The sequence below is a fragment of the Roseomonas genomospecies 6 genome, from assembly GCF_008365375.1.
Taxonomy (GTDB): Bacteria; Pseudomonadota; Alphaproteobacteria; order Azospirillales; family Azospirillaceae; genus Azospirillum.
The window spans coordinates 1-55,638 of sequence record NZ_QOKW01000014.1; the positions used below are offsets into that span (position 1 = coordinate 1).

Here is a 55,638-nt window from a genome sequence, read left to right on the forward strand (position 1 = left end):
CCGCCCCCTGCTCCTGAAGAAGCTCCTCCAGACCCGTCCAGTCCTGGCGGTCGTAACGGATCTTGCCCATGCCGAGCTGACGGCCAAGCGCGTCGGCGATCAAGGGATTCGGTTCAACCAGGACAGCGCGCATGGGATTCTCCACAACAAGGGTTTCAACTAGAGGGCGGGAGGACAAGGCACTTAAAATTTTCCTTAATTCCGAGTGCTTTATTTTCTCACACCCTCAGGTAATAGCCTTCCTGTACCGCGAGTCAACCATCCGGCTTACCCAAAGGGATAATGTTACACCCCGCTTTTATATGACTTTTAATATCCGTTAAGGCGTAGATTCTTGGCTGTTCTTTGCCTCGAAATTCGAAATGTTTTCCGCCCGAGTTGCATGAAACCCTTTGCTTCCAGAGGCCCCTCTCCTCCGGCTTGAACCGGGCTTTAACCCGCCTGTATTTCACTGGGCGCGCATGGCTGCGAACAGGGGCCGCGAACAGGGGGGAGAGGAACCGATGCCGACGCGAACCAGACGGGCGATTGCCGGAACCGCGCTCGCGGGCGCCGTCCTGCTGGCGGGCGGTTGCGCGACGAGCGTCCCCGCCCCCGACACCGTCTACCGGCAGGCACTGGAGGAGGCGGTGGTGGCCGGGCGGTGCGAGGGGCCGACGGTGGAAGCGCTGTGGGCCGCCTATGACCGGTGGTTCGCCGTGGCGGCCAGCCTCGCCTCCTACCACCGCGCGACGGAGGCCGGCGCCCTGCTGCGGCAAGGGGAGGCGTTCCGCATCCTGGGCTGCCCCGCCGCGGCGCGCGAGACCTACGAGACGCTTCTGCAACGCTTTCCCGACCCCGATTACGAGCTGGAGCGCAACGCCGCCCGCCGCGGCCTGATGGACCTGCCGATCAATCCCCCGGCGCCCCTGCTGCGCCCGGCGCCCGCCGTCACCTCCGCCCTGCGCGGCCCCACCAGCGCGGACCACGGCGACGGCTGAGCAGGGCAACGAGGTCAGGTTGATTTCTGTCCCAAAGGCATCGAATAGCCCTCTCCCCCCTGGGGAGAGGGCGGCCCGAAGGGCCGGTGAGGGGGAAACGTTGCTCCCTGCAGGGCTTTTCCGGCCTTCGGCCGCCCCCTCATCCCGACTTTCTCCCCAGGGGGGAGAAGGAGTGGGCGCCGCTCTGACTGAACCTGTTAACCTGACCTCGGTGCCCTGGACGGCTGAGGCAGGCGGGAGCTTTTCAGGGCCGCCCGCAGGGCTGCCATGACGCTCCGCACCGTTGTTCCAAGGCTGATATATCAGTAAGCTGATGGTTAACCGGGCGGAAACCCCGGGTCATCTTCCTGCCTGGAAACGCCCCCGGCCATGCCCGACTGTTCCCGCTCCCCGGAAAGGGTGTCCGCTGCCCAAGCCGCTGCCCAAGCCGCGGCGTCGCTTGCCAGCGAGCGCCGCGACGATCCCGTGCGCGGCATCCTGATGGTCGTCGCCGCGGTCTTCTTCTTCTCCTGCTCGGACGCGACGGCGAAGTATCTGGCCCAGACCCTGCCCTCCATCGAGATCGGCTGGATGCGCTATGTCGGCTTCACCACGCTCCTGCTGCCGCTGATGATCCGCGGCGGGCCGCCCGTGATGAGGACCGCCAGCCCCGGCCTTCAGATCCTGCGCGGGCTGGGGATGCTGGGGTCGGCGCTGTTCTTCATCATGGGCATGCATTACCTGCCCCTGGCCGAAGCGGCGGCGACCAGCTACGTCTCGCCGGTCTTCGTCACGATTCTGTCGATCCTGGTGCTGGGCGAGAAGATCGGGCCGCGCCGCTGGGCGGCGGTGCTGGTCGGGCTGCTCGGCGTGCTGATCGTCATCCGCCCCGGCGGCGCGGCCTTCCAGCCGGCGGCCATCTTCCCCATCCTGTCCGCCATGAGCTGGGCGACCGGCGTGGTCATCACCCGCAAGATGACCGGGCAGGAGCATCCCACCACCACCCTGATCTGGACCGCCCTGACCGGGCTTGCGGTGCTGACGGTCCTGCTGCCCTTCAATTTCGCCATGCCGACCGGAACCGAGGTCGCGCTGGGCGCCCTGATCGGGCTGGTGTCCACCATGGGGCAATGGCTGATGGTCCAGGCCTACCGCTTCGGCGAGGCGTCGGTGCTGGCGCCCTGCTCCTACGTCCAGATCGTCTGGTCCACGCTTCTGGGCTTCCTGATCTTCGGGGCGCTGCCCGACCACTGGACCTTTCTGGGCGCCGGCATCATCATCGCCAGCGGCCTCTACACCGCCCACCGCGAGCGGCTGCGCAAGAAGGAACGGGACGCCGCCGCGCGATGAAAGGCCGCAGGCCGGACGGTGCGCAAAACTCTTGCTCCAAGCATTAATATATTAGTATACTTGACCCTGGGAAACGCGGGACTAAAAGACCGTGCCGTTTGAACTATCTAGCAGAGACCGGCGGACCTGACCGCCGGACGGGGGATGGCGATGGGTGAGTCCGCGCGCCGGGTTGCGGCCCTTGGCGAATGCATGATCGAACTGGTGCGCCGTCCCGACGGAACCTTCACCATGGGCTTCGGCGGCGATACCCTGAACACCGCCGTCTACATGGCGCGCCTCGGCATGGCGCCGGACTACGTGACGGCGCTGGGCGACGACGGCAACAGCGACGCCATGGTCGCCACCTGGGAGGCCGAAGGGGTCGGCACCGGCCATGTGCTGCGCGTTGCGAACCGCGTTCCCGGCCTCTACATGATCGAGACGGACGACAGCGGCGAGCGCCGTTTCCTCTACTGGCGCGATTCCGCCCCGGCCCGCGACCTGTTCGTCCTGCCCGACAGCCCGGCGCTGGTCGCCGATCTCGAAGGCTACGACCTGCTCTATCTCTCCGGCATCAGCCTCGCCATCTGGGGCGGGCGCGGGCGGGAGGTGCTGTTCCCCATGCTCGACCGCCTGCGCGGGCGCGGCGGGCGCGTCGCCTTCGACACCAACTGGCGCCCCCGCCTGTGGCCCGACCGCGAGACGGCGCAGCGCGCCTACGACGCGATGCTCCGGCGCACCGACATCGCCCTGCCGGGCGTGGAGGACCTGCGCGGCCTCTACGGCGATGCCGACGCCGACGCGGCGATGGCCCGCGTGCGCGGCGCCGGTGTGCCGGAAATCGTGCTGAAGCTGGAAAAGCCGGGCTGCATCGTCTCCGCCCCCGGCATCGAGGAGACCGTGCCGTCGGAAAAGGTCGCCAAGGTCGTGGACACCACGGCGGCGGGCGACAGCTTCAGCGCCGGCTATCTCAGCGCCCGCCTGAAGGGCCGCGGCCCGGTGGAGGCGGCGCGCTCCGCCCACCGCATCGCCGCCGTGGTCATCCAGCACCGCGGCGCCATCATCCCGCGCGACGCGATGACCGACGTTCTGGATGGCTGACACAAGGTTGCCGCCATGCCCACAGGGCAAACCACCTTCACACCGGCCGCCCTCAAGCCGCCCCGCGCGTCGCAGCGCGGGACCACGGCGGCGGCGGCCATCTACCGCGACCTGCGGGCCGAGATCGTGTCGCTGGCCCGCAAGCCGGGCGACCCGATCGCGGAGAAGCTGGTGGCCGAAGCCTTCGGCGTCAGCCGCACCCCGGTGCGCGAGGCCGTCCTGCGGCTGGCCGACGAGGGGCTGGTGGAGGTCTTCCCGCAATCCGGCACCTTCGTGGCCCGCATCCCCATCGCCGCCCTGCCGGAAGCCAACCTGATCCGCAAGACGCTGGAGCAGGCGACCGTCCGCTTCGCGGCGGAACGCGCGACCCGCAGCCAGATCGCCGCGCTCCACGCCAATCTGGAGCGCCAGCGCGAGGTGGACGCCTCGGGTGCCGCCGACGGCTTCCATCAGGCGGACGAGGCGTTCCACGCGCTGATCGCCGACATCGCCGGCTATCCCGGCTTCTGGCCGATCACCCAGCAGGTGAAGGTGCAGATCGACCGCTGCCGCCACCTGACCCTTCCTTTCCCCGGCCGCATGGCCGCCGTCATCGCCGAGCACGAGGCCATCGTCTCCGCCATCGCGGACCATGATTCCGACCGCGCGGCGAAGGCGCTCGGCGACCACATCGACGGCCTGCTGCTGACCATCGACGACATGCGGCTCGCCGCCCCGCTTTATTTCTCTCCTGCCGAGGCCCCGACATGACCCATCCGCGTCTTGAACCTTCCCTGTCCGGTCCGCGCATCGTCCCGGTCCTCGTCCTCGACGAGCCGGACAGCGCGGTCGCCCTGGCCGAGGCGCTGGTCGCCGGCGGCCTGACCACGCTGGAGGTGACCCTGCGCACCCCCGCGGCGCTGGCCTGCGCGGAAGCCATCGCCGCCCGCGTTCCAGGCGCCCTGGTCGGCCTCGGCACGCTGATCCGGCCCGAGCAGTTCGCCCAGGCCCGCGACGCGGGCGCCCGCTTCGTCGTGAGCCCCGGCCTGACCGACCGTCTGGCGGAGGCCGCCAAGGCCGCCGGCCTGCCCTATCTGCCGGGCATCGCCACCGTGACCGAGGCGCTGATCGCCATGGAACACGGCTTCCGCGAGCTGAAGTTCTTCCCGGCCATGCTGAACGGCGGCGCCCCGGCGCTGCGCGGCATGGCGCCGCTGATGCCGGAGATCCGCTTCTGCCCGACCGGCGGCATCAAGGCGGAGAACGTGAAGGAGATCCTGTCCCTTCCCAACGTCTTCGCGCTCGGCGGCACTTGGCTGACCCCGGCGGACGCGGTGAAGGAGCGCCGCTGGTCCGAGATCGAGCGGCTGGCCCGCGAGGCCGCCGCCCTGACCCAGGGCTGAGCCGGATGCGGCGCCGCGTCGGCGTGATCGGGCTGGGCATGGCGGCGACGCCCCACGCCCAGAGCCTGCTGGATCTGGCCGACCGGGTGGAGGTGGCGGGCTGTTTCAGCCCCTCCGCCGACCGCCGGGCCGCCTTCGCGGCGCGCTTCGGCCTGCCGGCGGTGAACAGCGCGGAGGCGCTGCTGGACGATCCAAGCGTCTCCGCCATCCTGCTGCTGACCCCGCCGGACACCCACGCCGACCTCGTCGCCCGCTGCGCCGCCGCCGGAAAGCATGTCCTGCTGGAAAAGCCGCTGGACGCCACGCCCGCCGGTTGCCGCGCCGTGGTGGAGAGCATGGAGCGCGCCGGGCTGACGCTGGGCGTCATGCTCCAGCACCGCTTCCGCGCCGCCGCCGAACGGCTGGCGGAACTGCTGCGCAACGGCACGCTGGGCCGCCCGCTGTCGGCCTCCGTCGTGGTGCGCTGGTGGCGCGACGACGCCTACTACGCCCAGCCGGGGCGCGGCATGAAGGCGCGGGACGGCGGGGGCGTGCTGCTGACCCAGGCCATCCACACGCTGGACCTCTATGTCAGCCTGCTCGGCCTGCCGCGCGCGGTGGCGGCCTTCGCCGGCACCAGCGGCCTGCGCCCCATCGACACCGAGGACGTGGTGTGCGCCACCCTGCGCCACGACGGCGGGCTGCTCGCCACGGTGGACGCCACCACCGCCGCCTATCCCGGCTATCCGGAGCGCATCGAGATCGCCGGCACCGCCGGTTCCGCCCTGCTGACCGGCGACCGGCTGGAAGTGCAGTTGCGCTCCGGCGGAACGGTGCAGGCGGGGGAGACGGCGGGCACGCTGGGCGGTGGGGCCGACCCCATGGCCTTCTCCAACATCCATCACCGCGCCGTCCTGGCCGACTTCCTCGACGCGCTCGACCGCGGCGGCCAGCCGCGCGTGTCGGGGCGGGAGGCGCTGAAGGTCCACCGCCTGATCGAGGCGATCCTCCAGGCGTCGGAGAGCGGCGCCGTCACGGCGGTTCCGGAGGACTGACCTCACTCCACGCTCACGAACTCGTGTCCCGCGCTTGATTTGCCGAAACGCCGGACCAAGGCTAGATGAGGGACGGGAGGCGCTGTCGCCTCCCGGCGGCTTTCCTGTGGAGAGTGTTCATGCTCATCAAAGTCCGGAGCGCGTCGCAAGCCAGCGAGAACGAGGTGACGCCCCGCGGCCTGTTCCTGTCCCGGCGCTCGATCATGGCCGGCGGTATCGCGGGTGGGGCGGCCCTGGCGCTCGGCGGCACGGGGCTCCTGCCGGGTCCGGCGCTGGCCGCGCCCTTCCAGGTCCCGACGACGGTCAGCCCGAAGGACCCCAAGATGGACGCCCAGACTCCGATGAAGTCGGCGACCAGCTACAACAATTTCTACGAGTTCGGGACGGACAAGACCGATCCGTCCGAAAACGCCGGCTCGCTGCGCACCCGCCCCTGGGAGATCGCGGTGGACGGCGAGGCCGGAAAGCCCGCCACCTTCGGCATCGAGGACCTGCTGTCCTTCCCGCTTGAGGAGCGCGTCTACCGCCTGCGCTGCGTCGAGGGCTGGTCGATGGTCATCCCCTGGGTCGGCTTCCCGCTGGCCGAGCTGCTGAAGCGCGTGGACCCGACCGGCAACGCCAAGTACGTCGCCTTCCAGACGCTGGCCGACCGGTCGCAGATGCCCGGCCTGAAATATCCCGTGCTGCAATGGCCCTATGTCGAGGGGCTGCGCATGGACGAGGCCATGCACCCGCTGACCATCCTGGCGGTCGGCATGTACGGGGAGACGCTGCCCAACCAGAACGGCGCGCCGGTGCGGCTGGTCGTGCCGTGGAAGTACGGCTTCAAGTCGATCAAGTCCATCGTCCGCATCACCCTGACCCAGGACCAGCCGCCGACCTCCTGGAACCGCTCGCAGCCGCGCGAGTACGGCTTCTATTCGAACGTGAACCCCGAGGTCGACCACCCCCGCTGGAGCCAGGCGACGGAGCGCCGCATCGGCGAGTTCTCCCGCCGCAAGACGCTGCCCTTCAACGGTTATGGCGAGGAGGTGGCGTCGCTCTACGCCGGCATGGACCTGCGGAAGAATTACTGAGATGGCCGCAGCCTCGAAAGGACCGGTTGCCTTGGCGCTGTCCTCGCGCTGGGCGAAGCCGGTGGTGTTCGCCCTGGGACTCGCCCCGCTGGGCTGGATGGTCTGGCTGGGCGTGAGCGGCGGGCTGGGGGTGGAGCCGGTGGCCGAGGCGGTGCGGCAGAGCGGGCTGTGGGCGTTGCGGCTGCTGCTGGTGGCGCTCGCCGTCACGCCGCTGCGCATCCTGACCGGCCAGCCGGGGCTGGCGCGCTTTCGCCGGATGATCGGGCTGTTCGCCTTCTTCTACGCGCTGCTGCACGTCTCTGTCTATGTGGGGGTGGACCAGTTCTTCGACTGGGCGGCGGTGTGGAAGGACATTGTGAAGCGGCCCTACATCACCGTGGGCATGGGCGCCTTCGTGATCCTGACGGCGCTGGCCGCGACCTCCACCAACGGCATGGTGCGGCGGCTCGGCGGGCGGCGCTGGAAGGCGCTGCACAAGGCGGTGTTCGTGGCCGGGGCGGCGGGCTGCATCCACTACGTCATGCTGGTCAAGGGCTGGCAGTACCCGCCCTTCGTCTACGCGACGATCTTCCTGGGGCTGGTCGCCCTGCGCTATGCGAGGAGTCCGGCGGTGGCGGGCCTGAAGGGAGGTTCTATCTTGGCTCGGATTTCACCACGAAGACACGAAGGACACTAAGAACGTCACAAAGAGCGTTCATTCGAAGGGGTGCTTTCCCACGAAGCCGGCGCCCCTTTGTGATCCCTTCGTGCCCTTCGTGTCTTCGTGGTGAAAAACCCGACCCGCACCCGACGCCGGGCCAGCCTGCGACAACGCATGCAGTCCACCATGTACGGACAGCCCGCGTTGGGGTAAAGCTCCGCGGGCAGTTGCGTCACGGGAGTCCGCGCATGTTCACGGCCAAAATCCTTCTTCTCGGCTCGGGCGAACTCGGGAAGGAGTTCGTCATCGCCGCCAAGCGCCTCGGCTGCGAGGTCGTCGCCTGCGACAGCTACGCCAACGCCCCGGCGATGCAGGTGGCCGACGCGGCGGAGGTCTTCTCCATGCTCGACGCGGACGCCCTGCGCGCGGCCATCGCGAAGCACAAGCCGGACTTCATCGTGCCGGAGGTCGAGGCCATCCGCACCGAGGTGCTGCACGAGTTCGAGGACGCCGGCCTGACCGTCGTCCCCTCCGCCCGCGCCGCCACCATGACGATGAACCGCGACCGCATCCGCGAGGTCGCCGCGGTGGAGCTGGGCCTGCGCACCTCCAAGTACCGCTACGCCGAAAGCCTGGAGGAGGTGATCGCCGGGGCGGAGCACACCGGCCTGCCCTGCGTCATCAAGCCGGTCATGTCCTCCTCCGGCAAGGGGCAGAGCACCGTCCGGACCGCCGACGAGCTTGAGGCCGCCTGGACCTACGCCGTCGCCAACATGCGCGGCGACCGCCGGAAGGTCATCGTCGAGGAGTTCGTGCCCTTCGAGTACGAAATCACCCTGCTGACCGTCCGCACCCGCGAGGGCATCCTGTTCTGCGAACCCATCGGTCATCGGCAGGAGCGCGGCGACTATCAGGAATCCTGGCAGCCGGTGCCGATGCCCGCCGCCCTGCTGGACGACGCCAAGGCGATGGCGGCGAAGGTCGTGGACAATCTCGGCGGCTACGGCATCTTCGGGGTGGAGTTCTTCGTCACGAAGGACGAGATGGTCTTCTCCGAATTGTCGCCGCGCCCGCACGACACCGGCATGGTGACCCTGCTGTCGCAGAACCTGTCGGAGTTCGACCTGCACGCCCGCGCCATCCTGGGACTGCCGATCCCGGCCATCCGCGTGCATGGTCCGTCCGCCTCCGCCGTCATCCTGGCAGACCGTGAGGCGGAGCGCTTCGCCATCGAAGGCTTGGCCGACGCCATGCGCGTCGGCAGCGCGGAGCATGACGTGGACGTGCGCCTGTTCGGCAAGCCGACGACCCGCAAGAACCGCCGCATGGGCGTGGCGCTCGCCGCCGGCACCGACACCGACGACGCCCGCGAACGGGCACTGAAGGCGGCTTCGGCGGTGTCCATCCGCTACGAGTAGGCGGGCGGCTCCAGCGCGGCCACCGCGTCGGCGTGGCAGGAGGGCGGGTGCCAGGCGATGCCCCGCCCGACGATCCCGTCCTCCCCCGCCGCGTGCAGGGCCGCCAGACAGACCGGCGGGACGGGACCGCCACGCAGCACGGCGCGCGAGTCCAGCCCGACGCGGCGCCGGTAGACGGGATGCTCGGCGCAGAGCAGCCGGTCCGCCGCCGCGATGGCCGTTTCGGCGGCAGCACCCAATTCCGCCCGCAGCAGCGGCGCGGCGTCGAGCGCCAGCGCGCCGAACCCCACGGCGTCGATGACGGCGCTGTCTCCAATGGCGGGCAGGCGCGGGCGGGGCACGCCGATATCGGGTCCCTGCGGGGCGGCCACGGGCGCGCTCGCCCAGACTTTTCCACCCGACAGGCGCAGGCCGAAACGCACCCCGTTGCCGCCCGCCGCCGTCACCAGCGCCGCCCCCGGCACCCCGTCGGCGGCCAGCATCATCGCCTTGCAGGCGGCCATCCACGGGTTGAGGAAGAACTGTCCGGCCTCTTTCAGGAAGGCGCAGACCTCGCCGGTCCCGCCCAGCCGCGACACCAGCGTGTCGGTCAGCAGCGCCGAGGCCACCCCGACGCGCCCGTGCAACTCGTCCCCCTGCTCCATCGCCTCGCGGGCGATGCGCGACAGTTCCACCGGTCCGACCCCGGCCAGCGCCGGCCCGACAGCACCGTGCAGCCGACGCAGCCGCTCCACCACAGCCCCGCTGACGATGCCGAAGCGCAGGGCGGGGCCGCCGCCCTCGTTGAGCGGGCTGTAGGCGCGAACGCCGGAGCCGCCCGCATCCTCCACCACATGCAGCCACATCGACCGCGACACGACAGCGGCCAACGGCGTGACCACGCCCATGTCCTGCGCCGGGCGCAAGGTCACGGCGCCGCTCAGCACCAGCGCGCGGGCCTCTTCCACGCCGCCGGCCATGCCTTCGAACAGCAGCGCCGCCGCGGCGGCGTTGAGGATCGGCGGGCAAATCTCCGCCGGATCGGCGAAGGGCGGCCCGGCGTGCAGCAGCGTGCGGCGGTCCAGCCCGATGCGGTCTCCGGCGGTTCCGGTCTCCGTCCACACCGGCACGGCGGCCAGCATCCGCTCCACGGCCTGCGCGGTGGCGTCGTTCATCGCGTGTGTCCTTGCGTTCAATCCCTCTCCCGCCCCGGGAGAGGGTGCCCGCGCAGCGGGCGGGTGAGGGTCGTGCGAGGATCGAGGTGCTGATCGTTGGCGGCACCCTCACCCTCCCACCGCTTCGCGGCGGGTCCCTCCCTCTCCCGGGGCGGGAGAGGGGAGTTTTGCATCACGGCAAATGCAGCGGGGCGCGCCCGTAGCCGTTGCTGGCGTCCACCAGATGCAGCAGGTGGCGCAGGAAGACCGCCCGGTCCTCCTTCGGCAGGGGCGCGATGGTGCGGTCGTGGGCGCGCTGCGCCTTCTTGTCCATGCGGCGCAGCAGCTTCCGGCCCTCCGCGGTGATGGCGGCCAGCTTCATGCGCTTGTCCACCGGGCTGGCCCGGCGCTGGATCAGCCCGCGTTCGGCCAGCCGCGCCAGTACACCGGCGGTGGTCGTGCGGTCGATGCCGATCTGGGCGCCCAGCGTCACCTGATCCAGGTCGGGGCGTTCCGCCAGGGCGGTCAGCACGCTGTACTGGACGGGGGTGATGTTGAACTCCGCGCACTCCTCCATGAACATGGCGACATGGATCTGGTGCAGGCGGCGGATCAGGAATCCGGGACGCTCCGCCAGGACGCGGTACGCCTCTTCGATCAGGGGGTCGTCTAATGTCATCGCGGGCGGTCCGTCGGAGCGGGTTTGGGAAATCGGCTGTCAGAGAGGATGGCGGCGGGCCGGAGGATCGGCAACCGGGGCGGAAGGACGCGGCCCTCAGCCCATCAGCGACACATGCGCCGCGACGATCCGCCAGCCCTCCGGCATGCGGACCCAGGTGTGGCTCTGCCGCCCGACGCGCTCCGTGGAGGGGCGCGTGAACTCGGTGTTGGCGGTCGCCATGCCGCGGCCATAGGTGGTGATGACGGTGTTCCGCAACACCCGATCCAGCCCCGCCGCCGGGCGGCCCTGGCGGAAGGCGGCGATGGCGTCGTAGCCGTACAGATTCTCCCCCACGCCGTAGCGCAGGGTCGCGGGGTGGTTCCAGAACAGCTCGTCCAGAACCGCCACGTCGTTGCCGGTCAGCGCGCGCTCGTAACGCTCGAAAGCGGCGGTGACCTCGGCCACCACCTCGGGGATGTTGATCTCAGGCGTCATGGGAAGAGGTCCTCGGCAATGGCCAGCAGCGCGGAATCGCTGCCGCGCGGGCCGATCAGCGACAGGCCGAGCGGGCAGCCGTCCAGCCGCGCCGCCGGAATGGAGATTTGCGGCAGACCGGCCAGACCGGCGGGGCACAGGATCGCCAGCGCCTGTCCGCGCTCCGCGTCCACCGCCGCCCCCGACGAGCCGCGCAGCGGTGCGATGCCCGGCGCGCTGGGCAGGACGATCAGCCCGTCCGCCCCCAGAAGACCGTCCATCCGCTGACGGATGCCCTCCCGCGTCTCCGCCGCCGCGCGGGCCAGAGCGGGGTCGAGCGTGGCCGCCGCGGCGAAGCGGTCGCGCACGCCCGGCCCGAAGGCGGGCTTCACCGCTTCGATCCAGGCGCCGTGCGCCGCCCAGGCTTCGGCGGCCTGGAGCGTCTGGAAGACCGGGCGCCACCGCTCCAGCCCTTCGGGGGCCAGCGTCACGGCGTCCGCGCCCCCGAACCGCTCCCGCAGCCGGTCCACAGCCGGGGCAAGTGCGTCGCGCACCGCCTCTCCCGCCACCGCGAAGGCGTCCTCGGCGACCAGCAGGCGGCGGAACGCCGGGGCGGGCGCCGGGGGCAGCAGCACCGCTCCGACGCGGCGGAGCAGCGCCGCGTCCCGCGCGAACCAGCCCACCGTGTCGAAGCTCGGCGCCAGCGGAACGGAGCCGTCCAGCGGAACCGTCCCATGGGTGGGACGGATGCCGTAGAGGCCGCAATAGCTGGCCGGCAGGCGGATCGAGCCGCCGGTGTCCGTCCCGATGGCGAAATCCACCGCCCCGCCCGCGACCGCGGAGGCCGACCCGCTGGAGGACCCGCCGGGGATGCGGCCCGGCGCCTGCGGATTCTCCGGCGTGCCGTAATGGGCGTTCTCGCCGGCCAGGCTCCAGGCCAGTTCGTCGGTCAGCGTCTTGCCGGCGACGCGCGCCCCGGCGTCCAGCAGGCGCTGCACGGCGGGCGCCGTCGCCTGCGGGACATCGTGCGTGCGCAGCCAATCCGGGTTGCCCGCCCCGGTGGGAAGGCCCGCGATATGGAACAGATCCTTCACCGCGAAGCGCAGCCCGGCCAGCGGGCCGTCCGCGGCTCCGGCGACCTCGGTCAGGCCATGGGGTACGAAGGCGTTCAGGGGGTCGTTCGGCATGATGCTATGGTGGGTCTCGTCAGGGTTCCAATCCCTCTCCCGCCCCGGGAGAGGGTGCCCGCGAAGCGGGCGGGTGAGGGTCGTACAAGGATCAAGGCGCTGCTCCTGTCCGCACCCTCACCCTCCCATGCTGCGCATGGGCCCCTCCCTCTCCCGGGGCGGGAGAGGGGTTATCGGGTTCGGCTGTGGTTGTCTTGCAGGGAGCGGTTGCCGAAGAGGCCACGCAGCCAATCCTTCAGCATTACCCACAGCAGGTTGCCGGCGTTCAATTCCTTGGCGGGTGCCGGAGGGGCCTCCGGAGCCGCCTCCGCAACCTCCTCCACCGGTGCCGTCGCGGCGAGCTTGGCTTCCAGGTTCCGGGCGAATTCGGCGGTCAGGCGGTTGGCGATCTCCTGCACGATGGCGCCTCGGCTGAACTGGGCCAGGACGCCGGTCAGGGTGAAATCGACGGTCAGGTCGATGCGCGTGCCCGCCCCCTCCTCCAGCACCGCGAAGGTCACGTCGGCCTTGGCGCGGGAGTTGTTCTTGGGGTCCGTGCCCTGGCCGTGGATGACGCCGGTGTGGGTCGCCTCGTCCATCGTCAGCGCGCCCTCGCCCGCGAAGGCGGCGGCGATGGGGCCGAGCTTCACGCGCATTTGCCCGAAGATGCGGTCGCCCTCGCGCGGTTTGGTCAGCGAGGCGCCGGGCATGCAGGAAATCACCTGCTCCACGTCGCCCAGCAGCGGCCAGACGCGGGCACGCGGGAAGTTGACGGCAAGGGTCTGGGTCATGGTCGGCATGGGCTTACCCCGCGTTCGTGTTGCGCGCGTCGATGACGCGGCGGATGGCGTTGACGATCCCGACATAGCCGGTGCAGCGGCACAGGTTGCCGCTCATCGCCGTGCGGATCGCCGGGTTGTCGGCGTCCGGGCAGCGCAGCACCACGTCGCGCGCCGCCACCAGCATCCCCGGCGTGCAGAAGCCGCACTGGAGGCCGTGCTCGGCGGAAAAGGCCTCGCGCAGCTCCGTGGCGACGGGATCGTCGTCCAGCCCCTCCACCGTGGTGACGGACCGCCCGTCGCAGGCCACCGCGAAGGTGATGCAGGAGCGCGCCGGTTCGCCGTCGATCAGGATGGTGCAGGCGCCGCACACGCCGTGCTCGCAGCCCAGATGGGTGCCGGTCAGCAATTCCCGCTCGCGCAGGAAGTCGCCCAGATGCTGGCGCGGCGGGACGCTGGCCTCGACCCGCTTGCCGTTGACGGTCAGGGAAATGGTTTTGGCGTGGGCGCTCATGACATCACCTGCGCGATGGCGCGCTTCAGCGCGACGGTGTGGGTCCGAAGGGCGATGGGGTCGTCGGCAGCAGGGCTTCCGGCGAGGTGCACGGCCATGGCCGCCTCGGTGCAGCCGCCCTCGATCAGGGCCGGGCCGTCGATCACCACCGGTTTGCCGGAGGTCGCCCCGGCGACGCAGCGCTGCACGCCGCGGGCCGGGTCGATCAGCACCGCCCCGGTGGCGTGGGAGAACTCGCCGGTCTTGCGACAGACCTTATAGTAGCCCCAGCGCGCCCGGTCGGACAGGGCGGGCACATGGATCTCCGCGACGATCTCGCCCGGATGCAAGGCCGTCTCGAAGACGCCCAGGATGAAATCGGTCATCGGCACGCTGCGCCGCCCGCCCGAACCGGCGATCACCACGTCGGCGCCGAGCGCGGTCAGGACGTTCACCCAGTCCGCCGCCGGGTCGGCGTGGGCGAGGCTGCCGCCGATGGTGCCGCGGTTGCGCACCGCGCGGTAGGCGATCACCGCCGCTACGCTGGGAAGCACGCCGCGCGTCACGTCCGGATAGTCGCCGTCCTCCAGCCGCGCGTGGGTGACGCAAGCCCCGATCACCAGCCGGTCGCCCTCCCGGCGGATCGCCTGAAGCTCGGCGATGCGGGTGATGTCCACCAGCAGTTCCGGCTGGGCCAGCCGCAGGTTCAGCATGGGGCCGAGCGACTGCGACCCGGCCACCGGCCGCACCATCACGTCCTCGCGCGACAGAAGCTCCAGCGCCTCGGCCAGCGTCGCCGGCTGCGCGTAGTCGAAATCGACCGCCTTCATGCCGCACCCCGCTCGCCCGCGATGGCGGAGAGAATGACCTCCGGCGTCATCGGCGCGTTCGTCACGATGACTCCCAGCGGCTTCAGCGCGTCGTTGATGGCGTTGCAAATCGCGGCAGGCGGGGCGATGGCGCCGCCCTCGCCGATGCCCTTTACGCCGAACTCGGTGTAGGGGGAGGGCGTCAGCATGTGGATGATCCTTACGTGCGGGACCTCGGTGAATCCGGGGATCAGATAATCCGCGAAGGTGGAGGCGAGCGGCTGGCCCTCCGCGTCGTAGGGCATCCGCTCGTACAGCGCGGTGCCGACGCCCTGGGCGACGCCGCCGTAGATCTGGCCATCGACGACCATCGGGTTGACCATGGTCCCGGCGTCCTCGACCACCACGTAGTCGAGGATTTCGACCTGCCCGATCTCCGGGTCCACGGCCACCGCCACGGCGTGGGTGGCGTAGGAGAAGGTGCCGTGATCGCTGCCCGGCTTGTAGCCGGCGGTGACCTCCAGCCCGCTCCGGTCCACGTCCGCAGGGAGAAGCTGCGGCGCGCGGTACCAGGTGTGGGCGATCTCGCGGATGGACACCGCGGCGGCCCCGGCCTTCACCGAACCGCCTTCCAGAACCACGCCTTCCGGCCCGGCCTGCATCAGGTGCGCGCCGATCTTGCGCAGCCGTTCGGCCAGCGTGCGGCAGGCGGTGGCGACGGCGCCGCCGGCCATGACCATGCTGCGCGACCCCCAGGTGCCCGTCGAATAGGGCGTCAGGCCGGTGTCGCCGTGCACCAGCTTGATCTTCTCCAGCGGGATGCCCAGCACCTCGTGGGCGACCTGGGCGAAGGTGGTCTCCATGCTCTGGCCGTGCGACTGCACGCCGACGCGCAGCTCCAGCCCGCCGTCCGGGGTGATGCGGGCCTGCGCCTGCTCGTGCCCCGGCACCATGGGGATGCCCCAGCCGTGATAGACGGCGGTGCCGTGGGCCGACTGCTCGCAATAGGTGGCGAAGCCGACGCCGATCAGGCGCCCGTCCCGTTCCCCGGCCTTCTGGCGGGCGCGCCAGCCCTCAAGCTCGATGGCGGCGACGGCGCGGCGGACGGATTCGGGATAGTCGCCACTGTCGAAATGCTTCTTCGTCACGTTGTCGAAAGGCATCTTCTCCGGCGGGACGAGGTTTTCCAGCCGCACCTGCCACGGCTCCCGCCCGACGGCGTCGGCCACGGCGTCGATCATCTGCTCCATGGCGAAGCACACGCCGGTCCGCGCCACGCCGCGATAAGGCACGATGGGCGGCTTGTTGGTGCAGACGGAGAAGGTGCGGCAGCGGTAATGCGCGAAGTCGTAGGGGCCGGGCAGGATGCTGCCGACCTGCGCCGCCTCCAGGCAGGCGGAGAAGGGATAGACGGAGTAGGCCCCGGCATCGACCCAGGCGTCGGCCTCGATCCCCAGCAGCCGCCCGCGCGCGTCGGCGTAGGCGGTGATCTCGTAATGGTGTTCGCGGGCGTTGGCGGCGGCGACCAGATGCTCCCGCCGGTCCTCGGTCCAGCGGACGGGGCGGTCGAGGCGCATGGCGATCCAGGCGGCCACGATCTCCTCCGGCTGGAGCAGGCCCTTCCAGCCGAAGCCGCCGCCGACGTCCGGCGCCACCACGCGGATCAAGCCCTGGTCGAGGTCCAGGCATTCCGACAGGCCGGCGCGCACGATGTGCGGCATCTGGGTGGAGGTGGTCAGGACGAGCTGTTCGACGTGGCGGTCCCAGTGGGCGACCACGCCCTTGCCCTCCAGCGGCACCATGCACTGGCGCGCCGTGCGGATGGTGCGCGACACCTTCACCGGGGCGGTGGCGGCGATCTCCGCGATGTTGCCGCCGGTGTTGGTCTCCAGGAACACGTTGTCCGGCCAGTGGTCGTGAACCTTCGGCGCGCCCGGCTTCACCGCCTCCAGCATGTCGGAATTCACCGGAAGCTCGGCGTAATCGACGAAGACGGAGGCCGCGATGTCCTCGGCCTCGGCGCGGGTGGCGGCGACGCAGACGGCCACCGGCTCGCCCACGAAGCGCACCTTGCCGTCGGCCAGCGCCGGCTGCTCCGACACCTTGAAGCCGGGCAGTCCCGACACGGCGCGGATCGGCCTGACGCCGCCCGCCGCCAGATCCGCCCAGGTGAAGACGGCGCCGCGGTGCTCCTCGGGGATCTCGATGCCGGTGATGGTGGCGTGGGCAACCGGGCTGCGCACGAAGGCCAGTTCCTTCATGCCGACCAGGGCGATGTCGCCGACGAAGCGGCCCCGCCCGCGCAGCAGCCGGTCGTCCTCCTTGCGGCGAACCCGCGCGCCGACACCGGAACCGGCGGTGCTAACCTCTGCCATTCCCTGACCCTCTCGTTCTTGTTTCTCAGCCGCCGAGGTAGGCGCGCTGGATGTGGTCGTTGGCGAGCATGGCCTGCCCCGTGCCCTGCTCCATCACCTGCCCGCTTTCCAGCAGGTAGGCGCGGTCGCACATGTCGAGCGCGGCGTAGGCGTTCTGCTCCACCATCAGCACGGTGGTCCCTTCCCGGCGGATGTCCGACACGATCTCGAAGGTGCGCTCCACGAGGTTGGGGGCGAGGCCCAGCGACGGCTCGTCGAACAGCACGATCTTCGGGCGCGACATCAGCGCCCGCGCGATGGCCAGCATCTGCTGCTCGCCGCCCGACATGGTGCCGGCGGGCTGGTTCAGCCGCTCCTTCAGGCGGGGGAAGCGGTGGAACAGCCGCTCCATGTCCTGGGACACCGCCTGATGGTCGCGCCGCAGATAGGCGCCCATCTCCAGGTTTTCGCGCACGGTCAGGTGGGGGAAGACGCGCCGCCCCTCCGGACAGTGCGCCACGCCGAGCGCCAGCACCGTGCGCGGCGCGGCGTTGCCGATCTCCCGCCCTTCGAAGGTGATGCGGCCCGAGGCCAGCGGCAGCAGGCCGCTGATGGCGCGCAGCGTGGTGGTCTTGCCGGCCCCGTTGGCGCCGATCAGGGTGACCAGCTCCCCCTCCTCCACCGTCAGCGAGACGTTGCGGAGCGCCGGGATCTGGCCGTAGCAGACGGTGATCCCCTCAACCTTTAGCATGCTTCACCCCCTGGCCCAGATAGGCCTGGATCACGTCCGGGTTGGCGCGGATGACCTCCGGCCGGCCTTCCGCGATGATGCGCCCGTGGTTCAGCACCACCACGCGGTCGGAGATGGTCATCACCATGCGCATGTCGTGCTCGACCAGCAGGATGGTCACGCCGCGGTCGCGGATGCGCTGGACGACGCCCATGAAGGCCTCCGTCTCCGACGGGTTCAGCCCGGCGGCGGGTTCGTCCAGCAGCAGCAGCTTCGGGTCGGCGGCCAGCGCGATGGCGATGCCGAGCAACCGCTGCTCCCCGTAGGCGAGGTTGCCGGCCAGCTCGTCGGCGCGGTGCGACAGCCCGACGAAGGCCAGGATCTCCGCCACCGCCGCCCGCATCCGCTCCGTCTCCGCCCGCACGGAGGCGAGCCGCAGCAACGCCCCCCAGGTCTCCGCCCGGCCCTGCCGGTGCATCCCGGTCAGCACATTGTCGAAAACGGTGCAGCCGGCGAAGATGCTGGTGCGCTGGAAGGTGCGCACGACGCCCAGACCGGCGATGCGGTTGGAGGACAGGCGCGTCAGGTCGGTGCCGCGGAACAGCACCTTCCCGCCGGTCGGCTTCAGGAAGCCGGTGATGACGTTGAAGGCGGTCGTCTTGCCCGCCCCGTTGGGGCCGATCAGGCTGACGATTTCCCCCTCCGGCACGGCGAAGCTCATGGAGGCGATGGCGATCAGGCCGCTGAAATGCACGGCCACCTCGCGCACTTCCAATATTGGGGCGTCAGCGGTGTCGAGGGCGAGGCTCATGCGGAGGTCTCCTTGCGCAGGCCCAGCGCCGTGGCGGCAACGCGCTTGCGGCGGCTGGCGAACCAGTTCTTCACCGCCGGAACGATGCCCTGCGGCAGGAAGAAGACCACCACGATCATGGCGACGCCGTAGATGATCCACTGCACCTCGGGCCGCGCCACCTCGCGCAGCAGCTCGGGCAGGATGCCGAAGGCGAGGCCACCGACGATGGGTCCGGCCAGCGTGCCCTTGCCGCCCGTCACCACCATGATGACCATGGTCACCGTGTAGATGAACATGAAGACGTCCGGATCGACGATGCGGATGTAGTGGGTGTAGAGGCCGCCCGCGGCCCCGGCCATGCCCGCCGCGATCACCGTGGCGACGACCAGATAGCGCGTCACGTCGATGCCGACCGAGCGCGCCAGCGACTCGTTCTCGCGCAGCGCGACCAGCGCCCGGCCGACCCGCGACTGCACCAGCCGCTGGATCACCAGGAAGCAGACCACCGCGACCGCCAGCACCAGAAGGTAGTTGTATTCCTTCCTGTAAAGCGGGATCACCCCGTCCCACGGCAGCCAGACCGACAGCGGCGGAATGTTGTTCAGCGCCATCGGCCCTTCGGTCAGGTCCACCCAGTTCAGCGCGACCATGCGCATGACCTGGGCGAAGCTGATGGTGACGATGACGAAGTAGGCCCCGCGCACCCGGAAGGCGAGCTTGCCGATCAGGAAGCCGAACAGCGCCGCCACCAGGATGCCGCCGAGGAAGGCCACCCACACCGGCTGCGGCCCCATCACGAAGGGCTCCGCCCCGCCCAAATCAAGGTCGAAGCCCAGCGACAGAAGCGCGCTGGTGTAGGCCCCGATCCCGAAGAAGGCGATGTGGCCGAGGCTGAGCTGCCCGGTGTAGCCGAGCAGCAGGTTCAGGCTCATCGCCCCGATGATGAAGATGCCGGTGGAGGTCAGGATGTAGAGGATGTACTGGTCGCCCAGCCACAGCGGCCCGACCGCCATGACCAGAACGAACAGCCAGGGGAGGAGACGCGTCGTCATCCGATCCGCTCCTTCATGGCGAAGAGTCCCTGGGGCCGCACGATCAGCACGGCGATGATGAGCAGGAAGCCCATGGCGTCGCGGTAGCCCGACGAGAGGTAGCCGGCGCCGAACTCCTCGGCGAGCGCCAGGACGAAGCCGCCGATGGTGGCGCCGGGGATGTTGCCCAGCCCGCCCAGGATGACGATGGCGAAGGCCTTCAGCGCCACCAGATCGCCCATGGTCGGCGTGACCACGAAAATCGGGCCGAGCAGCGCCCCCGCCGTCGCGGCGAGGCCGGAGCCGAGCGCGAAGGTCAGCGTGTACATCAGCCCGCGGTTGACGCCCATCAGCGCCGCCGTGTCCGGGTCCTGGAAGGTGGCGCGCATGGCGACGCCCAGCTTCGTCCGGTTGATGAGCAGGTAGAAGCCGCCCAGAAGAAGCAGCGCCACGCCCAGGACGAACAGCCGGTTCATGCCCACCGACACCGACCCCAGCACCACCGGCTCGGTCGGGAAGGGGCTGGGCACGGACTTCGCGACACCGCCCCAGACAAGCTGTTCGCCGGCCTGCATGGCGATGCCGGCGCCGATCATCACCAGCATGGTGGTGTCGATGTCGGCGCCCTTCAGCGGGCGCAGCAGCGTGAATTCGATCAGCGCGCCCAGCGCCATGCCCAGCAATGCTGCCATCGCCAGGGACATGAAGAAGTTCAGCCCCATCATCCCGGCCAGCATGTAGGCCATGTAGGCGCCGAAGGTGTAAAGCTCGCCATGGGTGAAGTTGACCACGCGCATGATGCCGAAGATCAGCGTCAGGCCGATTCCCAGCAGCGCGTAGGTCCCCCCCAGGACCACGGCGTTCAGAAGGTGCTGTAGGTGCGCTTCCACCGCGTGTCTCCTTACTTCCCCTCTCCCGCCCCGGGAGAGGGTGGCGCCGAAGGCGACGGGTGAGGGTCGTCCGAGGATCGACGCGCTGATCCTTGCCGGTACCCTCACCCTTCCCGCGCCCTCGGCGCGGGCCCCTTCCCTCTCCCGGGTCGGGAGAGGGCGGTGAAGCCGGTTACGGCATCGTCACCTTGCCGTCCTTCACCTGGACGACGTAGACGTTGGCCTCGTTCTGGCCGCTCTCCTTGCCTTCCGGGCCGTCCTTCTTGAAGGCGATGTCGCCGTTCACGCCGTCCAGCTTGACGGTCCACAGCGCGTCGCGGATGGCCTGCGGCTCGGCCTTGCCGGCCTTTCTGATGGCTTCCACGATGGTCATGATGCCGTCATAGCCGCGGTAGCCCTCGGTCAGGCCGGCGAAGTCGTAGCCCTTCTTGTTCCAGCCATCGACGAAGGTCTTGGCGACCTGCGGGTGCACCGCCTTCTCTGGGAACCAGGGGGCGAAGAACAGCGTGAAGTAGCCGCCGTCCGCCGCGGCCCCCGCCTGCTCGATGAGCTGGTCGGGGGAGGAGGAACCGCCGTTGGTGATGATCCGGTGCGGCAGGCGCAACTCCGCCGCCTGCTTCAGGATCAGGGTGATCTGCTCGACGCCGGTGGTGACGAACAGCGTGTCGCCGCCCGACTGCTTGATGCTGGAGAGCTGGGCCGACAGGTCGGTGGCCTCCGGCGCCATCGTTTCGGTGACGCCGATCTTGACGCCCTTGGCCTGGAGCATCTTGCGGAACTCGTCCGCCGAGCCGCGCCCGAAGTCGTTGTTCACCGCCAGGAAATCGGCCTTCTGGATGGCCGGCTGGAAGTGGTCCAGCTTCTCCGCGAAGGACTTGGCCTCCATGGCGGAGGTCGGGGCGATGCGGAAGACCCACGGGTTGCCGGAGGTCGTGATCTTGGTCGAGGAGGAGGTCTCCACCACCATCGGCACGCCGTACTCCACCAGCTTCGGCATCACCGCCAGGGTGAAGGTGGAGCTCCAGGCGCCCATCAGCACCGGGACCTTGTCGCGCACGATCAGCTTCTCGGCGGAGGCGACGGCTTCCTTCGGGTTGCTCTTGTTGTCCTCGATGATGAGCTGGATCTTCTTGCCGAGAACGCCGCCGTTGGCGTTGACGACCTCTTCCGCCACCCGCGCGCCGTTGGCGACGTAGTTGCCCGACGCGGCGACCGCGCCGGTCAGCGGCTGGGTCACGCCGATCTTGATCGTCTCCTGCGCAAAGGCCACGCCCGGCGCCAGCAGCGCGGCGCCGAGCAGCAACGCCGTGGTCTTCATCGTCCGCATGTCGTCTAGCCCCCTCTTCTTGATTTGAACCGTCAGTGGGCGGTGGTCACCAGGCGGCGACCGCGCCGTCGCTGCGGGGATCGGTCGCCCCCTCCAGCGTTCCGTCGGCATGGCGGACGATGGCGCCCGCATGCCCCATGGTGCTCGTGAACGGATCGAGCAGTTCGACCTCGTGCCCGGCGTCGCGCAGGGCGGCGACCAGGGCGGGGTCGAAGCGGCTTTCCAGCTTCAGCGTCACGCTGTCCTCGCCCCAGGTGCGGCCGAGCAGCCAGCGCGGCGCCGTGACGGCGGCCTGCAGGCCCTGCCCGAACATCGCGTAGCGGGAGAAGACGGCGGCCTGCGTCTGCGGCTGCCCCTCCCCGCCCATGGTGCCGTAGACCATGCTGCGCCCGTCGTCGAAGCGGGCCATCGCGGGGTTCAGCGTGTGGAAGGGCTTGCGCCCCGGAGACAGCGCGTTCCAGCCATCCTCCGCCAGTCGGAAGGAGGCGCCGCGGTTCTGCCAGGTGATGCCGGTGTCCGGCAGGACGAGGCCGGAGCCGAATTCGAAATAGACGCTCTGGATCATGCTGACGGCGCGGCCCTGCCCGTCGATCACGCCCAGCCACACCGTGTCGCCCGGCTTCGCCACATGCGGCCAGGGCAGCGCGCGGGCGCGGTCGATGTCGTTGGCCAGCCCGTTCAGCACCGCGTCGTCGAGGAAGGTCTGCGCCTCCCGCCCCATGTAGGCGGGGTCGCCGACTTCGCGGTCGCGCACCAGGAAGGCCTGCTTGGTCGCCTCGATCAGCCCGTGGATGTGGTCGAAGCCTTCGCCCTCCGTCACGCCCAGCCGGTCGAACAAAGCGAGGATCATCAGCGAGGCCAGACCCTGCGTCGGCGGCGGGTGGTTGAACAGCCGCGCCCCGCGCACGCCCACCGACAGGGCCGGGCGGCGGTGCGCCGCGTGGGCCGCGAGATCCGCCGCGTCCACCGGCGATCCGGCGCGTTGCAGATCCGCCGCGATGGAGGCGGCCAGCGGCCCGCGGTAGAAGCTGTCCAGCCCCTCCGCCGCCAGCCGGCGCAGCGTGGCGCCCAACGCCGGCTGCTTCAGCGTGGAGCCTTCGCGCGGCACGTCGCCGCCCGGCAGGAAGGTGTCCTTGAAGCCGGGAACGTCCTTCAACTCGTGCAGCTTCTGGCGGGTCAGCCCTTCCTGGCTGGCGGTGACGGGGATGCCCTGCTCCGCATGGGCGATGGCTTCATCCAGGATGCGGGCGAGCGGCAGCGGGTCGGCCCAGCCGGCGCTGAGGGCCAGCGCCTCGCGCCAGCCGTCGATGGTGCCGGCGACCGTGTTCGCCGCCAGCGGCCCGCGCCAGGGCACCGCCGCATGGCCGTGGCGCCGGTAGAGGTCGAGCGAGACGGCCTTGCCCGCGCCGCCGCAGGCGTCGATGGCGACGGGATCGCGCCCCGGCTCGGCGATCAGCCAGAAGCCGTCGCCGCCGATGCCCGTCATGTGCGGGTAGACGACGGCCAACGCCGCGGCGACCGCGACCGCCGCCTCGACGGCGGTGCCGCCGTCGCGCAGGATCTGGAGACCGGCTTGGCTGGCGAGATGATGCGGGGACGTGACCATTCCCCGACGGCTGCGCGGCGTGTTCAGCATGAGAACCTCACGGAAAAAGGCTGCGGGATGGGAAGAAACCCTGGCATGATTACGGATATCCGACGTTTTCCGTTGGTTTCCATCCCCTCTGCGAACAGCGTGCCAACCGGCACAACACTGCGCAATCCGGTTCGAGAAAAGGATGGGCGGGACGGTGCCCGGAGCCCTGGAAACGCCCGATTGTTGGGCAAGCGGGTGCGGCGAATCGTGGGCCGACACCGGTGAGTTTGAGGGCATCTCACTGAAACAAAACGATTAACCCAGCAGTGGAACAGCTTTCGCCGTCCGCTTCATTCCTGCGCAATCGCTGCCTGCCGGACAGGCATCAATCAGCATGCTGACGATTGGCGGGACCCCACCGACCGCTTGGCGGCAGCCCGCCGCAGGGTGCCTTGCAAGGGTGGAGAACCGTTGAATTACCTGAATCCCCGCCTCGATTTCTGCGTTCGTGCACAAATTGACGGCAGGGCACCTCACCCACTCGCCCGCCCCAAATCATCAGTATACTGCGGAAAATCGGCCGATCCGCCACGCCCACCGCATGCTTTGGTATGCCGTATTGTGCGTATTTTGACCACCGGATGCCCAACGGACGGTCAATTGTCAGTGTGCTGAAGTTTTGTGCGCGCCAGCGCCTCCCGCCCGCCCTGGCATGCCCCTTGCTGAAGATCCGGCCAGATAAAAATCAGCGCAAGAAGGTGGGTTATGTCAGACACGCACACGTTCGACCTCGTGCTCCGTGGCGGACGGATTCTCGATCCGGCCAACGGGCTGGATCTGGTCGGCGATCTGGCGGTCGCGAAGGGCCGCATCGCGGCGGTGGCGGAACGGCTGCCCGACGATGCCGCCGACACCATCCTCGACGTGACCGGAAAGCTCGTGACGCCGGGCCTGATCGACACCCACGCGCACGTCTTCGAGAAGGTGACCGGGCGGTTCGGGCTGAACCCGGACATGGTGGGCGTGCGCTCCGGCGTGTCGACGCTGGTCGACCAGGGCGGACCGAGCCTGATGACCCTGCCGGCCTTCCGCCGCTTCATCGCCGAACCGGCGCGCTCGCGCACGCTGTGCTTCCTGTCGGCCTATCTGGTCGGCGGGTTGGAGGGCCATTACTACCCGCAACTCTACCGCCCGGATTGCGTCGATGTGGACGCCACCATCCGCGTCGGGCGCGAGAACCGCGACATCGTGAAGGGCATCAAGGCCCATGCGGAGGTCGGCGGCGCCTCGCGCTGGGGGCTGGACGTCATCAAGCAGGCCAAGCGCATCGCCGACGGCATCGGCGTGCCGCTCTACGTCCATCTCGGCCAGCTCTGGCCGGAGGTGGAGGGGGGCGAGGCCGTCGATCCCGACATGCTGGTGGAGGAGCTGGTCCCGCTTCTGGATTCGCGCGACATCCTGGCCCACCCCTTCACCCGCCACCCCGGCGGCTTCATCTCCACCCGCACGGGCGAGGTGCATCCGGTGATCTACAAAGCGCTGGAGCGCGGGCTGACCGTGGATGTCGGCCACGGCTCGCATTTCAGCTTCGAGATGGCGCGGCGGACGCTGGCGGCGGGCATCCTGCCCTACACGCTGGGCGCCGACCTGCACGGCTACAACGTGAAGGCCCCGACGGCGGGCGCCGGCGGCGACCGGGAGGCCAACCCCTTCTACGGCGTCGCCCCCTTCAGCCTGACCCACGCGATGACCGAGCTTCTGACGCTCGGCATGGCGCTGGGCGATGTTCTGAAGACGGTGACCAGCAATCCCGCCGCCATGCTGGGCATGGCCGACGAGATCGGCGCGCTGAGCCCGGGCATGGCCGCCGACGTGGCGGTTCTGGAGGTCAAACCGGGCCGCTGGCAGCTCAGCGACAACAGCGGGGAGCGGGTGACCGCGCCGGAGATGATCGTCCCGGCCTTCTCGCTGCGCGACGGCGTGGCGATGGAGGTGGACAGCCCGCTGCTGCCCAAGCCGATTCCGGTCGCGGCGTAACGCAGCGGCCTTGCCCCCTCCCCGACCCTCCCCTTCTTCGAGGGAGAGGGTGCCTTCTGCGAAGCGGCGGCAGTCCCCTCCACCTCGAAGAGGGGGAGGGTTAGGGAGGGGGCACCGTCAGCACCCGAACACCCCACCATCCCACAAGGACTCCGCCCATGTCCGAAGCCGCGCTCGCCTTCTGGATGTTCGAGGTTCCGGCCCGCTGCCGCGACGCCGAGGGGCGGCGGCTGGGCAAGGCCCGCGCTCTGCTGCTGTCCCACCCGCAGCGCCGGCAGCGTATGATGCTGGAACTGGCGCACGACACCCCGCTCGCCATGGGAAGCCGCGTCGTCACCCGGCGCGCGGCCTTCGTGGTGGAGCGCTGCGAGGGCGAATCCGGCTTCGGCTTCCGGCGCTACGCCGTGCGCTGCGTCGGAACGCGCCCCGCACCGTAACGGAATCCGGGCACGGCTGATCCACATCAAGGCGGGGGGGCTTCCGGCAGGGAATATTAATCGAACGATTAATAACCCGCTTCGGAGAGTCCCATGACCATCCCCGCCCCCGCGCCGCATGAGGGCCTGTGCGCGAAACTCATGCGCGGCTGGCGCAGCGCCCGTTCCCTGGACGCGCTCCGGACGCTGGCGCCGCATGACCGCAGCCGCGTGCTGGCCGACGCCGGGCTGACCGACCTGAACGCGCCCGCCGTGCTGCGCGCCGGCCATGTCGGTGCGCTGCTGCCCGCCGCGATGGCGCTGCACGGGGTCGATGGCGCCGTGGTGGAGCAGGACCGCCCCGATCTGATGAACGACCTGCAACGGGTCTGCGCGCTCTGCCGCAGCGCCCGCGCTTGCCGCCATCTGCTGGCCGAGGGCTGCGCGCAGCCGGAGCATGCCCGGCTCTGCCCCAACGCCGACACGCTCGACGCGCTCCGCTGAGGAGCGCGCCGGACACTTCCGCAAAAAATCCCCGACCGTCTTCGTCGGAAAAGCGATTGACAGCGCCGCGACACGACCGTTAGCATCCCTGAATAATTAATTGGCCGTATAATAAAACACGGAAACGGTTGCCGCATCGGACGGCACACCGTTCCCGCAACGGGCCGACGCGCCCACGCCGAACAAGGGCGGGGCGCAGACAGGGAATCGTCATTCGCCGTCATCGCGACATCACCGTCGAAGCGGAGGGAGAGATGAGAAACGTGGTTCTGGGCGGCCTGCTGTTGACCGGCATCGCCGCGTCGGTTCCGGCGCAGGCGCAGGACACGGTCAGGATCGGGCTGGTTCAGCCGCTGACCGGATCGGTCGCCTACAACGGCAAGTCCGTGGTGGAAGGCGCCCGGCTCGCCGTCGAGGAGATGAACGCCGCGGGGGGCGTCCTCGGCAAGAAGATCGAACTGATCGTCGAGGACGGCCAGTGCACCCCGGCCAACTCGGTCAACGCCGTCGAAAAGCTGGTGCAGAAGGACAAGGTCGTCACGCTGGTCGGCGCCTTCTGCAGCTCCGCCACCGCGGCGATCATGCCGGTGGCCCAGAAATACAAGCTGCCGCTGATCACCGGCGTGTCGTCGAAGGCCAGCCTGACGGAGCAGGGCAACCCCTACTTCTTCCGCGCCGCCGAGACGGACGCGCTGATGGCGGAGGCCTTCGCCAAGATCCTCGCCAACGACCTGAAGCTGACCAAGGTCGCCTACATCGGCGTCAACGACGACTGGGGCCGCGGCGGGGTCGAGGAATTCTCCCGCGATCTGACGGCGCTGGGCGTCAAGACGGTGCTGACCGAGTATTTCGACCACGGCGCCACCGATTTCTTCACCCTTCTGACCAAGCTGCGCGCCGCCAAGCCGGACGGCGTGTTCGTCGCCGCCGAGACGCAGGACGGCTCCATCCTGGTCAAGCAGATCCGCGAAATGGGGCTGGACACCAAGGTGTTCGGCGTCGGCTCCTGGGCCACGGCGGACTTCATCAATCTGGCGGGCCCGGCAGCCGAGGGCATCCACGCCGCCGTCCCCTACGCCTCCAGCATGGACACCCCGCGCAACCAGGGCTTCGTCCAGAAATACGAGGCGAAGTACGGCATCAAGCCGGGCAAGTACGGCGCCGCCGGCTACAACGCCCTGAACATCGCCGGGCAGGCCATCGCGCGGGCCGGCGGGACCGACGCGGAGGCCATCCGGGCGTCGCTCGCCAAGACCAATTACGAGGCGCCGAACGGCGTCTACAAGTTCACCGACAAGGGCCAGGCCTACGGCTTCGACGCCGTGCTGGTGCGGATCGAGAAGGGCGAACCGAAGGTGATCGCCTCCACCCCGGTGGACGCGCCGCACTGACCGGCGGGCGCGCCGCGGGGATGCCGTGACGGCACCGTTCCCGCGGCGCACACCGATCCAACGCACGGTTCGTGCGGGCCTGCTTTTGCGAGAACGTCATGGATCTCTTTCCGCAGTTCCTGGCCAACGGGCTGGTGATGGGCGTGTTCTACGCGCTCTCCGCCCTTGGGCTGACGCTGATCTTCGGCCTGATGCGCGTGGTCAACTTCGCCCATGGCGAATTCTACATGCTGGGCGGGGTCAGCGGCTGGTTCGTCACCAATCACCTGGGCCTCGATTTCTTCAGCGGCCTGATCGTGGTCGCCGCCTCGATGGCCGCCGTCGGCTGGCTGGTCGACCGCTTCCTGATCGAGCGAGTGCGCGGCCAGGGTGAGGAGCCGGGCATCCTGCTGACCATTGGCCTGTCGATCTTCCTGGTCAACGGCACGCTCCTGCTGGTCGGCCCGGCGCCCATGAAGGTGGCCGGCGCGATGGCCGAAGGGCCGCTGTTCTTCGGCCCGATCGCGGTGACCAAGCTGCGTCTGCTCGCCGTGGCGGTCGGCATCGCGCTGATCGTCGGCGCCCATCTGCTGATCCGCCGGACCCGGCTGGGGGCGGCGATGCGCGCCACCTTCCAGGACCCGATGGCGGCCAGCCTCGCCGGCATCCGCACCGGCCACGTCTACGCCGCCACCTTCGCGCTGGGCTGCACGCTGGCCGCCCTGTCGGGGATGCTGCTGGCCTCCATCTACTCCGCCCAGGCGTCGGTCGGCGGGCTGATCAGCCTGAAGAGCTTCGTCGTGGTGATCCTCGGCGGCATGGGCAGCTTCGCGGGCGCCATCGCCGGGGGCCTTCTGCTGGGCGTCGCGGAGGCGATGTGGGGCGGCTACGTTTCCATGGGCATGGTGGACGTCATCGGCTTCGTCCTGGTCATCCTGATCCTGCTGTTCCGGCCCCAGGGGCTGTTCTCGATCCGCACGGAAAGGGCCTGACATGACCCTGGAACGCAACATCCTCCTGGCCTTTCTGGCGGGGGCGGCGCTTCTGCCCTTCGCGGTGTCGGACCAGTACATCCTGCACCTCGCCATCATGGCGCTGTTCTACGCGGTGCTGGCGAGCAGCCTCAATCTGGTGGTCGGCTATGTCGGCGAATTCTCGCTGGGCCACACCGCCTTCCTCGGCACCGGGGCCTACACGGCGGCGCTGCTGTCCACCCAGGCGGGGATGCCGATGTGGGTGACGATCCCGCTGGCCGGGCTGGTCTCCGCCGTCTTCGGCTTCGCCATCGGGGCGATCACGCTGCGCCTGCAAGGCCCCTATTTCGTGATCGTCACCCTGTCCTTCGCCGAGGTGTTGCGCATTGTCGCCAACAACTGGATCGCGGTGACCAACGGCCCGATGGGTCTGGCGGGCGTCGGCCAGAACCTGTTCGGGGACGTGGCCGTCACAGACAAGGCCGGCTTCTTCCTGATCGTGCTCGGCATCGCCGCGGTGGCGCTCTACCTCTCCTACCGCTTCGTCTATTCGAACGCCGGGCGGGCGGCGGTGGCGGTGCGCGAGAACCGCTACGTGGCGCAGTCCATCGGCGTCGATCCCTTCGGAACGGCGATGCAGGCCTTCGTCCTGGGCGCCTTCCTGGCCGGTTTGGCCGGGGGCTTCTACGCCCACTACATCTCCTTCGTCGGGCCGGAGGTGTTCCGCTTCGCCTTCATGGCGACGATGATCATCATGGTGCTTCTGGGCGGCAAGGGCACGCTGATCGGCCCGCTGGCCGGCGCGGTGATCGTGACGGTGCTGGAGGAGTATCTGCGCGAGGTGCAGGAACTCCGCCTCACCCTGTTCGGGCTGATCGTCATGGCCATCGTCCTGTTCCTGCCCAACGGCCTGATGGGCTTTATCGCCCTGCGCCGCGAGCAGCAGGCCGCCAAGCCGACCCTCAACGCCGCGAAGGAGCGCACCGTATGACGGCGACCACCGAGCCGACCACCGAGCCGACCGTCAACCGGCAGCCGCTTCTGCGCGCCGACGATCTGACCATGACCTTCGGCGGCATCACGGCGGTGAAGGACTTCAGCTTCCACATCGAGCCTGGCGAGATCGTCGGCCTGATCGGCCCCAACGGCGCCGGCAAGACGACCTGCTTCAACATGCTGACCGGCTTCTACGCGCCCAGCAACGGGCGGGTCCGCTTCAAGGGGCAGGACATCACCAACCGCAAGCCCCACGCCATCGCCCGGCTCGGCCTCGTGCGCAGCTTCCAGAAGACCAACGTCATGAAGCGGCTGACGGTCTTCGAAAATGTGCTGACCGGCCATTACATGGCGAGCCGCCAATCCCTTCTCGCCACCTTCTTCCCCGGCGAGGCGGTCCGCCGCGCCGAGCGGGAAGCGCGGGAGAGCGCCGCGGCCATCGTCGAGATGATGGGCTTGGCCCAGCGCATGAACGCCTCGGCGCATCTTCTGTCCTGCGGCGAGCTGCGCCTTCTGGAGGTCGCGGTGGCGCTGGCCGCCAAGCCCAGCCTGCTGATGCTCGACGAGCCCGCCGCCGGGCTGAACAGCCACGAGGCCGGGACCTTCGGCGCGGTGCTGAAGACGCTGATCGGGCGCAGCATCGACGCGCTGTTGATCGTGGAGCACAACATGGATCTGGTCATGGCGGTGTCCGACCGGATCGTCGTCCTCAACTTCGGCCGCAAGCTGGCCGAGGGCCGGCCCGCCGAGATCATTGAGAACCGGCAGGTCGCCGAAGCCTATCTCGGAAAGGCCGCCGCATGACGCTGCTCTCCGAATCCCCCTCCCTCTCCACCATGGCCCAGCCCGGCGCCGCGCCGGTCCTCGCCGTGGACGGGCTGCACGTCGCCTACGGCTCCACCGCGGCGCTGCACGGCGTGTCGCTGGACGTGCGGGCCGGCGAGACGGTCGCCCTGATCGGGGCCAACGGTGCGGGCAAGAGCACCATCCTGCGGGCCATCTCCGGTCTGCTGAAGGCGCGCTCCGGCACCATCCTGTGGAACGGCAAGTCCATCGCGAACCTGCCCGCCGACCGCATCGTCGCCGCCGGCATCGCCCATTGCCCGGAGGAACGGCACGTCTGGCCGAACATGACGGTGCAGGAGAACATCGCGCTCGGCGCCTATCTCTGCCGCTCGCGCGAGGAGGTGCAGCGGCGCGTCGGCATGGCCTTCCACCGCTTCCCCCGCCTGCGCGAGCGGTCGCGCCAGATGGCCGGGACGCTCAGCGGTGGCGAACAGCAGATGCTCGCCATTGCCCGCGCGCTGATGTCGGAGCCGCGGCTGCTGATGCTGGACGAGCCCAGCCTCGGCCTCAGCCCGAAGATGGCCGACGAGGTGTTCGACGTGGTGCGCTCCGTCAACGCCCACGGCGTGACCGTTCTGCTGGTGGAGCAGAACATCCACAACGCGCTGGGCGTCGCCAGCCGCGCCTATGTGGTCAAGACGGGCCGCATCACCGCCAGCCGCCCCTCGGCGGAACTGCGCGGCGATCCCGACCTGCTGCGCGCCTATCTGGGCGGCTGAAGCAGCCATCGGGCAACCGTCGCGGCATCAATAATTAAACGAACGACCGAACAATTCCGGTCGCCGTCCTTCAGGAGGCAAGAGTGCGAACCAACATGCGAATTGGCATCGTCGGCGGCGGCATCGGCGGCGTCGCGCTGGCCGGCAGCCTGCTCCAGCGCGGCTTCGAGGTCCGCCTGTTCGAGCGGGCGCCGGGCTTCGGCGAGATCGGCGCCGGCATCCAGATGACGCCGAACGCGGTGAAGGTCATCAAATCGCTGGGTCTGCTCGACAAGATGCTGGCCGCCGGCTTCCTGCCGCAGTCGCTGGTCGGGCGCAATTGGCGCAGCGGGCGGGAGAGCTTCCGCACGCCGCTGATCGAGACCTGCCCGGTGCTCTACGACGCGCCCTTCATCCACATCCACCGGGCCGACCTGCACGCCATCCTCGCCTCGCTGGTTCCGGAGAGCATCGCCCGGTTCGGGGTGAGCTGCACAGGCGTCCGCCAGGACAAGAGCACGGCGGTCGCCAGCTTCAGCGACGGCAGCGAGTTCGAGGCCGACCTGATCGTCGGCGCGGACGGCGTGCGCTCCGTCGTGCGCTCCGCCCTGTTCGGGCCGGAGGCGCCGCGCTTCACCGGCCACATGTGCTACCGCGCCGTGGTGCCGACCGGCGGCGTGGTGGATTACGTCAGCCCCGACGCCTCCTTCTGGTTCGGGCCGCACAGCCACGTCGTGACCTACTACGTGCGCGGCGGCACGGCGGTGAACATCGTGGCCGTCGCCGAAACCAAGGAGTGGGTGGAGGAGTCCTGGAACGCCCCCAGCAGCAAGGAGGAGATGCTGGGCGCCTTCCGCGGCTGGCACCGCAACGTGGAGACGCTCTTCAGCAAGGTGGATCAGGTCTACAAATGGGGCCTGTTCGACCGCGACCCGATGACGGGCTGGTCGAAGGGCCGCATCACGCTGATGGGCGACGCAGCACACCCCATGCTGCCCTTCCTCTCGCAGGGGGCGGCGATGGCGATCGAGGACGCCTATGTGCTGGCCGAATCCCTGAAGGGACACGGGAGCGACGTGGCCTCGGCGCTGCGCGACTACGAGGCGGAGCGGCTTCCGCGCACCAGCCGCGTCCAGCTTGAGGCGCGGGAGCGCGGGCGGACCTACCACCTGCCCTCCCCGCTGGCCCAGGCGAAGCGCGACTTCATGTACTGGCTGCGCGGCCTCTTCAACCCGCAGGCCACCGGCATCCAGGCCAACTGGGTCTACCAGTACGACGCCCGCGCCTTCCGGCCCTCCGTCGGTTCGAAGTCCGAACTGGCCGCTTAAAGTCCTGTGATGTGAAGTGGGGTTCACCACGAAGACACGAAGGACACAAAGATGATCACAAAGACGTCTGCTCTGCTTGGGCAGGCATCTGTCTCAAAATCCTCTTTGTGAAATTCTTTGTGTCTTCGTGCCTTCGTGTTGACCCGCCTCCCCCCGCGACACTTCCCCGGCCCGCCATCCGAAAGAACGACCATGAACAGCAAGACCTATCGCATCGGCCAGATCGTCCCCAGCTCCAACACGACCATGGAGACGGAAATCCCGGCGATGCTGACCGCCCACGCGCTGGCGCACGGCACCCGCTTCACCTTCCATTCCAGCCGCATGCGCATGAAGACGGTGAAGAAGGAGGAACTCGCCGCCATGGACGCCGAGTCCGACCGCTGCGCGCTGGAGCTGTCGGACGCCCGCGTCGATGTGCTGGGCTACGCCTGCCTCGTCGCCATCATGAGCATGGGCAAGGGCTACCACCGCGTCTCGCAGGAGCGGCTGCACGGGCGCACCGTGGAAAACGGCGGGGCCGCCCCGGTCATCACCAGCGCGGGCGCGCTCGTCGATGGGCTGCATGTGCTGGGCGCGAAGCGGATCGCCCTGGTCGCCCCCTACATGAAGCCGCTGGCCCAGCTCGTCGTCGATTACATCGAGCATGAGGGCGTGCAGGTCGTCGATTGGCGGGCGCTGGAGATCCCCGACAATCTGGAGGTCGGGCGCCACGACCCGTCCCGCCTGCCGGGGATCGTCGCGGGCCTGGACACCGCCGGGGTGGACGCCGTGGTGCTGTCGGCCTGCGTCCAGATGCCGTCGCTGCCCGCCATCGCGCAGGTCGAGGCGATGACCGGCAAGCCGGTGCTGAGCGCCGCCGTCGCCACCACCTACGCCAAGCTGAAGGCGCTGAACCTGCCGACGCGCGTTCCGGGGGCCGGCGCCCTGCTCTCCGGCGCCTACTGAGCGGGGGATGCGATGACCAGCAGCACCTACCGCTACGGCGCGAACATCCGCGCCAACGGCATCCGCCAGCATTACCTGCGCTACGGCGGCCAAGGGCGTCCCGTGGTGATCGTGCCCGGCATCACCAGCCCCGCCGTCACCTGGGGCTTCGTGGCGGAGCGCTTCGGGCGCAACTTCGACACCTACGTGCTCGACGTGCGCGGGCGCGGCCTGTCGGAGGCGTCGGACGCGCTCGACTACGGGCTGGACGCCATGGCCGCCGACGTGACGGCTTTCGCCGAGGCGCTGGGCCTGCGCGACTACGCGCTGGTCGGCCACTCCATGGGCGCACGCATCGGCCTGCGCGCGGTCAGCCGCCATGGCGCCGCCCCGGCGCGGCTGGTCATGGTCGATCCGCCGGTCTCCGGGCCGGGCCGCCGTCCCTACCCGGCGCAGCTTCCCTGGTACGTGGACTCCATCCGCCTCATGCGGGAGGGCGCGGACCTGGAGGCGATGCGGCCCTTCTGCCCGACCTGGACGGAGGAGCAGCTCCGCCTGCGCGCCGAATGGCTGCACACCTGCGACGAGCGGGCCATCGTCACCGCCTTCAACGACTTCCAGACCGACGACATCCACGCCGACTTCCCGCGCATCCCCTGCCCCGCCCTGCTGATCGCCGCCGGGCGCGGCGACGTGATCCGGCCCGAGGAGGAGGCGGAGATCCGCAGCCTCCAGCCCGAGCTGGCCGTCACCCGCGTCGAGGGAGCCGGGCACATGATCCCCTGGGACGACGAAGAGGGCTTCTACCGCGCCTTCGGCACGTTCCTCGGCACCGCCGTCTGACCGCCCATCCGGAAAGGGACACGCATCATGCCCGTCAGTGACGCCGATATGGTCCGCGCCTGGACCCATGTTCTGACCCTGTCGAAGCTGAAGCCGCAGGAGGTGGTCACCGTCCTGACCAGCGACGGCACCCACCCGCAAACCCTGCGCACCGCCCTGATCGCCGCCTCCAACCTGGGCGCGCGCGTCAACCGGCTGGACCTGCCGCCGGTGAACGCGGAGCACGCCCACAGCCGCGACAGCCTCGCCTATCTCGGCACCACCCCGCTGACCGGCAACCGCGCCGCCATGGCCGCGCTGAAGGAAAGCGATCTGGTGCTGGACCTGATGACCCTCCTCTTCTCGCCGGAGCAGATGGAGATCCTGGAGAGCGGCACGAAAATTTTGCTGGCCGTCGAACCGCCGGAGGTTCTCGTCCGCCTGCTGCCCAGCCTGGAAGACAAGGTGACCGTCGGCGAGGCCACGGCGCTGCTGAAGGCGGCGAAGGAGATGCACGTCACCTCGCGGGCCGGCACCGACCTGCGCCTGCCCATCGGGGAGTTCCCCACGGTGCAGGAGTACGGCTTCGTCGACGAGCCGGGGCGTTGGGACCATTGGCCGAGCGGCTTCGGCTTCACCTTCCCCAACGAGGGGCAGGCGAGCGGGCGGATCGTGCTCGACAAGGGCGATATCCTCTTGCCGATGAAGTCCTACCTGACCTCCCAGATCGAAATGACAGTGGAGAGGGGCTACGTCACCGCCATCACCGGCGGTTTGGACGCCGACCTGCTGAACGACTACATGGACGCCTTCGCCGACCCGGAGGCCTACGCCATCTCCCACATCGGCTGGGGCACGCAGAAACGGGCGCGCTGGTCCACGCTCGGCCTCTACGACCGGGAGCAGACGCTGGGCATGGACGCGCGGGCCTTCGCCGGGAACTTCCTCTTCTCGCTCGGCCCCAACAACGAGGCGGGCGGGTCGCGCACCACCGCCTGCCACATCGACATCCCCATGCGGAACTGCACCGTCCGGCTGGACGGGCGCGACGTCGTCCGCGAGGGCAAGCTGCTGGCCGGAAAGGAACTGGCATGAGTGTTTCGGAACAGGCCGTCTACGAGCGGCAGGGCTTCGGCCAAGCGCTGGGCATCCAGGGCCGGATCGGGCTGCTGATCGTCGACTTCGTCAACGGCTTCGCCGACCCGGCGGTCTTCGGCGGCGGCAACATCGCGCCGGCCATCGCCCGCACGGCTGAGGTGTTGGAAAAGGCCCGCGCCATGGGCTGGACGGTCGCCCACAGCCGCATCGTCTATGCCGAGGACGGGTCGGACAGGAACGTCTTCTCCATCAAGGTGCCCGGCATGCAGACTCTGACGGAACACGCCCCCATCAGCGCCATCGTGCCGGAGCTGACTCCGGCGCCGGGGGAGCTGGTGGTGCGCAAGACGGTACCGTCGGCCTTTTTCGGGACCGGGCTGGCGCCGTGGTTGACACAGCGCGGCGTCGAGACTCTCTTGATCGCCGGAGCGACGACGAGCGGCTGCGTGCGGGCCAGCGTGGTGGACGCCATGTGCCACGGCTTCCGCCCGGTCGTCATGGCCGATTGCGTGGGCGACCGCGCCCTGGCGCCGCACGAGGCCAACCTGTTCGACATCGGCCAGAAATACGGCGACGTGATTCCGGCGGAGCGCATTCTCGCCTTGTGAGATGCCGTCAGGGTTGAAAAGAGGATCGGGCGTTGCACCATGTTAGACTTTCCATCCGAAGTGTGCCGCCGGGAGTGAGATGAGCCGACCGATGAGCAAAGTCCAGGACTCCGCGCCGGAGAGCAGCCCGGCGCGGGTCCGCCCCCCGCGCGGCCGCCGGGCCGGGCCGGGCCGTCCGGAGGGCACCAGCAACGTGCGCGACCAGATTCTGGACGCGGCGGAGCTGGAGTTCGCCAACCTCGGCTACGCCGGCACCAGCCTGCGCAACGTCGCCGACCGGGCCGAGGTGACCCAGGCCCTCATCAGCTATTATTTCGGGTCCAAGCACGGTCTGTTCGAGGAGGTCTTCCTGCGCCGCGGGCGGAAGATCGCCGACGAGCGCATGGAGCGGCTGGAGGCGCTGCGCCGCACGGCCACGCCCCCGGCGGTGCGCGACATCGTCTACGCCTTCCTGATGCCGGCGCTCGCCATGCGCGAGACGGAGGGGGGCCGCACCTTCATGCGGCTCCAGGCCCGGCTGCACACCGAGCCGCCGGAAATCTCCTACAAGCTGCGCAACGAGGCCTACGACGCCTCCACCCGCATCTTCGCCGCCGCGCTGAAGGAGGCGTTGCCGCATCTGTCGGAGCGGGACGTCTATTGGCGGATGACTCTGATGATCGGCGCCTATCTCTACGCCTTCTCCGACACCCACCGGCTGGAGGAACTGGCGCCGGGCATCTGCAACCCCGGCGATCCGGACGAGATCATCACGGAGATCAGCAGCTTCGTCAGCGCCGGGATGCTGGCGCCGGTGCCGGAACCCGCGCGGGCGCCGGGGAGAGGGAAGCGGGGGTAGTTTTTTGGAAAGTGGCTGCGGTGCGCCCCCACCCAAACCCTCCCCCGCTCCGCAGGGGAGGGCTTTTTCTCCTCCCCCTGCGAAGCGGGGGGAGGTCGGGAGGGGGGCACCGCCGCAACCACTCCCCACCCTTCACCCCACCCCACCCGTCGATCCCCGCGCCACGCAGGTCCCCGACAGCACCACCTTGCGCGTCGCCCGCTCCGGATCGTCGAGCCGTTCGAACAGCAGAGTCATGGCGGCGCGCCCGATCTCGTGGACCGGCTGTTCGATCACCGTCAGGCCGGGGCCAACCAGTTCCGTCCAGGGCTCGTTGTCGAAACCGGCCACCGCCAGATCGCCGGGAATCGCCAGCCCCAGCGTCCGCGTCGCCTTCACCACCCCCATCAGCAGCAGGCTGTTGCTGACCATGACCGCGTCCGGCATGGCGCCGGAGCGCCGCGCCTCCGCCAGCCAGCGGGCGATCTCCGCCTCCGCCGCCTCGGCGGTCGGGGGAACGAAGCGCGCCTCCGCGTGCAGACCGTGGGCGGCCAGCGCCGCCTGATAGCCGGCGTGGCGCTCCACCGCCGTGGTGCTGGTGTTGCCGAACAGGCCGGCGATGCGGCGGTAGCCCTGCGCGTGCAAATGATCGACCAGCAGGGCGGCGGCCTGCGGGTTGTCCAGCACCACCGAATCGAACCGCCCGGCGGGCGCGCTGCGGTCGATCAGCACCACCGGGAAATCGAGGTCGGCCCGGTCGAGCTGGGCCAGCGTCGCGCGGGTCGGCGCGAAGATCAGGCCGGTCACCCGCTCCTCCTGCATCAGGCGCAGGTACATGGCCTCCCGCTCCGGGTTCTCGTCGGTGTTGCACAGGATCACCCGCATCCCGGCCTGGAAAGCGGCGTCCTCCACCGCGCGGCTGACGGCGGTGAAGAAGGGGTTGCGGATGTCCGAGACGATCAGCCCGATGGTCAGGGAATGCTGTGACCGCAGCCGCCGCGCCGACAGGTTCGGGCGGTAACCGGTGGCCCGCACCGCGTCCTCCACCCGCGCGCGCAGCGCGTCGCTGACCGGGCCGTTGCTCAGCACCCGCGACACCGTGGCGACCGAGACCCCGGCCTCGCGGGCGACGTCCTTGATTCCGGCGGGCTTGATTCCGATGGCTTTGACGCTGTCGCTCATGATGATGCGGCTACCGATGTTCCCTGAAATCGTTTCCAGTCATTGGGGCCGACCTACCGCCCCATGTGGCACAGTCTGCCCGAGGGAGGCCGCGAATTCAACGCAAACTCCGTTGACAGGGTCAATGTAATCGTTTTCAATCGCAGCGCTGCAAGGACGACGCTCAAGAACGCCCGGCGCCAAACCGAACGGAGGAGACGGACCCGCCATGCTCCCAGATGCGATTGCCACCCCGATGGTCACCGGCCTGCCCCCCGATCTGATCCGGCCCGATCTGCTGCGGCTGAACGCCAGCCCCGCCAGCAAGGAGGAGGCGATCCGCGAGGCCGCCCAGCTCCTGATCGCCGCCGGCTGCATCGATCCGGCCTACGCCGCCGGCATGCTGCGCCGGGAAGCGGTGGCGAACACCTTCCTCGGCCATGGCGTCGCCATTCCTCATGGCATGGTGGAGGACCGCGGCATGGTCCGCCGCAACGGCATCGCGGTCCTCCAGGTGCCGGGCGGCGTCGAGTGGAATCCCGGCCAGACGGCCCATCTGGTGGTCGCCATCGCCGCCCAATCGGACGCCCACATCGCCGTGCTGCGCCGCCTGACCCGGCTGATGCAGGACGAGGCGCGGCTGACCGCCCTGTTCACCGCCACCGACCCCGCCGCCCTTTCCGCCGCCCTCGGCGAGGACGCGCCCGTGACCGCCCCTGCCACGCCCGGCACCGATCTGGCGGAGCGGTTCGCCTGGGTGGTCGATTACCCCACCGGCCTGCACGCCCGCCCGGCCACCGCCTGGGTGGAGACGGCGCGCGCGTCCGCCGCCCGCATCCAGGTCCGCCACGGCGATCTGGTGGCCGACGCCAAGGCGCTGGTGGCGCTGCTGCAATTGGGCCTGCGGGCGGGCGACAGCGTGGTCGTCTCAGCGGAGGGCGAGGACGCCGTGGCGGCGCTGGCCCGCATGAAGGCGACCATCACCCGGCTGACCGCACGGGAGAAGGCGGACGCCGCCGCCGCGCAGAAGGCCCGCGCCCCCGCGCGTGGCTGGACCCCGCCGAACCCTCTGCCCGCCATTCCGGGAATCGCCGCCAGCCCCGGCCTCGCCATCGGCCCGGTGCATGTGCTGCCGCGCGCCGTGGTGTCCGTACCCGACGAGCCGGTCCCGCTGATCGAGGGCGGCGACCGTCTGCACGAGGCGCTGAGCCTGACCCGGCAAAATCTCAAGGCTCTGGCCGACGACACCGCCCGGCGCCTCGGGCCATCGGAGGCGGCGATCTTCACCGCCCAGGTGGAAATCCTGAACGACACCGACCTCGTGACTCTCGCTTGCCAGCTCATGGTCGAGGGGCACGGCGTCGCCTGGTCCTGGCATCGGGCGGTCGAGCGCACCGCCGCCGGGCTGGCCGCGCTCGACAACCCCGTCCTTGCGGCCCGCGCCGCCGACCTGCGCGACGTCGGACAGCGCGTCCTGGCGCGGATCGACCCGGCGCTGCGCACCGGCGGCGCGCCCGACCTGCCCGACACCCCCTGCATCCTGGTGGCCGAGGACCTGTCGCCCTCCGACACGGCGGCGCTGGACATGGCGCGGGTGATCGGGCTGGCGACGGCCCAGGGCGGCCCGACCTCCCACACCGCCATCCTGGCGCGCACGCTGGGGCTTCCGGCCATGGTGGCGGGCGGCGCCGCGCTGATGGAGCTGGCGAACGGCACCCCGGCCATCCTCGACGGCCAGACCGGGCGCCTGCACCTGTCCCCCGCCGAGGCCGACACCGCCGACGCCCGCGCCTGGATCGCCCGCGAACAGGCCCGCAGGGCGGAGGAGGCCGCCCGGCGCGGCCTGCCCGCCCGCACCCGCGACGGCCATGAGGTGGAGATCGGCGCCAACGTCAACCGCCCCGATCAGGTGGCGGTCGCCCTGTCGCAGGGGGCGGAGAGCGTCGGTCTGATGCGCACCGAGTTCCTGTTCCTGGAACGCGGCGACGCCCCCGGCGAGGACGAGCAGTACGAGACCTACCGCGGCATGCTGGCCGCCCTGGAAGGCCGTCCGCTGATCGTCCGCGCGCTCGACATCGGCGGCGACAAGCAGGTGCCGCACCTCCAGCTTCCCCAGGAGGAGAACCCCTTCCTCGGCGTGCGCGGCGCCCGCCTGCTGCTGCGCAAGCCCGAGCTTCTGGAGACGCAGCTCCGGGCGCTCTACCGCGCCGCGAAGGGTGGCGGACATCTGTCGATCATGTTCCCGATGATCACCGCGCTGGGCGAGGTGCAGGCCCTGCGCGCCGCCTGCGAGCGCATCCGGGCGGAGCTGGACGCCCCCGCCGTGCCGCTGGGCATCATGGTGGAGGTTCCGGCGGCGGCCATCCAGGCCGACGTTCTGGCCCGCCATGTCGATTTCTTCTCCATCGGCACCAACGACCTGACGCAGTACGCGCTGGCCATCGACCGCCAGCACCCCGAACTGGCGGCGGAGGCCGACAGCCTGCACCCCGCCGTCCTGCGGCTGATCCGCATGACGGTGGAGGGCGCGGAGCGGCACGGGCGCTGGGTCGGCGTCTGCGGCGGCATCGCCGGAGACCCGTTCGGCGCGGCGCTGCTGACCGGGCTCGGCGTGCGGGAACTCTCCATGACGCCGCGCGACATCCCCGCCGTGAAGGACCGGCTGCGCGGCAGCGACCTGTCCGCCCTGCGCAACGCCGCGCAACGGGCGCTGGATTGCGAGACCGCCGACGCGGTGCGCGCTCTGGACGGAGGCGGGGCATGAACACGCTCGACGACATCCGCCCGGTCGTCACCGTCACGCTGAACCCGGCCATCGACCAGACCATCACGGTGGACGCCCTGCGCCCCGGCCATGTGCACCGGGCCGGCGCGGTGCTCCGGAACGCCGGGGGCAAGGGCGTGAACGTGGCGAGCTGCCTTGCCGACTGGGGAACGCCGGTCGTCGCCACGGGCCTGCTGGGCGACGGCAACGCCGCGGCCTTCGAAGCGCTGTTCGCCGCCAAGGGCATCGCCGACCGCTTCGTCCGGCTGCCCGGCGAGACGCGCGTCAACGTCAAGATCGCCGACCGCGCCGCCGCCGACACCACCGACATCAACCTGCCCGGCCTGACCGCCAACGCCGACGCGCTGGACCGTGTGCGCCGGACGTTGCGGGAGCTTGTCCTGCCGGGCAGCCCGGTCCTGCTGGCCGGAAGCCTGCCGGACGGGCTGGCGGCGGACAGCTACGCGACGCTGACGGCGGATCTGCGCGCTCTGGGCGCCCGCGTGGTTCTGGACAGCAGCGGCCCGCCGCTGGCGGCGGCCCTGGCGGCCCCGGACCTGCCCTTCTGCATCAAGCCGAACCGGCACGAGCTGGAAGCCTGGGCCGGCGCTCCCCTGCCCGCCACCGCCAACCTTCTGGAAGCGGCGCGCGGCCTGCACCGCAGCGGCGTCGCGGTCGTGGTGGTCTCGCTGGGGGCGGAGGGCGCGCTGTTCGTGGCCGACGGCCCGGCGCTGCACGCCCGCCTGCCGGCGGTCAACGCGCTCAGCACGGTGGGGGCCGGCGACGCCATGGTGGCGGGGCTGATCGCCGCCTTCGGCGCGGACGCGCCGCTGGAGGGCGTCGCCCGCCTGTCCGTGGCTTTCGCCACGGCGAAGCTCGGCTGCTTCGGACCCAACCTGCCGGGGGCGGACGCGGTCCGCGCGCTGGCCGGACAGGTCGAACTCTCAACGCTTCAATGAACGGGGAGCGGGCGACCGCTCGGGAGGAAACCATGGCGAACATGCTGGCCGTGATCGCGGCAGGCGATCTCAGCACCCAGGCCGTCCTGGCCGCCGAAGCGCTGCGCAAGGCCGCGGCGGCGCTCGGCCACACCATCCAGGTGGAGGTGCGCTCCAGCCTCGGCGTCCGCAACGCGCTGCCCGCCGGGGCGGCGCAGGGGGCGCAGGGCGTTCTCCTCGTCGGCTCCGGCGATCTGGGCGAGGAGCGCTTCGCCGGGCTGAAGCGCAGCGCCGCGGCGCTCGACGCCGTGCTGCGCGACGCGCGGGCGGTTCTGGAGCAGGCTCTGGCACCCGCCCAAGCTCCGGCGCAAACGGGCACGAAGAAGATCGTCGCCATCACCTCCTGCCCCACCGGCATCGCCCACACCTTCATGGCGGCGGAGGGCATCCAGCAGGCCGCGCAGGCGCTAGGCCACGCCGTGCGCGTCGAGACGCAGGGCTCGGTCGGTGCCCGCGACACGCTGACGGAGCAGGAGATCCGCGAGGCCGACGTGGTGCTGATCGCCGCCGACACGCAGGTGGACCTTAGCCGCTTCGCCGGCAAGCGCGTCTTCAAGAGCGGCACCAAGCCCGCCATCAACGATGGCCGCGCCCTGGTCGAACGCGCCCTGGCCGAGGCGCAGCCCCACGGCGCCGCCCCGGCGCTCGCCGACGGCGCGGCGGCAGGCAAGGCCGAGCGGACGGCGGCGCAGCGCAGCGGCCCCTACAAGCATCTGATGACCGGCGTGTCCTTCATGCTGCCTTTCGTGGTGACCGGCGGCCTGCTGATCGCCATCGCCTTCGCGCTCGGCGGCATCTACGTGTTCGAGGACAGCCAGCAGGGCACGCTGGGCAACGCGCTGTTCCAGATCGGGGCCAAGGGCGCCTTCGCGCTGATGGTCCCGGCGCTGGCCGGCTACATCGCCTTCTCCATCGCCGACCGGCCGGGCATCACGCCGGGCATGGTGGGCGGCATCCTGGCCGCCAATCTTGGAGCCGGCTTCCTGGGCGGCATCGTCGCGGGCTTCATCGCCGGCTACGCCACCAGCTTCCTCAACCGCAACATCCGGCTGCACAAGAATCTGGAGGGGCTGAAGCCGGTGCTGATCCTGCCGCTGCTCGGCTCCCTCGTCACGGGCCTCGCCATGATCTACGTGGTCGGCGCCCCGGTGGCGGAGGCGCTGGCGACGTTGAGCGGCTGGCTGAAGGGGATGCAGGGAAGCAGCGCGATCCTGCTCGGCCTGCTGATCGGCGCGATGATGGCCTTCGACATGGGCGGGCCGGTCAACAAGGCCGCCTACGCCTTCTCCACCGGCCTGATCGCGTCCCAGGTCTATACCCCGATGGCCGCCGCCATGGCCGCCGGCATGGTGCCGCCGCTGGGTCTGGCGCTCGCCACCAAGCTGTTCGCCGACCGCTTCACCAGGGAGGAGCGGGAGGCGGGCAACGCCGCGGGCGTGCTGGGCATCGCCTTCATCACCGAGGGCGCCATTCCCTTCGCCGCCCGCGACCCGCTGCGCGTCATCCCGGCGCTGGTGCTGGGCGCGGCGCTGACCGGCGCCATCTCCATGGGCATCGGGGCGGAGCTGAAGGTTCCGCACGGCGGCATCTTCGTGCTGCCCATCCCCAACGCCGTCACCCATCTGGCGGGCTATGTGGTCGCCCTGCTGGCCGGAACGGTCACGACGGCGGTGGCGCTGCGTTTCCTGAAGCGCCCGGTCAGTAGCGTGGCGACCGCATAACAGCGCTGCGATGACGCCACCAAGATGAAAACGTTTACATAGCCCCTGGACAGAGCGCTTCCGCGACCCTATGTTTCTCTTGCTGCCTCGGCAGCACGCTCTATAGGGCGTTTCCTCCCTAGACTCAGGCCACGCGCGGTTCCCGTGCGTGGCTTTTTTCTGTCCGGATGGAAGGGCGCCGGTCCCAAATCTCTCCCTTGCCTCGGGCGGGCGAAGCTGAGAAGCCGAAGGGGAAACGCACGAGGACCAGAATGCCCCGCAACAGACCGATCATCGCAGCGCCCATGGCCGCCGCCGTCCTGGCCGCCCTGACCGCCGGATGCACCGACGTGAAGGAGAGCCTGCCGTCCCGGACCGCCACCGAGCAGCTTCTGATCTCCAGCGCCGCGGACAACGCCGCCAACCGCCTGCGGCTGGATCTGCCGGCGGACAAGAAGGCCTTTCTGGACACAGGGAACTTCGACGGGGCCGACGCCCGATACGCGGCCAGCGCAATCAAGGAGTCGCTGCTGCGCCAGGGTGTCCGCCTCGTCAGCGACCGGGCCGCCGCCGACACGATCATCGAAATCCGGCTGGGCGCCCTGTCGGTGAACCAGAGCAAGACGGTGCTGGGGATTCCCCCGATCACCCTGCCCGGCACGATCACCCTGCCGGAGGCGTCGGTCTACAGCTCCACCGAGAATCAGGCGGTCGCGAAATTCTCGGCCTTCGCCTACGACAACCGGAGCGGCGCCCTGGTCGCCTCCACGGAACCGGCCTACGGCCTGTCGGGGGAGCAGAGCTACCGGGCGATGACGCTGTTCTCCTGGCGTACGTCGCCGCCCTACCCCGAAGACATCAACTGAAGCGGAATGCCGGAAGGGCGATGGCGCCGGCGCTCGAAGAGCGATGACGCCGACATCCAAAGGGCGATGGCGCCCGAGGGCCCCCCGATCCGGGGGACCGCCCCGGAACCCGCTTCGTCATGGCTTCTTCAGCCCGACCGGGTTCCGGGATAGCGGAGCGTCCGGGTGTCAGGCGACGGCTTCCATCGGCTTGTCCACCTTGCCGCCGAAGCCGTTCTCCAGCGCCCAGATCGCCGCCTGGGTGCGGTTGGAGGCATTGATCTTGCGCAGCAGGCTCTTCAGGTGAACCTTCACCGTCGCCTCGGTGATGTTCAGGTGGTTGGCGATCATCTTGTTGCTGTCGCCCTGGAGGAGGCGCTCCAGGATCTGGGTCTCGCGCTGCGACAGGCCCTTGGCCGCGGTCGGGCCGTTGGCGCTGCTGTTGGCGCCGGCCTTGCCGGTGATGAGAAGGGCGGCGAGATGGGTCGGGAAGACCTTTTCGCCGATCATCACCAGACGCAGCGACTGCGCCAGCGCCGCCGGGGAGATGTCCTTCATCAGAAAGGCGTCGGCGCCGGCCTGGATGGCGTTCGCCATTTCCTGGGCGTCGAGGTGGCTGGCCAGAAGGACGATCCGCGCGGTGGGATACTGCTCCCGCAGGACGGTCACGGCCTGCACCGTGCCGTTGGCGGAAGCCGGGTCCATCATGATCAGCTCGGGCATGTCGCCCTCGATCATGCCCGGCGGCGGGACGTCGCTGAAACTGGCGGCCTCTTTCGTGATGCGGAACTCCCCTTCGGTGAAGAGAGCCTTCATGCCTTCGCGGAACAGCTTGTTGGCGTCGATCAGAAAGATGGAGACCGATTGCATCGTCCAGTCACTCTCGAAGGTGATTGAGATGAGCCACCCTACCCTATCGTTGGCGGGCCGACCACCCGTCCGTTAGTAGAATATTAACCAATGAAGCCCGTGGCAGCTCCTCCCATCGGGCATATGCCCCTCCCCGGAAAGCCGGTCCAGGACGCTCCCGGATGCCCGGAAACCCAGAAAAACCGTGCTTGAACAGGCATCTACCCACTTTGCGCAGGAATCTGGCGCGGTCCTGTTAATATCACGGCAACCATAATCGGCCATTGGTACAGTCATCGTAATTCATCGCTTGGATGGGTGCCCGACATGCCGATGGTGTCCATTTGGAAGAAGGTCAGCCCGTGTCACTTCGTGATGCAGGACTGCCATCGCCGGATCGAAATCCGTTACCACGCCTCCGGTTCGCAGAGCGGCTGGGGCGTCTACGCCGACGGGACGCTGGTGCAGCAGCGCGCCGCCTTCACCGAGGCGCGCGGCATCGCCATGGGTCTGGCGACCGCCGCCTGACGGAGCCGTCCTTGCCCGCCTGATGTCACAGGACGGGCGGGCGGCCATTAACCGGCTCTTGACGGTGACCCGCGCAGGATGGCCTTCGTCGCAGGAGGCCGTCATGACGTTCCGCCCACTTCCCCTTCCATGGCGCCGTCTGGCGCTCGGCGCCCTTCTGGGCCTCATGGGGGCCGCCTTCTGGGCCGCGCTGCAACCGCAGTTGGCGCCCAGCGGCCTTTACGGCTTCGACAAGCTGGTGCACGCCGGGGCCTTCGGGCTCCTGACCCTGCTGGGCGTCCTGGCCAGCGCCAGCCGGCGCACGGCCTTTCTGGCGATTCTGGCGGTCTTCGCGCTCGGCGGCGCCATCGAGGTGGCGCAATCCTTCGTACCGAGACGCGAGGCCAGCCTGTCCGATCTGGCCGGAGACGTCGTGGGAATCGCGGCGGGATTGGCCACCATCCTGCTGGGTCATCGCGTCGCCGGACGCATCCGCCGCGCACGCCATGGAATAGTCACGCAGCCCGCGGCGTTCGCGTCCTTACCGGAGTGAGGGATCACCAGGTTCGGTACGGCAATCCCGAGTGGCTTCCTCCGTTTTTTCGGTTTGTTCGTATACCAAACCGTGCTATGCCGAAAGGCAGGACATCTGGAGTAACGCTTATGGACTGGCATAACGAAAAGGCTAAGACCGGCGCCCGCGCCCTGGAAGCCGCGTTCGGCGTGATGCTGACGGTCTGCGAGGCGACGGACGGCTGGTGGAACTGGCACGCGGAGCATGAAGGGCTGAGCTGGACCCCCGACGCCCGCTGGTTCGCCACCCGCCGCGAGGCGCAGGAAGCGGCGGAGGAATGGGCCTCCACCCTGGCGCCGCAGCATCTGGGCTTCCTCCACCGCGCGGCCTGACGACACGCGCCCGGCGATGTGCCGGCACTGTGATTGTCGAGCGCGATGGGCAGGGCTTCGGAGACGGTGGCCGCGCGCCGGGGCCAGGGCCTCGGCGGCGGGACGCAGGCGGACGTTTGCGGGGATGGCTATTCCTGGAACTCGTGGGGTCCGCCCGCCGGCAGGCTGTAGCGGAAGTCGCAGTGGCTGGCGCCCTGCATGATGGTCTGGGTGCGGGTGAAGCGGGCGTCGGGCCGGTAGCCGCACATGAACTCGCCGTCCCGGTTGCAGGACAGGATGTCGCCGATCTCCTCCACGCCCATGGCGCGGTAGCTTTCGGCGTAGCGGCAGCGGGTGACGTTGAAGCCCAGCCGTTCGGGCGTGCTCTCGATCACCTCCAGCCGCAGGGCGTCCCCGGCGGTCCACAGGGCCAGCCGCTCGTGGAAAGTGGCGAGGTCGGCGGTGCCATGGACGGCGCGGTCCTCCGCGGCCATGGCGGCCCCGGCCTCGCGGGCCATCACCTCGATGGCGCGGGCGAGCACGGCGCGCGCCCGCTCCCGTCCGATCTCGGGCACGAGCTGGTCGTAAAGCGCCTTGGCGAAGGCCGCCTCGATGCGCCGCCGCTCCAGGATGGGCAGGGGAGCGGGGGTGGGAACGGGGGCGTCGTTACCGGTGGTCATGGATGCGGTCCTCTCTCCGTCAGCCGCCCGATAGTGTCATCCTCGCGGCCTCCATGACATAGCTTCCATGACATAGGCGTGATCGGCGGCGCGCAATGCGGCGCGGGCATCCCGTCGATCGGTGACCGCTCCTGCTCCTGCCAGGTTTCTTGCGGTGGCGATCTTTGCCATTTTATAAAGTGCTTGTTATTGCTTCACAGAGACGGACCGCCCTGAAGGAGAGCCTCGATCCGCGCCTCGTCGTCGGCGGTGTCGAATCCGGCCCGCTCCATCCAGGCGTCGTCGTGGTAGGTGTTGCGGTAGCGCTCGCCGGAATCGCAGATCAGCGTCACCAGAGACCCGGCCCGCCCGGCGTCGCGCATCCGTCCGGCGATCCAGCACAGCCCGAAGAAGTTGGTCCCGGTGGACCCGCCGACCATCCGGCCCAGCCGCCGCGACAGCACCCGCATCGCCGCCAGAGACGCCACGTCGGGCACCTTGATCATCTGGTCGACGACCTCGGGGATGAAGGACGGTTCGACACGGGGGCGCCCGATGCCCTCGATCCGCGACCCGCGCTCGCAGGTGATGGCGGTGTCGCGGTTGACGAAGCTGTCGTAGAAGACCGAATGCTCGGCGTCGGGAACGCACAGCCGGGTCGGCAGATGGCGGTAGCGGATGTGGCGTCCGATGGTGGCCGCGGTGCCGCCGGTGCCGGCGCTCATCACGATCCAGTCGGGCACCGGGTGGCGCTCGTTGCGCATCTGGCCGAAGATCGACTGGGCGATGTTGCCGGTCCGCCAGTCGGTGGCACGCTCGGCGTAGGTGAATTGGTCGAGATAGACGCCGCCCAGCCGCGCCGCCAGAGCCGCCGCCTCGGCGTAGATGGCCTTCGAGGACTCGACGAGATGGCACCGCCCGCCGTGCCGTTCGATGGCGGCGATCTTCTCGTCCGAGGTGCCGCGCGGCATCACCGCGTGGAACGGCAGGCCGAGCAGCCGGGTGAAATAGGCCTCCGACACCGCGGTGGAGCCCGACGACGCTTCGATCACCGGCGTGCCCTCGCCGATCCGCCCGTTGCAGATGGCGAACAGCAGCAGCGACCGCGCGACGCGGTGCTTCAGGCTGCCCGTGGGGTGGGTCGATTCGTCCTTCAGGTGGATGTCGATCCCCGGCAGTTCCGGCACGTCGAGCTTCAACAGCGGCGTGTCGGGCGACCGCGCCGCCTCGGTCTCGAGCAGCTCGATCGCGCGCCGGGTCCAGTCGCGGCAGGCAACCCCGGGCAGCGGGGTGTGATCGAGGCGGAACGGTTGACGGATCGAACCGGCGCCGGGTTGCAGCGTCACGGTCTGCGCGGAAGCGGTCATGTCACCCTCAAAGCGCGATGACGGCGTCAATCTCGACCGACGCGCCGAGCGGCAGCGCCGACACCTCGACGGTCGAGCGGGCCGGGAACGGCGCCTGGAAGAAGCCGCCATAGACCTCGTTCACCGCCTTGAACTGGGCGAGATCGGTCACGTAGACGGTCATCTTGACCGCCTTCGACAGGCTGGTTCCGGCGGCTTCGGCGATCGCCGCGATGTTGGTCAGGCTGCGGGCGGCCTGGGTGGGCGCGTCCGAACCGGCGAAGGCCCCGGTGGCCGGGTCGATGGGCAACTGGCCGGAGACGAACAGCAGCCCTCCGGCGATGCGGGCCTGGGCGTAGGGGCCGATGGCGGCCGGAGCCTTGTCCGTGGCGATGGTGTCGGTCGTCATCCTGATCTTTCCTGTGCTGGCCCTGTGGTGGCCCCGTGGTGGCCCCGTGGTGGCCCCGTGGTGGCGGAATGGTGGCGGCGTGCGGATGCGTGCAAAATCCTCAGAACGAAAAAGCTTTTCTCCGGGCCGGCCAAATGAGCAAAATCATCCGTCCCAACCGTGAAGGCTGTGAGCAATCCCGATGCCCATCGACGCCACCGACCGGAAGATCCTGGCCGCTCTTCAAGCCGACGCGACCCTGTCGCTCGCCGACCTTGGAAAGCAGGTCGGCCTGTCCGCGACGCCCTGCTGGCGCCGCGTCCAACGGCTTGAACAGGAAGGCTATGTCCGCCGCCGCGTGGCCTTGCTGGATCGGGCCAAGCTGAACGTCGACGTGACCGTCTTCGTGGCCGTCCGAACCAGCAAACACTCGGCGGAATGGCTGGAGGAGTTCCGCCGCGTGGTGGCCGACATACCGGAAGTTGTCGATCTCTACCGTTTGAGCGGCGAAATCGATTATCTGCTTCGGGTGGTCATTCCGGACATCAAGGCTTACGACGCTTTCTACCGGAAGCTTATCGAGCGCATCGAGCTTCAGGATGTCTCGTCAATGTTCGCCATGGAGGAAATGAAGTCGACAACGGAAGTCCCCCTTACTTACGTAAAGACCCAGGCAAGCTAGGGTTTTACTTGTTTATTTTATTCTTAGACTCACGCTTCGGCGATTTATGCGAAGCACCTGCATTGATTCTCAATATCGCATGGTTCGTACGAGAATTTTTTACTTTTTTGGCTGCGGCCACGCCATAACGTAGAAAATTTTTTCATATACGGGTGATTTCCACGGAAACTTTTCCCGTGATTGATGGCGACGCGGATGTGGCGGGTGTTTGTAAGCCCCGACACGGCCTCCCCCTGCGCACGGCAATCGCGCTTGGCATCGAATCCCTCTCCCGCCCCGGGAGAGGGTGCCCGCGCAGCGGGCGGGTGAGGGTAGAACCGAGGATAAAGGCGCTGATCCTTGGCGGTACCCTCACCCTTCCCACGCTTCGCGCGGGCCCCTTCCCTCTCCCGGGGCGGGAGAGGGGCTCTCCAATGCGATTGTCTCGTCTCCCTCCGGGTCAGCGCTCGGCACTCCTTGCCTATTGCCTGCGCGAAACGGGCGGTCTATATGCGTCATGTCTCACTCAATGAGACGCTGAAACCGCCGGGGCAGGCGAACCTTGAAAACGCGCAGCACGCAGACTCCCGACGCCTCCGACGACGCGGCCAAGCCGAAGGCCGCCACCGACCGGACCTTCGCGATCCTGGAGCTGGTCGCGTCGGCCTCCGGTCCGCTGGCGGTCAAGACCATCGGAACGACGCTCGGCCTGCCGAAACCGACCGCCCACCGCCTCGTCAACGGCCTGATCGAGAAGGGGCTTCTGGCGCGGGACCTGGAAACGCGCGACGTCGTCATCGGCGTCGAAGCGGCGCGTCTGGCGGTCGGCATCCTGCGGGCCTCGCTGTCCCGCGCGCCGGTCCGCGCCGTGCTGCGCAAGGTCAGCGCCGAGCTGGGCGAGACGTGCAATGTCGGTGTGCTCGACGGCGGCGACGTCGTCTATCTCGACCGCGTGGAGGTGGAGCACTGGCCGCTGCGGCTCCAGTTCGGCGTGGGATCGCGCGTGCCGATGCACTGCACGGCCATGGGCAAGCTGTTCCTCGCCACCTTGCCGGAGGGCGTGCGGAACCGCCTGCTGAAATCCGGCCCCTTCTCCCCGCACACCGGCCACACCATCACCGACCCGGACGCGCTGGCCGCGGAGCTGGAGCGCATCGCGGCGCGTGGCTACTCGCTGGACGACGAGGAGTATGTGGTCGGCGTGTTCTGCGTCGCCGTGCCGATCCTGTCCTCCGCGGGCCGGACGGTGGCCGCCATCGCCGTGCAGGCGCCGAAGGTCCGGCTGTCGCACGACCGCGTGGAGCAGGTTCTTCCCATTCTCCGCCGCGGCGCCGAGGCCCTGTCCGCGCAGTTCGGATAACCCTCTCCCCCTCCCCTTTCTTCCGGAACCGCAGGCTTCTCCACATGAGCCATGGGATGCCATGGCCCATACGTGCGTATGCATGAATGATTGGGTACACGAACTTTTTGGCTTGCGCGATCCATGGTCATGTGAGTTAATGATACAAATCGTATCGCTGAATGAGACCAAGAGGCCGAGCGATACGCTTCCAGTCACGGGGAGGAACGATGACGCGGAAGATCGCCTTGGGCTCCGGTCCGTTGCCGAAGTCCCCCGACGACACCACCGACGGCACCACCACCGAAGGGGGCGCCATCGACCGCCGCCCGCTCGCCGACCGCATCCTGGCTTTGTTGGACGTGGTGGCCGGGGCGGGGCAGCCGATGGCCGTGAAGGACATCGCCGAGCGGCTGGGCCTGCCGAAGCCGACCGCGCACCGGCTGATCGCGATGCTGGAGGAGCGCGGCTTTCTCGCCCGCCCCATCGACGGCCGGCTGGTGACCGTCGGCCCGAAGCTGCGCACCCTGGCGCTCAACGCGCTGCGCAGTTCGCTTGTCCTGGCCCCGTCGCACGCCCTGTTGCGGGCGGTCAGCCTGGAGTTGGGGGAAACCTGCAACGTCGGCGTCCTGGAAGGCGGCGAGGTCGTCTATCTCGACCGCGTCGAGGTGGAAAACTGGCCGCTGCGGCTGGAATTCGGCGTCGGGTCGCGGGTGCCGCTGCACTGCACGGCGATGGGCAAGCTGTTCCTCGCCTTCATGCCGGAGCTGCCGCGGCGGCGCCTGCTGGATGGCCTGCCGCTTCCCCGGATGTCCCCGGCGACTCTGTGCGACCCGGCGCAGTTCCGCGCGGAACTGGAGCGCATCGCCGCCTGCGGCCATTCCTTCGACGACGAGGAATACATGCCGGGCGTCTTCTGCGCGGCGGTGCCGATCCGTGACGGCGAAGGCCGCATGGTCGCCGCCCTGGCCGTGCAGGCCCCGAAGGTCCGGCTGTCGCGGGAATCGGTGGCCGACCGCCTGCCGGTCCTGCACCGCGCCGCACGGGACATGGCCCGCATGCTGGGGATCGACGCCGCGCCGGCCCAGCCGGCACCGGCCCTCTCACTTTGAAAGACGGATCTCATGGCAAGGACGCTTGAAACGACCGCCTCCGCCTCTGCTTCCGCCTGCCCCGCCCGGCTGATGGCCCGCAGCGCCGCCCTCGCACCGGTCGCCACGGCGGTGGTTGCCGCGGGATCGCCGGTGGCGCTGGAAAGCGCGCGGCGCGCCACCGAACTCGGCCTCATCGAACCGGTCCTGGTGGGCGACCCCGCGGCCATCGCCGACAGCGCCCGCCGGATCGGCTGGACGCTCCACGGCGCCTGCGTGGTTGCCGCCCGTGACGACGCCGCGGCGGCGCGGATCGCGGTGGCCCTTGCCCGTTCCGGCGACGTGGGGGCGCTGATGAAGGGGCACATCCACACCGACACGCTGATGCTCGCGGCGCTCGATCCGAAGAACGGGCTGCGCACCGGGCGCCGCTTCACCCACGCCTTTCACATGACGCTTCCCGGTTCGGGCCGCGAGCTGGTCATCACCGACGCGGCAATCAACGTGGTGCCGTCGCTGGACACCCGGCTGGACATCATCCGCAACGCCGTGGAGCTGTGGCGGCTGGTCGGCGGGAGCGATCCGCGCGTGGCGCTTCTGTCCTGCACCGAGGAGGTGACGGAGCGCGTTCCCTCCAGCATGGACGCCGACCGGCTGACCCGCCTGTGCCAGCGCGAGGTGCCGGGGGCGACGGTGTTCGGGCCGCTGGCGCTCGACCTCGCCGTCTCCGCCGAAGCCGCGCGGATCAAGAGCCTGTCCCACCCCTGCGCCGGGGCCGCCGACATCCTGGTGGTTCCGAACATCGAAACCGGCAACGCGCTGTTCAAGGCGCTGGTGCATTTCCTGGACGCGGTCGCCGCCGGCATCGTGCTGGGTGCTGCGGTGCCGATCGTCCTCACCTCGCGCGCCGACCCGCCGGCGGCGCGGATCGCCGCCGCCGCCATCGCGCAGATCGTCGCGGGCCGCAGCCGCCCCGCCGCCCCCGGCGCGCCCTACCCCACCGCAGCCAAGGGAGGCGCCGCACCCAGCCTGCATGCCTGACGGTCAAAAAAACAAACCCTGGGAGGGAATGCAAATGCTCCGCAACGCCTTGACGCTCACCGCGGCGGTGGCCGCGCTGCTGACACCCGTCCTGCACGCCGACACCGCACGCGCCGACCAATACCCGTCGCGCCCCATCGAAGTCATCGCCACCTTCGGGGCCGGCGGCGGCGCCGACCTGATGGCGCGCCAGTTCGCACGCCTCGCCGAACCGCATCTGGGCGTCGCCATGCCCGTCGTGAACGTGTCCGGGGCGTCGGGCAACGCGGGGTTGACCCGTGTCCTGACCAACCCGGCGGACGGCTACACGGTCGGCACGCTGATCGCGCTGTCCGTCTCCTCCTGGGCGTCGGGCCTGGGAACCGCGAGGCCGGACAACTTCGTCTACGTCGCGATGATGCAGAACTCGCCGTCGATGCTCTACGTCTCGAAGAACAGCCCCTTCAAGAGCTACGAGGAGTTCGCCGCCCACGCCAAGGCCAATCCCGGCAAGCTGCGCGTCGCCACCTCCGGCTACGGCACGCAGGACGACATCACGCTGAAATATTTGGGGACCCAGGGCGTGCCGGTGACCAACGTCCCCTTCGCCCGGCCGTCGGAGCGCTACGCCTCGCCCATCGGCGGCCACACCGACGCCATCTACGAGGAGCCGGGCGACGTCGCCCAGTTCCTGAAGTCCGGCGACCTGCGGCCCATCGTCGTGTTCGACAAGCAGCGCCACCCCTCCTTCCCGGACGTCCCCGCCTCGGCGGAACTGGGGCTGGACATCGGCGACCTGCCGAACTTCCGCACGCTGGCCGTGCCCGCCAACACGCCGCCGGACCGCGTGCAGAAGCTGCACGAGGCCGCCGCGAAAGTGCTGGCGAGCCCGGAATGGAAAACCTTCTGCGCCGACACCTACACCTGCGTCGACGGTGTTCTGCCGCCGGAGCAGACGAAGAAGGAGGTCGAAGCCTTCTATGAGACGGTAAAGGGCTATCTGGACCGCTTCGCGACCAAGACGGTCGGCCAGACACCCGGCTGAGGCCGGTTCCGACTCCGCCCCATCCGTTTCATCGCTCATCAGGGAGGGAACCGTGACTCCCCTGTCCCACGGTCTTCGCCGGCTGGCGACGCCCGCGGCCCTGCTTTTCGGGTCGCTACTTCTCTCGCAACACGTCGTGCGCGACAGCACCATGATCGCCAGCCTGCCGGACCCGGTCGGACCCGCGGGCTGGCCCCGGCTGATGCTGGGCGCGGTCGGGCTGTGCGCCGTGATCTGGATCGGCAAGGAAATCCTGGCGCTGTGGCGCGCGGCCCACCGGCCGAAGCCCGTGGACGAGGAGTACGAAGGCTACGCCCATGGCCGGGCCCTGATCGGGCTGGGGCTGGTCGTGCTGTACGGCGCCGCCCTGCCGCAGGTCGGCTTTCCCGTCGCCACCGCGGCCTTCGTCGCCCTGTGGTGCCTGATCGGGGGCATCCGGCGCCCGCTGACTCTGGCGCTGGTCACCGGCATCGGATGCGTGACGCTCCTCTACGTCTTCGTTCTGCTGGCGCAGATGCCGCTGAGTCGCGGCCAAGGCGTCTTCGACGGCTTCACCGTCGCTCTTTACCGCCTGCTCGGCATCTACTGAGCCGGCCACCGGAAGGATCGTCCCATGGATATCCTCGCCAATCTGGCCGGTGGCTTCGCCGGCGCCCTCGACCCGTACAATTTCGTCCTCCTCGTGTCGGGCCTGATGATCGGGGTCGTGGCCGGCGCGCTGCCGGGCATCTCCTTCGTCAACGCCATGGCCATCGCCCTGCCCTTCACCTACCTGCTGCCGCCGGTCACGGCGATGTCCTTCCTCGGCGGCATCTATGTGGGCGGCGTGTTCGGCGGGTCGATCTCCTCGATCCTCATCAACATTCCCGGCACGCCGGCCTCGCTGCCGAGTTGTTGGGACGGCTACCCGATGACGCGCAAGGGCCTGTCCTCGCGGGCCTTGAGCATCGCCATCACCGCCTCGGCCTTTGGCGGGCTGGCCAGCGCGCTTCTTCTGACCTTCGGCGCGCCGCCCTTCGCCAGCTTCGCGCTGAAGTTCGACCAGCCGGAATTCTTCGCCGCCACCATCCTGGGCCTCGTCAGCGTCATCGCCATCGCCAAGCACGCCCCGCTGATGAGCGCCGTCTCGATGTTCCTCGGCCTGCTGATCGGGACGGTCGGCGTCGATCCGATGTACGGCATGCCCCGCCTGACGCTGGGCGTCCCCGACCTGGAGAGCGGCATCAACTTCACGGTCGTGATGATCGGCCTGTTCGCCATCGGCGAGGTCGTGGACCTGATCTGCAAGCGGGCCGGCGGCGGTCGCTCCATCACCACGAAGCCCGGCAAGCAGATCGGCTTGGCGGACCTGTGGCGGGTCAAGTCCTCCATCCTGCGCGGCACCGGCCTGGGCTGCACCATCGGCGTCATCCCCGGCGCCGGGGCCACGGTGGGGTCGGTCATCGCCTACAGCGTGGAGAAGCAGGCGTCCGGCAAGGGCGACCGCTTCGGCACCGGCGTGGAGGAGGGCTTGGCCGCTCCGGAGGCCGCCAAGAACGCCACCACCGGCACCGCCCTGATCCCGCTGCTGACGCTGGGCATTCCCGGCAGCGCCGCCACGGCGATCATGCTGGCCGCCATGCTGATCCACGGGCTGAACCCCGGCCCGCTCCTGTTCACCTCGAACGCCTCGCTGGTCTACACGATCTTCGCCAGCATGCTGATCGCCAACCTGCTGATGATCGTCGCGGCGATGGGCGTGGCGCGGGTCTTCTCCACGCTGATGCGCGTGCCGCCGGCCA

At 69.5% G+C, this 55,638-nt stretch carries 56 protein-coding genes (1 of these 56 only partly in view); 37 read left to right on the plus strand and 19 right to left on the minus strand.

Annotation, left to right across the window (positions count from 1 at the left end; genetic code table 11):
- Positions 1-503: 503 nt before the first annotated feature.
- From DS843_RS17680 to purT, 9 genes are all read left to right on the plus strand, one after another.
- Complete coding sequence (locus DS843_RS17680) at positions 504-980, plus strand: hypothetical protein (RefSeq protein WP_149470187.1); 477 nt, start codon at positions 504-506, stop codon at positions 978-980.
- Positions 981-1,379: 399 nt separating this feature from the next.
- Complete coding sequence (locus DS843_RS17685) at positions 1,380-2,309, plus strand: DMT family transporter (RefSeq protein ID WP_286192161.1); 930 nt, start codon at positions 1,380-1,382, stop codon at positions 2,307-2,309.
- A 150-nt stretch (positions 2,310-2,459) separates the two neighbouring features.
- On the plus strand, positions 2,460-3,392 hold the full coding sequence (locus DS843_RS17690) for a sugar kinase (protein ID WP_149470189.1): 933 nt from the start codon (positions 2,460-2,462) through the stop codon (positions 3,390-3,392).
- 15 nt (positions 3,393-3,407) lie between these two features.
- Positions 3,408-4,142 (plus strand): GntR family transcriptional regulator, encoded by a 735-nt coding sequence (locus DS843_RS17695; RefSeq protein ID WP_149470190.1) that lies wholly within the window; start codon positions 3,408-3,410, stop codon positions 4,140-4,142.
- Positions 4,139-4,774 carry a bifunctional 4-hydroxy-2-oxoglutarate aldolase/2-dehydro-3-deoxy-phosphogluconate aldolase gene (eda, locus tag DS843_RS17700; RefSeq protein ID WP_149470191.1) on the plus strand — a complete coding sequence of 212 codons (636 nt, stop codon included), beginning with the start codon at positions 4,139-4,141 and terminating at the stop codon, positions 4,772-4,774. Before DS843_RS17695 ends, eda begins: the two co-directional genes overlap by 4 nt.
- Positions 4,775-4,779: 5 nt before the next feature.
- Entirely contained in the window at positions 4,780-5,808 is a 1,029-nt protein-coding gene (locus DS843_RS17705) for a Gfo/Idh/MocA family protein (protein ID WP_149470192.1), read from the plus strand.
- Positions 5,809-5,927: 119 nt separating this feature from the next.
- Positions 5,928-6,884 (plus strand): protein-methionine-sulfoxide reductase catalytic subunit MsrP, encoded by a 957-nt coding sequence (gene msrP / locus DS843_RS17710; RefSeq protein WP_149470193.1) that lies wholly within the window; start codon positions 5,928-5,930, stop codon positions 6,882-6,884.
- Between the two features lies 1 nt (position 6,885).
- Positions 6,886-7,560, plus strand: coding sequence for a protein-methionine-sulfoxide reductase heme-binding subunit MsrQ (locus DS843_RS17715; RefSeq protein ID WP_286192162.1), 675 nt, complete (start codon positions 6,886-6,888; stop codon positions 7,558-7,560).
- 212 nt (positions 7,561-7,772) lie between these two features.
- The gene (gene purT / locus DS843_RS17720) at positions 7,773-8,942 is read left to right on the plus strand and encodes a formate-dependent phosphoribosylglycinamide formyltransferase (protein ID WP_149470194.1); all 1,170 of its coding nucleotides are present in this window, start codon (positions 7,773-7,775) and stop codon (positions 8,940-8,942) included.
- Here purT and DS843_RS17725 read toward each other — a convergent pair.
- From DS843_RS17725 to DS843_RS17790, 14 genes are all read right to left on the minus strand, one after another.
- Positions 8,933-10,096 carry a YlbE family protein gene (locus tag DS843_RS17725; protein ID WP_149470195.1) on the minus strand — a complete coding sequence of 388 codons (1,164 nt, stop codon included), beginning with the start codon at positions 10,094-10,096 and terminating at the stop codon, positions 8,933-8,935. The genes purT and DS843_RS17725 overlap by 10 nt on opposite strands.
- A 172-nt stretch (positions 10,097-10,268) precedes the next feature.
- Positions 10,269-10,754, minus strand: coding sequence for a MarR family winged helix-turn-helix transcriptional regulator (locus DS843_RS17735; protein WP_149470197.1), 486 nt, complete (start codon positions 10,752-10,754; stop codon positions 10,269-10,271).
- A 96-nt stretch (positions 10,755-10,850) separates the two neighbouring features.
- A complete protein-coding gene (hpxZ, locus tag DS843_RS17740) occupies positions 10,851-11,231 on the minus strand; it encodes an oxalurate catabolism protein HpxZ (protein ID WP_149470198.1) in 381 nt (126 codons plus the stop codon).
- Entirely contained in the window at positions 11,228-12,397 is a 1,170-nt protein-coding gene (locus tag DS843_RS17745; RefSeq protein ID WP_149470199.1) for an amidase, read from the minus strand. Before DS843_RS17745 ends, hpxZ begins: the two co-directional genes overlap by 4 nt.
- 170 nt (positions 12,398-12,567) lie before the next feature.
- Positions 12,568-13,176: an SRPBCC family protein gene (locus DS843_RS31595; protein ID WP_208852268.1), complete on the minus strand. Its 609-nt coding sequence runs from the start codon at positions 13,174-13,176 to the stop codon at positions 12,568-12,570.
- 4 nt (positions 13,177-13,180) lie between these two features.
- A complete protein-coding gene (locus tag DS843_RS31600) occupies positions 13,181-13,669 on the minus strand; it encodes a (2Fe-2S)-binding protein (protein ID WP_208852269.1) in 489 nt (162 codons plus the stop codon).
- A complete protein-coding gene (locus DS843_RS17755; protein WP_149470200.1) occupies positions 13,666-14,478 on the minus strand; it encodes an FAD binding domain-containing protein in 813 nt (270 codons plus the stop codon). The genes DS843_RS31600 and DS843_RS17755 overlap by 4 nt, the downstream gene beginning before the upstream one ends.
- Positions 14,475-16,832 carry a xanthine dehydrogenase family protein molybdopterin-binding subunit gene (locus DS843_RS17760; RefSeq protein ID WP_149470201.1) on the minus strand — a complete coding sequence of 786 codons (2,358 nt, stop codon included), beginning with the start codon at positions 16,830-16,832 and terminating at the stop codon, positions 14,475-14,477. The genes DS843_RS17755 and DS843_RS17760 overlap by 4 nt, the downstream gene beginning before the upstream one ends.
- 25 nt (positions 16,833-16,857) lie before the next feature.
- A complete protein-coding gene (locus DS843_RS17765) occupies positions 16,858-17,562 on the minus strand; it encodes an ABC transporter ATP-binding protein (protein ID WP_109068476.1) in 705 nt (234 codons plus the stop codon).
- Entirely contained in the window at positions 17,549-18,352 is an 804-nt protein-coding gene (locus tag DS843_RS17770) for an ABC transporter ATP-binding protein (protein ID WP_149470202.1), read from the minus strand. Before DS843_RS17770 ends, DS843_RS17765 begins: the two co-directional genes overlap by 14 nt.
- Positions 18,349-19,386 (minus strand): branched-chain amino acid ABC transporter permease, encoded by a 1,038-nt coding sequence (locus tag DS843_RS17775; protein ID WP_149470203.1) that lies wholly within the window; start codon positions 19,384-19,386, stop codon positions 18,349-18,351. Before DS843_RS17775 ends, DS843_RS17770 begins: the two co-directional genes overlap by 4 nt.
- Positions 19,383-20,255: a branched-chain amino acid ABC transporter permease gene (locus tag DS843_RS17780; RefSeq protein WP_040137900.1), complete on the minus strand. Its 873-nt coding sequence runs from the start codon at positions 20,253-20,255 to the stop codon at positions 19,383-19,385. The genes DS843_RS17775 and DS843_RS17780 overlap by 4 nt, the downstream gene beginning before the upstream one ends.
- A gap of 172 nt (positions 20,256-20,427) precedes the next feature.
- Complete coding sequence (locus tag DS843_RS17785) at positions 20,428-21,582, minus strand: ABC transporter substrate-binding protein (RefSeq protein ID WP_149470204.1); 1,155 nt, start codon at positions 21,580-21,582, stop codon at positions 20,428-20,430.
- Between the two features lie 46 nt (positions 21,583-21,628).
- Entirely contained in the window at positions 21,629-23,218 is a 1,590-nt protein-coding gene (locus tag DS843_RS17790; RefSeq protein ID WP_149470205.1) for a gamma-glutamyltransferase family protein, read from the minus strand.
- 705 nt (positions 23,219-23,923) lie between these two features.
- On the opposite strand from DS843_RS17790, the gene DS843_RS17795 reads away from it, so the two are divergent.
- The 14 genes from DS843_RS17795 (at position 23,924) to DS843_RS17860 (ending at position 36,620) form a co-directional block, all read left to right on the plus strand.
- Positions 23,924-25,195 (plus strand): amidohydrolase/deacetylase family metallohydrolase, encoded by a 1,272-nt coding sequence (locus tag DS843_RS17795; protein WP_149470206.1) that lies wholly within the window; start codon positions 23,924-23,926, stop codon positions 25,193-25,195.
- Between the two features lie 158 nt (positions 25,196-25,353).
- Positions 25,354-25,632, plus strand: coding sequence for a hypothetical protein (locus tag DS843_RS17800; RefSeq protein ID WP_149470207.1), 279 nt, complete (start codon positions 25,354-25,356; stop codon positions 25,630-25,632).
- A 93-nt stretch (positions 25,633-25,725) separates the two neighbouring features.
- A complete protein-coding gene (locus tag DS843_RS17805) occupies positions 25,726-26,115 on the plus strand; it encodes a hypothetical protein (RefSeq protein ID WP_149470208.1) in 390 nt (129 codons plus the stop codon).
- 254 nt (positions 26,116-26,369) lie between these two features.
- A complete protein-coding gene (locus tag DS843_RS17810) occupies positions 26,370-27,506 on the plus strand; it encodes an ABC transporter substrate-binding protein (protein WP_149470209.1) in 1,137 nt (378 codons plus the stop codon).
- Between the two features lie 98 nt (positions 27,507-27,604).
- Positions 27,605-28,477, plus strand: a complete 873-nt coding sequence (locus tag DS843_RS17815; RefSeq protein WP_149470210.1) for a branched-chain amino acid ABC transporter permease — start codon at positions 27,605-27,607, stop codon at positions 28,475-28,477.
- A 1-nt stretch (position 28,478) separates the two neighbouring features.
- Positions 28,479-29,450, plus strand: coding sequence for a branched-chain amino acid ABC transporter permease (locus DS843_RS17820; RefSeq protein ID WP_149470211.1), 972 nt, complete (start codon positions 28,479-28,481; stop codon positions 29,448-29,450).
- Positions 29,447-30,259, plus strand: a complete 813-nt coding sequence (locus DS843_RS17825; protein ID WP_208852270.1) for an ABC transporter ATP-binding protein — start codon at positions 29,447-29,449, stop codon at positions 30,257-30,259. Before DS843_RS17820 ends, DS843_RS17825 begins: the two co-directional genes overlap by 4 nt.
- Positions 30,256-31,020, plus strand: a complete 765-nt coding sequence (locus DS843_RS17830; RefSeq protein WP_149470212.1) for an ABC transporter ATP-binding protein — start codon at positions 30,256-30,258, stop codon at positions 31,018-31,020. Before DS843_RS17825 ends, DS843_RS17830 begins: the two co-directional genes overlap by 4 nt.
- 83 nt (positions 31,021-31,103) lie before the next feature.
- Positions 31,104-32,327: an FAD-dependent monooxygenase gene (locus DS843_RS17835; RefSeq protein ID WP_286192163.1), complete on the plus strand. Its 1,224-nt coding sequence runs from the start codon at positions 31,104-31,106 to the stop codon at positions 32,325-32,327.
- Between the two features lie 192 nt (positions 32,328-32,519).
- Positions 32,520-33,275, plus strand: coding sequence for a maleate cis-trans isomerase family protein (locus DS843_RS17840; protein ID WP_286192164.1), 756 nt, complete (start codon positions 32,520-32,522; stop codon positions 33,273-33,275).
- Between the two features lie 12 nt (positions 33,276-33,287).
- Positions 33,288-34,097 carry an alpha/beta fold hydrolase gene (locus tag DS843_RS17845; protein ID WP_149470214.1) on the plus strand — a complete coding sequence of 270 codons (810 nt, stop codon included), beginning with the start codon at positions 33,288-33,290 and terminating at the stop codon, positions 34,095-34,097.
- A 27-nt stretch (positions 34,098-34,124) separates the two neighbouring features.
- On the plus strand, positions 34,125-35,171 hold the full coding sequence (locus DS843_RS17850; RefSeq protein ID WP_149470215.1) for a 2,5-dihydroxypyridine 5,6-dioxygenase NicX family protein: 1,047 nt from the start codon (positions 34,125-34,127) through the stop codon (positions 35,169-35,171).
- Positions 35,168-35,782 (plus strand): isochorismatase family protein, encoded by a 615-nt coding sequence (locus tag DS843_RS17855; RefSeq protein WP_149470216.1) that lies wholly within the window; start codon positions 35,168-35,170, stop codon positions 35,780-35,782. The genes DS843_RS17850 and DS843_RS17855 overlap by 4 nt, the downstream gene beginning before the upstream one ends.
- A gap of 91 nt (positions 35,783-35,873) precedes the next feature.
- Positions 35,874-36,620, plus strand: a complete 747-nt coding sequence (locus DS843_RS17860) for a TetR/AcrR family transcriptional regulator (protein ID WP_149470217.1) — start codon at positions 35,874-35,876, stop codon at positions 36,618-36,620.
- 132 nt (positions 36,621-36,752) lie between these two features.
- Here the strand turns inward: DS843_RS17860 and DS843_RS17865 are convergent, their stop codons facing one another.
- Complete coding sequence (locus DS843_RS17865) at positions 36,753-37,781, minus strand: LacI family DNA-binding transcriptional regulator (protein ID WP_149470218.1); 1,029 nt, start codon at positions 37,779-37,781, stop codon at positions 36,753-36,755.
- Positions 37,782-37,989: 208 nt separating this feature from the next.
- Between DS843_RS17865 and ptsP the strand changes: the two genes are divergently transcribed.
- The 4 genes from ptsP (at position 37,990) to DS843_RS17885 (ending at position 44,088) form a co-directional block, all read left to right on the plus strand.
- On the plus strand, positions 37,990-40,524 hold the full coding sequence (gene ptsP / locus DS843_RS17870; protein WP_475849232.1) for a phosphoenolpyruvate--protein phosphotransferase: 2,535 nt from the start codon (positions 37,990-37,992) through the stop codon (positions 40,522-40,524).
- Positions 40,521-41,483, plus strand: a complete 963-nt coding sequence (gene pfkB, locus DS843_RS17875; RefSeq protein ID WP_149470219.1) for a 1-phosphofructokinase — start codon at positions 40,521-40,523, stop codon at positions 41,481-41,483. Before ptsP ends, pfkB begins: the two co-directional genes overlap by 4 nt.
- A gap of 32 nt (positions 41,484-41,515) precedes the next feature.
- Entirely contained in the window at positions 41,516-43,243 is a 1,728-nt protein-coding gene (locus tag DS843_RS17880; RefSeq protein WP_149470220.1) for a fructose-specific PTS transporter subunit EIIC, read from the plus strand.
- A 251-nt stretch (positions 43,244-43,494) separates the two neighbouring features.
- Entirely contained in the window at positions 43,495-44,088 is a 594-nt protein-coding gene (locus DS843_RS17885; RefSeq protein WP_149470221.1) for a DUF6655 family protein, read from the plus strand.
- Positions 44,089-44,256: 168 nt separating this feature from the next.
- On the opposite strand, the gene DS843_RS17890 is transcribed toward DS843_RS17885, so the two are convergent.
- Complete coding sequence (locus tag DS843_RS17890) at positions 44,257-44,937, minus strand: LuxR C-terminal-related transcriptional regulator (protein WP_149470222.1); 681 nt, start codon at positions 44,935-44,937, stop codon at positions 44,257-44,259.
- A gap of 306 nt (positions 44,938-45,243) precedes the next feature.
- On the opposite strand from DS843_RS17890, the gene DS843_RS17895 reads away from it, so the two are divergent.
- The 3 genes from DS843_RS17895 (at position 45,244) to DS843_RS17905 (ending at position 46,329) form a co-directional block, all read left to right on the plus strand.
- A complete protein-coding gene (locus DS843_RS17895) occupies positions 45,244-45,444 on the plus strand; it encodes a hypothetical protein (protein WP_149470223.1) in 201 nt (66 codons plus the stop codon).
- Between the two features lie 103 nt (positions 45,445-45,547).
- Positions 45,548-45,976, plus strand: a complete 429-nt coding sequence (locus DS843_RS17900; protein WP_149470224.1) for a VanZ family protein — start codon at positions 45,548-45,550, stop codon at positions 45,974-45,976.
- 110 nt (positions 45,977-46,086) lie between these two features.
- Positions 46,087-46,329 carry a hypothetical protein gene (locus tag DS843_RS17905; protein ID WP_149470225.1) on the plus strand — a complete coding sequence of 81 codons (243 nt, stop codon included), beginning with the start codon at positions 46,087-46,089 and terminating at the stop codon, positions 46,327-46,329.
- Between the two features lie 128 nt (positions 46,330-46,457).
- Here the strand turns inward: DS843_RS17905 and DS843_RS17910 are convergent, their stop codons facing one another.
- The 3 genes from DS843_RS17910 to DS843_RS17920 all read right to left on the minus strand — a co-directional run bounded on the left by DS843_RS17910 (position 46,458) and on the right by DS843_RS17920 (position 48,722).
- Entirely contained in the window at positions 46,458-46,988 is a 531-nt protein-coding gene (locus tag DS843_RS17910) for an L-2-amino-thiazoline-4-carboxylic acid hydrolase (protein ID WP_149470226.1), read from the minus strand.
- Positions 46,989-47,182: 194 nt separating this feature from the next.
- Positions 47,183-48,334, minus strand: a complete 1,152-nt coding sequence (locus tag DS843_RS17915) for a PLP-dependent cysteine synthase family protein (protein ID WP_149470227.1) — start codon at positions 48,332-48,334, stop codon at positions 47,183-47,185.
- A 7-nt stretch (positions 48,335-48,341) separates the two neighbouring features.
- On the minus strand, positions 48,342-48,722 hold the full coding sequence (locus DS843_RS17920) for a Rid family detoxifying hydrolase (protein WP_149470228.1): 381 nt from the start codon (positions 48,720-48,722) through the stop codon (positions 48,342-48,344).
- A gap of 181 nt (positions 48,723-48,903) precedes the next feature.
- On the opposite strand from DS843_RS17920, the gene DS843_RS17925 reads away from it, so the two are divergent.
- The 7 genes from DS843_RS17925 to DS843_RS17960 form a co-directional block, all read left to right on the plus strand.
- Positions 48,904-49,383 (plus strand): Lrp/AsnC family transcriptional regulator, encoded by a 480-nt coding sequence (locus DS843_RS17925; protein ID WP_149470229.1) that lies wholly within the window; start codon positions 48,904-48,906, stop codon positions 49,381-49,383.
- A gap of 541 nt (positions 49,384-49,924) precedes the next feature.
- A complete protein-coding gene (locus DS843_RS17935; RefSeq protein WP_149470230.1) occupies positions 49,925-50,722 on the plus strand; it encodes an IclR family transcriptional regulator in 798 nt (265 codons plus the stop codon).
- 209 nt (positions 50,723-50,931) lie between these two features.
- Positions 50,932-51,813 (plus strand): IclR family transcriptional regulator, encoded by an 882-nt coding sequence (locus tag DS843_RS17940; protein WP_149470231.1) that lies wholly within the window; start codon positions 50,932-50,934, stop codon positions 51,811-51,813.
- A gap of 12 nt (positions 51,814-51,825) precedes the next feature.
- A complete protein-coding gene (locus DS843_RS17945; protein ID WP_149470232.1) occupies positions 51,826-52,833 on the plus strand; it encodes a bifunctional enoyl-CoA hydratase/phosphate acetyltransferase in 1,008 nt (335 codons plus the stop codon).
- 34 nt (positions 52,834-52,867) lie between these two features.
- Positions 52,868-53,857, plus strand: coding sequence for a tripartite tricarboxylate transporter substrate binding protein (locus DS843_RS17950; RefSeq protein ID WP_149470233.1), 990 nt, complete (start codon positions 52,868-52,870; stop codon positions 53,855-53,857).
- 52 nt (positions 53,858-53,909) lie between these two features.
- Entirely contained in the window at positions 53,910-54,446 is a 537-nt protein-coding gene (locus tag DS843_RS17955) for a tripartite tricarboxylate transporter TctB family protein (protein ID WP_149470234.1), read from the plus strand.
- A gap of 24 nt (positions 54,447-54,470) precedes the next feature.
- Positions 54,471-55,638 carry the 5' portion of a tripartite tricarboxylate transporter permease gene (locus DS843_RS17960; RefSeq protein WP_149470235.1) on the plus strand. The gene runs 371 nt beyond the window's last position, so only the first 1,168 of its 1,539 coding nucleotides appear in the window; its start codon is at positions 54,471-54,473; its stop codon lies beyond the right edge, outside the window.

Excerpts from the sequence above, each read along its gene's own strand:
- DS843_RS17810 (WP_149470209.1), top strand. The coding sequence starts at position 26,370 with ATGAGAAACGTGGTTCTGGGCGGCCTGCTGTTGACCGGCATCGCCGCG.
- DS843_RS17745 (WP_149470199.1), bottom strand. The coding sequence starts at position 12,397 with ATGCCGAACGACCCCCTGAACGCCTTCGTACCCCATGGCCTGACCGAG.
- DS843_RS17690 (WP_149470189.1), top strand. The coding sequence starts at position 2,460 with ATGGGTGAGTCCGCGCGCCGGGTTGCGGCCCTTGGCGAATGCATGATC.
- DS843_RS17950 (WP_149470233.1), top strand. The coding sequence starts at position 52,868 with ATGCTCCGCAACGCCTTGACGCTCACCGCGGCGGTGGCCGCGCTGCTG.
- DS843_RS17855 (WP_149470216.1), top strand. The coding sequence starts at position 35,168 with ATGAGTGTTTCGGAACAGGCCGTCTACGAGCGGCAGGGCTTCGGCCAA.
- DS843_RS17945 (WP_149470232.1), top strand. The coding sequence starts at position 51,826 with ATGGCAAGGACGCTTGAAACGACCGCCTCCGCCTCTGCTTCCGCCTGC.
- DS843_RS17840 (WP_286192164.1), top strand. The coding sequence starts at position 32,520 with ATGAACAGCAAGACCTATCGCATCGGCCAGATCGTCCCCAGCTCCAAC.
- DS843_RS17790 (WP_149470205.1), bottom strand. The coding sequence starts at position 23,218 with ATGCTGAACACGCCGCGCAGCCGTCGGGGAATGGTCACGTCCCCGCAT.
- DS843_RS17910 (WP_149470226.1), bottom strand. The coding sequence starts at position 46,988 with ATGACCACCGGTAACGACGCCCCCGTTCCCACCCCCGCTCCCCTGCCC.
- DS843_RS17715 (WP_286192162.1), top strand. The coding sequence starts at position 6,886 with ATGGCCGCAGCCTCGAAAGGACCGGTTGCCTTGGCGCTGTCCTCGCGC.
- DS843_RS17805 (WP_149470208.1), top strand. The coding sequence starts at position 25,726 with ATGACCATCCCCGCCCCCGCGCCGCATGAGGGCCTGTGCGCGAAACTC.
- DS843_RS17795 (WP_149470206.1), top strand. The coding sequence starts at position 23,924 with ATGTCAGACACGCACACGTTCGACCTCGTGCTCCGTGGCGGACGGATT.
- DS843_RS17920 (WP_149470228.1), bottom strand. The coding sequence starts at position 48,722 with ATGACGACCGACACCATCGCCACGGACAAGGCTCCGGCCGCCATCGGC.
- DS843_RS17765 (WP_109068476.1), bottom strand. The coding sequence starts at position 17,562 with ATGCTAAAGGTTGAGGGGATCACCGTCTGCTACGGCCAGATCCCGGCG.
- DS843_RS17880 (WP_149470220.1), top strand. The coding sequence starts at position 41,516 with ATGGCGAACATGCTGGCCGTGATCGCGGCAGGCGATCTCAGCACCCAG.
- DS843_RS17925 (WP_149470229.1), top strand. The coding sequence starts at position 48,904 with ATGCCCATCGACGCCACCGACCGGAAGATCCTGGCCGCTCTTCAAGCC.
- DS843_RS17890 (WP_149470222.1), bottom strand. The coding sequence starts at position 44,937 with ATGCAATCGGTCTCCATCTTTCTGATCGACGCCAACAAGCTGTTCCGC.
- DS843_RS17815 (WP_149470210.1), top strand. The coding sequence starts at position 27,605 with ATGGATCTCTTTCCGCAGTTCCTGGCCAACGGGCTGGTGATGGGCGTG.
- DS843_RS17905 (WP_149470225.1), top strand. The coding sequence starts at position 46,087 with ATGGACTGGCATAACGAAAAGGCTAAGACCGGCGCCCGCGCCCTGGAA.
- pfkB (WP_149470219.1), top strand. The coding sequence starts at position 40,521 with ATGAACACGCTCGACGACATCCGCCCGGTCGTCACCGTCACGCTGAAC.
- DS843_RS17895 (WP_149470223.1), top strand. The coding sequence starts at position 45,244 with ATGCCGATGGTGTCCATTTGGAAGAAGGTCAGCCCGTGTCACTTCGTG.
- ptsP (WP_475849232.1), top strand. The coding sequence starts at position 37,990 with ATGCTCCCAGATGCGATTGCCACCCCGATGGTCACCGGCCTGCCCCCC.
- purT (WP_149470194.1), top strand. The coding sequence starts at position 7,773 with ATGTTCACGGCCAAAATCCTTCTTCTCGGCTCGGGCGAACTCGGGAAG.
- msrP (WP_149470193.1), top strand. The coding sequence starts at position 5,928 with ATGCTCATCAAAGTCCGGAGCGCGTCGCAAGCCAGCGAGAACGAGGTG.
- DS843_RS17850 (WP_149470215.1), top strand. The coding sequence starts at position 34,125 with ATGCCCGTCAGTGACGCCGATATGGTCCGCGCCTGGACCCATGTTCTG.
- DS843_RS31600 (WP_208852269.1), bottom strand. The coding sequence starts at position 13,669 with ATGAGCGCCCACGCCAAAACCATTTCCCTGACCGTCAACGGCAAGCGG.
- DS843_RS17775 (WP_149470203.1), bottom strand. The coding sequence starts at position 19,386 with ATGACGACGCGTCTCCTCCCCTGGCTGTTCGTTCTGGTCATGGCGGTC.
- DS843_RS17785 (WP_149470204.1), bottom strand. The coding sequence starts at position 21,582 with ATGCGGACGATGAAGACCACGGCGTTGCTGCTCGGCGCCGCGCTGCTG.
- DS843_RS17680 (WP_149470187.1), top strand. The coding sequence starts at position 504 with ATGCCGACGCGAACCAGACGGGCGATTGCCGGAACCGCGCTCGCGGGC.
- DS843_RS17820 (WP_149470211.1), top strand. The coding sequence starts at position 28,479 with ATGACCCTGGAACGCAACATCCTCCTGGCCTTTCTGGCGGGGGCGGCG.
- DS843_RS17735 (WP_149470197.1), bottom strand. The coding sequence starts at position 10,754 with ATGACATTAGACGACCCCCTGATCGAAGAGGCGTACCGCGTCCTGGCG.
- DS843_RS17845 (WP_149470214.1), top strand. The coding sequence starts at position 33,288 with ATGACCAGCAGCACCTACCGCTACGGCGCGAACATCCGCGCCAACGGC.
- hpxZ (WP_149470198.1), bottom strand. The coding sequence starts at position 11,231 with ATGACGCCTGAGATCAACATCCCCGAGGTGGTGGCCGAGGTCACCGCC.
- DS843_RS17760 (WP_149470201.1), bottom strand. The coding sequence starts at position 16,832 with ATGGCAGAGGTTAGCACCGCCGGTTCCGGTGTCGGCGCGCGGGTTCGC.
- eda (WP_149470191.1), top strand. The coding sequence starts at position 4,139 with ATGACCCATCCGCGTCTTGAACCTTCCCTGTCCGGTCCGCGCATCGTC.
- DS843_RS17800 (WP_149470207.1), top strand. The coding sequence starts at position 25,354 with ATGTCCGAAGCCGCGCTCGCCTTCTGGATGTTCGAGGTTCCGGCCCGC.
- DS843_RS17940 (WP_149470231.1), top strand. The coding sequence starts at position 50,932 with ATGACGCGGAAGATCGCCTTGGGCTCCGGTCCGTTGCCGAAGTCCCCC.
- DS843_RS17915 (WP_149470227.1), bottom strand. The coding sequence starts at position 48,334 with ATGACCGCTTCCGCGCAGACCGTGACGCTGCAACCCGGCGCCGGTTCG.
- DS843_RS17900 (WP_149470224.1), top strand. The coding sequence starts at position 45,548 with ATGACGTTCCGCCCACTTCCCCTTCCATGGCGCCGTCTGGCGCTCGGC.
- DS843_RS17725 (WP_149470195.1), bottom strand. The coding sequence starts at position 10,096 with ATGAACGACGCCACCGCGCAGGCCGTGGAGCGGATGCTGGCCGCCGTG.
- DS843_RS31595 (WP_208852268.1), bottom strand. The coding sequence starts at position 13,176 with ATGCCGACCATGACCCAGACCCTTGCCGTCAACTTCCCGCGTGCCCGC.
- DS843_RS17860 (WP_149470217.1), top strand. The coding sequence starts at position 35,874 with ATGAGCAAAGTCCAGGACTCCGCGCCGGAGAGCAGCCCGGCGCGGGTC.
- DS843_RS17705 (WP_149470192.1), top strand. The coding sequence starts at position 4,780 with ATGCGGCGCCGCGTCGGCGTGATCGGGCTGGGCATGGCGGCGACGCCC.
- DS843_RS17885 (WP_149470221.1), top strand. The coding sequence starts at position 43,495 with ATGCCCCGCAACAGACCGATCATCGCAGCGCCCATGGCCGCCGCCGTC.
- DS843_RS17830 (WP_149470212.1), top strand. The coding sequence starts at position 30,256 with ATGACGCTGCTCTCCGAATCCCCCTCCCTCTCCACCATGGCCCAGCCC.
- DS843_RS17770 (WP_149470202.1), bottom strand. The coding sequence starts at position 18,352 with ATGAGCCTCGCCCTCGACACCGCTGACGCCCCAATATTGGAAGTGCGC.
- DS843_RS17695 (WP_149470190.1), top strand. The coding sequence starts at position 3,408 with ATGCCCACAGGGCAAACCACCTTCACACCGGCCGCCCTCAAGCCGCCC.
- DS843_RS17825 (WP_208852270.1), top strand. The coding sequence starts at position 29,447 with ATGACGGCGACCACCGAGCCGACCACCGAGCCGACCGTCAACCGGCAG.
- DS843_RS17865 (WP_149470218.1), bottom strand. The coding sequence starts at position 37,781 with ATGAGCGACAGCGTCAAAGCCATCGGAATCAAGCCCGCCGGAATCAAG.
- DS843_RS17755 (WP_149470200.1), bottom strand. The coding sequence starts at position 14,478 with ATGAAGGCGGTCGATTTCGACTACGCGCAGCCGGCGACGCTGGCCGAG.